At 56.5% G+C, this 52,847-nt stretch carries 33 protein-coding genes; 17 read left to right on the forward strand and 16 right to left on the reverse strand.

Annotation, left to right across the window (positions count from 1 at the left end; translation table 11 throughout):
- A partial coding sequence (locus SFX18_14400) for a sigma factor (GenBank protein MDX1964340.1) occupies positions 1–1,301 on the reverse strand: 1,301 nt, incomplete at its 3' end.
- A 500-nt stretch (positions 1,302–1,801) separates the two neighbouring features.
- On the opposite strand from SFX18_14400, the gene SFX18_14405 reads away from it, so the two are divergent.
- Together SFX18_14405 and SFX18_14410 are read left to right on the forward strand one after the other, a co-directional pair.
- Positions 1,802–3,211, forward strand: coding sequence for a hypothetical protein (locus SFX18_14405; GenBank protein ID MDX1964341.1), 1,410 nt, complete (start codon positions 1,802–1,804; stop codon positions 3,209–3,211).
- 168 nt (positions 3,212–3,379) lie between these two features.
- A complete protein-coding gene (locus SFX18_14410) occupies positions 3,380–3,628 on the forward strand; it encodes a CDGSH iron-sulfur domain-containing protein (GenBank protein ID MDX1964342.1) in 249 nt (82 codons plus the stop codon).
- An 82-nt stretch (positions 3,629–3,710) separates the two neighbouring features.
- Here SFX18_14410 and SFX18_14415 read toward each other — a convergent pair whose 3' ends face one another.
- The 3 genes from SFX18_14415 to thpR form a co-directional block, all read right to left on the reverse strand.
- The gene (locus SFX18_14415) at positions 3,711–4,571 is read right to left on the reverse strand and encodes a triphosphoribosyl-dephospho-CoA synthase (GenBank protein MDX1964343.1); all 861 of its coding nucleotides are present in this window, start codon (positions 4,569–4,571) and stop codon (positions 3,711–3,713) included.
- A 120-nt stretch (positions 4,572–4,691) separates the two neighbouring features.
- Positions 4,692–5,540, reverse strand: coding sequence for a DUF1295 domain-containing protein (locus SFX18_14420; GenBank protein MDX1964344.1), 849 nt, complete (start codon positions 5,538–5,540; stop codon positions 4,692–4,694).
- Positions 5,541–5,642: 102 nt separating this feature from the next.
- Positions 5,643–6,215, reverse strand: a complete 573-nt coding sequence (gene thpR, locus SFX18_14425) for an RNA 2',3'-cyclic phosphodiesterase (GenBank protein MDX1964345.1) — start codon at positions 6,213–6,215, stop codon at positions 5,643–5,645.
- A gap of 366 nt (positions 6,216–6,581) precedes the next feature.
- On the opposite strand from thpR, the gene SFX18_14430 reads away from it, so the two are divergent.
- The gene (locus SFX18_14430) at positions 6,582–7,139 is read left to right on the forward strand and encodes a hypothetical protein (GenBank protein ID MDX1964346.1); all 558 of its coding nucleotides are present in this window, start codon (positions 6,582–6,584) and stop codon (positions 7,137–7,139) included.
- A gap of 125 nt (positions 7,140–7,264) precedes the next feature.
- Here SFX18_14430 and SFX18_14435 read toward each other — a convergent pair whose 3' ends face one another.
- From SFX18_14435 to SFX18_14445, 3 genes are all read right to left on the reverse strand, one after another.
- Positions 7,265–8,836, reverse strand: a complete 1,572-nt coding sequence (locus SFX18_14435) for a cytochrome c peroxidase (protein MDX1964347.1) — start codon at positions 8,834–8,836, stop codon at positions 7,265–7,267.
- 182 nt (positions 8,837–9,018) lie between these two features.
- The gene (locus tag SFX18_14440) at positions 9,019–10,107 is read right to left on the reverse strand and encodes a TerC family protein (GenBank protein ID MDX1964348.1); all 1,089 of its coding nucleotides are present in this window, start codon (positions 10,105–10,107) and stop codon (positions 9,019–9,021) included.
- Between the two features lie 258 nt (positions 10,108–10,365).
- The gene (locus SFX18_14445) at positions 10,366–11,751 is read right to left on the reverse strand and encodes an MBL fold metallo-hydrolase (GenBank protein MDX1964349.1); all 1,386 of its coding nucleotides are present in this window, start codon (positions 11,749–11,751) and stop codon (positions 10,366–10,368) included.
- Positions 11,752–12,014: 263 nt separating this feature from the next.
- Between SFX18_14445 and SFX18_14450 the strand changes: the two genes are divergently transcribed.
- The 3 genes from SFX18_14450 to SFX18_14460 all read left to right on the forward strand — a co-directional run bounded on the left by SFX18_14450 (position 12,015) and on the right by SFX18_14460 (position 15,285).
- Complete coding sequence (locus SFX18_14450) at positions 12,015–12,926, forward strand: rhomboid family intramembrane serine protease (protein MDX1964350.1); 912 nt, start codon at positions 12,015–12,017, stop codon at positions 12,924–12,926.
- 277 nt (positions 12,927–13,203) lie between these two features.
- Complete coding sequence (locus SFX18_14455; GenBank protein MDX1964351.1) at positions 13,204–13,620, forward strand: NUDIX domain-containing protein; 417 nt, start codon at positions 13,204–13,206, stop codon at positions 13,618–13,620.
- 267 nt (positions 13,621–13,887) lie between these two features.
- On the forward strand, positions 13,888–15,285 hold the full coding sequence (locus tag SFX18_14460) for a hypothetical protein (GenBank protein ID MDX1964352.1): 1,398 nt from the start codon (positions 13,888–13,890) through the stop codon (positions 15,283–15,285).
- 279 nt (positions 15,286–15,564) lie between these two features.
- Here the strand turns inward: SFX18_14460 and SFX18_14465 are convergent, their stop codons facing one another.
- Positions 15,565–16,503 carry a YihY/virulence factor BrkB family protein gene (locus tag SFX18_14465; protein MDX1964353.1) on the reverse strand — a complete coding sequence of 313 codons (939 nt, stop codon included), beginning with the start codon at positions 16,501–16,503 and terminating at the stop codon, positions 15,565–15,567.
- 262 nt (positions 16,504–16,765) lie between these two features.
- Between SFX18_14465 and obgE the strand changes: the two genes are divergently transcribed.
- Positions 16,766–17,890, forward strand: a complete 1,125-nt coding sequence (gene obgE / locus SFX18_14470) for a GTPase ObgE (GenBank protein ID MDX1964354.1) — start codon at positions 16,766–16,768, stop codon at positions 17,888–17,890.
- A gap of 33 nt (positions 17,891–17,923) precedes the next feature.
- On the forward strand, positions 17,924–20,137 hold the full coding sequence (locus SFX18_14475; protein MDX1964355.1) for an FdhF/YdeP family oxidoreductase: 2,214 nt from the start codon (positions 17,924–17,926) through the stop codon (positions 20,135–20,137).
- Between the two features lie 190 nt (positions 20,138–20,327).
- Here the strand turns inward: SFX18_14475 and SFX18_14480 are convergent, their stop codons facing one another.
- Positions 20,328–20,819 (reverse strand): 6-pyruvoyl tetrahydropterin synthase family protein, encoded by a 492-nt coding sequence (locus SFX18_14480; GenBank protein ID MDX1964356.1) that lies wholly within the window; start codon positions 20,817–20,819, stop codon positions 20,328–20,330.
- A 145-nt stretch (positions 20,820–20,964) separates the two neighbouring features.
- Between SFX18_14480 and SFX18_14485 the strand changes: the two genes are divergently transcribed.
- The 3 genes from SFX18_14485 (at position 20,965) to SFX18_14495 (ending at position 24,491) form a co-directional block, all read left to right on the forward strand.
- Complete coding sequence (locus tag SFX18_14485) at positions 20,965–21,696, forward strand: hypothetical protein (protein ID MDX1964357.1); 732 nt, start codon at positions 20,965–20,967, stop codon at positions 21,694–21,696.
- A 310-nt stretch (positions 21,697–22,006) separates the two neighbouring features.
- Positions 22,007–23,239 carry an FkbM family methyltransferase gene (locus SFX18_14490; protein ID MDX1964358.1) on the forward strand — a complete coding sequence of 411 codons (1,233 nt, stop codon included), beginning with the start codon at positions 22,007–22,009 and terminating at the stop codon, positions 23,237–23,239.
- A 190-nt stretch (positions 23,240–23,429) separates the two neighbouring features.
- A complete protein-coding gene (locus tag SFX18_14495) occupies positions 23,430–24,491 on the forward strand; it encodes a hypothetical protein (GenBank protein MDX1964359.1) in 1,062 nt (353 codons plus the stop codon).
- Between the two features lie 67 nt (positions 24,492–24,558).
- Here the strand turns inward: SFX18_14495 and glnE are convergent, their stop codons facing one another.
- The gene (glnE, locus tag SFX18_14500) at positions 24,559–27,741 is read right to left on the reverse strand and encodes a bifunctional [glutamate--ammonia ligase]-adenylyl-L-tyrosine phosphorylase/[glutamate--ammonia-ligase] adenylyltransferase (protein ID MDX1964360.1); all 3,183 of its coding nucleotides are present in this window, start codon (positions 27,739–27,741) and stop codon (positions 24,559–24,561) included.
- A gap of 250 nt (positions 27,742–27,991) precedes the next feature.
- On the opposite strand from glnE, the gene SFX18_14505 reads away from it, so the two are divergent.
- On the forward strand, positions 27,992–29,551 hold the full coding sequence (locus SFX18_14505) for a trypsin-like peptidase domain-containing protein (protein ID MDX1964361.1): 1,560 nt from the start codon (positions 27,992–27,994) through the stop codon (positions 29,549–29,551).
- A gap of 290 nt (positions 29,552–29,841) precedes the next feature.
- Entirely contained in the window at positions 29,842–31,896 is a 2,055-nt protein-coding gene (locus SFX18_14510) for a peptidylprolyl isomerase (GenBank protein MDX1964362.1), read from the forward strand.
- 905 nt (positions 31,897–32,801) lie between these two features.
- Here SFX18_14510 and SFX18_14515 read toward each other — a convergent pair.
- The 6 genes from SFX18_14515 to SFX18_14540 all read right to left on the reverse strand — a co-directional run bounded on the left by SFX18_14515 (position 32,802) and on the right by SFX18_14540 (position 43,349).
- Positions 32,802–34,325, reverse strand: a complete 1,524-nt coding sequence (locus tag SFX18_14515; GenBank protein ID MDX1964363.1) for a hypothetical protein — start codon at positions 34,323–34,325, stop codon at positions 32,802–32,804.
- A 153-nt stretch (positions 34,326–34,478) separates the two neighbouring features.
- A complete protein-coding gene (locus SFX18_14520) occupies positions 34,479–37,493 on the reverse strand; it encodes a c-type cytochrome (GenBank protein MDX1964364.1) in 3,015 nt (1,004 codons plus the stop codon).
- 291 nt (positions 37,494–37,784) lie between these two features.
- Entirely contained in the window at positions 37,785–38,774 is a 990-nt protein-coding gene (locus tag SFX18_14525; protein ID MDX1964365.1) for an NAD-dependent epimerase/dehydratase family protein, read from the reverse strand.
- 86 nt (positions 38,775–38,860) lie between these two features.
- Positions 38,861–39,253: a YbjQ family protein gene (locus SFX18_14530; GenBank protein MDX1964366.1), complete on the reverse strand. Its 393-nt coding sequence runs from the start codon at positions 39,251–39,253 to the stop codon at positions 38,861–38,863.
- A 289-nt stretch (positions 39,254–39,542) separates the two neighbouring features.
- Positions 39,543–42,746 carry a PAS domain S-box protein gene (locus SFX18_14535; protein ID MDX1964367.1) on the reverse strand — a complete coding sequence of 1,068 codons (3,204 nt, stop codon included), beginning with the start codon at positions 42,744–42,746 and terminating at the stop codon, positions 39,543–39,545.
- 186 nt (positions 42,747–42,932) lie between these two features.
- A complete protein-coding gene (locus SFX18_14540; protein MDX1964368.1) occupies positions 42,933–43,349 on the reverse strand; it encodes a response regulator in 417 nt (138 codons plus the stop codon).
- Between the two features lie 355 nt (positions 43,350–43,704).
- On the opposite strand from SFX18_14540, the gene SFX18_14545 reads away from it, so the two are divergent.
- The 4 genes from SFX18_14545 to SFX18_14560 all read left to right on the forward strand — a co-directional run.
- On the forward strand, positions 43,705–45,738 hold the full coding sequence (locus SFX18_14545) for a glycosyltransferase family 39 protein (GenBank protein ID MDX1964369.1): 2,034 nt from the start codon (positions 43,705–43,707) through the stop codon (positions 45,736–45,738).
- Between the two features lie 135 nt (positions 45,739–45,873).
- Positions 45,874–46,881: a lysylphosphatidylglycerol synthase transmembrane domain-containing protein gene (locus SFX18_14550; protein ID MDX1964370.1), complete on the forward strand. Its 1,008-nt coding sequence runs from the start codon at positions 45,874–45,876 to the stop codon at positions 46,879–46,881.
- A gap of 59 nt (positions 46,882–46,940) precedes the next feature.
- Positions 46,941–48,110 carry a glycosyltransferase family 2 protein gene (locus SFX18_14555; protein ID MDX1964371.1) on the forward strand — a complete coding sequence of 390 codons (1,170 nt, stop codon included), beginning with the start codon at positions 46,941–46,943 and terminating at the stop codon, positions 48,108–48,110.
- An 858-nt stretch (positions 48,111–48,968) separates the two neighbouring features.
- Positions 48,969–52,847: fibronectin type III domain-containing protein (locus SFX18_14560; GenBank protein MDX1964372.1), on the forward strand; the 3,879-nt coding region annotated here is incomplete at its 3' end.

Below are 52,847 nucleotides of genomic sequence, written 5' to 3' on the forward strand. Positions count from 1 at the left end.
CAGCTAGCATAGGTGCTAAATTTGAACCCGCGGGAGTAGTCGAATTTTTCCACGGCGCGAATCAGCGAGATATTTCCGTCGCTGACCAGTTCAAAAAAGTTGTCGCTGGGGCCGACATGGCGCTTGGCGATGGAAACCACCAACCGCAGGTTGGAACGCACAATTTGATTCTTGACCGCGACCGCCAAATCATACAGCCGTTCGATCTCGTCCATGACGCCGCTTTTGGCGGTGGCGGGATCCAGATCGGCACGTAGTTTGGCAGCGCGGTACTTGAGGTAATTAAACCGGCGAAATAAGTACGCTTCTTGCTCGCGGGTCAGCAGCGGCGTCTCGTACAGGCTTTGCAGGTAGGAGGGCAAACCGTTGGGCGCGCGGCTTTTCTTGACGGTGGTCTCGGGCTGGGGGAACTCCTCTTGCAGCACTTTTGCGGGATTAAGCCGCGGAAAAGAGGCATGTTCGATGTAATCCAGGGGCAATTCCAGAATGCGCCGGGCCCGCATTTCATTGACAATGCGATAAATGCTGGTCCGTGTCCGGCCAAAGTTTTTTACCAGTTGGTCGATGCTGACGCCGCGGTGGAATTGCTGAAAAATCTTTTTCTTGGCCTCATCATCCAGCGGCCCAGATCCATTGGGAAAAATAGCCAGTTCGGGGTGCTTGGCGTCAAAGTTCTTAATGGTATAGCGGATGGTCTCCACGCTGCGGGTAAACTTTTCCGCCACATCGCGAATCACCTCGGACGCGGACCCGCCCCCCCGCGCCAGTCGTCGGGCGGTGCTGAGGATTTCTTGCCGTTCCTCTTCGGTCATCTGGCTAAACCGCGCCCCGCGGCGAATCTGATCTTCGTGCGTGCGGACAAAGTTATTGACGCTGCTTTGCAAAAAGCCCACGCGCTTTCGCCCATCAAATACAAACCGGCGGCTGACTAACCCCTGTTGCCGCCAACGGTTAATCGTCTTGGTCGAAACCTGAAACGTCTTGCTCAGGTCCTCGACGGTCAAAACTTGCTCCCCGGCCGCTTCCACGGGAATGTTGGCTGATTCGCTCAGGTCCTCGACAAAGAGCAATAAGTCATGCCGCGCGTCCTCTCCCTTGAGCTTTAACTGGGGGAACGACTGCGGCTTAAAATCAGTAATCTTTTGGCACAAATATTCATAGGTATAGACCTTTTCCGGAACCAATTCGCCCACCAAGCGCTCGGCACGATTAATTTGTAGCAGTTTGGCGTCACGGGGGGCATAACCCACCTGTTGGTCGCGAAGTTGCTTTAAAATCGGAGTTTTGTATTCCATACGCATGATTGCCTCCACCCTGGCAAAAAAATTCCATCCCACAATCCGGGGGGGTCACTGGCTAAAATCAATCCTGCACGAGCAGTCATCTACAGCAGAAATCGTTCCGCAACCGCAAAGCTTGCCAAAATCCTGTAAATTTGCCTGATGGGCAGGTCGCCTAAGTGTCCTACCCAGTTTTACGAAAGAGAGTGGCAAAAGGTCGAGAGAAAGTTCACCTCCAGAGTAAGTATTTACCGCAATCAGCTTTTCGGGGGAGACGGATTCGCAATAGTCCGATCATCTTAAATTATTGATACTAAACAACTTGTGACATTTTAATAGCAGTCCTGAATTTTGCGCATCACAAGTTTGTAACAAACACGAGGGGGAGTCCATTCGCAGGCTCTGATGCTGGTTTTAACGATTCCACTGAATATTCTGTTTGACTCTAGTCGATGCAGATTTTAGCTAATCCATATTAATCGATTTCTGCCAATCTGGCAGTTTGCGCTCAAGGAGTGGGCATGGTTGTGAATTTTTTGACAAAGCAAAGCTTGCTGTGGCAAGTTACCGGGTTATTGGCCGGATTAGGTTGGGTGTTATCCCAATCGGTACTAGCGGAAGACCCCCAGACGTACCAACTGCGGGCCAGCGCCCTCACGGAAACGCAACAAAAGTACAACTACCAGCTAGAAATCGCGGGGCACTTGCTGGTGCAGAGCGGCGCGGAACCGCAAAAAGTTCCCCTGCAAGTGAAGGGTGAAATCGCCTATGGCGAGCGGCGCGTGGATGACGGCAGCTTAGCCGGAGAAGCCCGCTCCTTGCGATTTTATGAATCCGCCAAAGCTGTCCTGCGCATTAATAAAGAAAGCATTATTCAGCGACTGACGCCCGAGCATCAGTTGGTGCGGGGACGCCAGAGCAATGACAAAATCATGCTGCAAGCCGCGCGGGGACCGATGACCCGGGATGAGCGGGATCTTTTGGAAATTCCCGGCGACTCATTGGCGCTAGCGCGCTTGTTACCTGACCACGCCGTCAATCTACGGGAAAAATGGTCCCCCGACGCCCAGTTGCTGGGGATGATTTTTTGCATGGAAGAAGTGCGGGACTCGACCGTTACCGCACAGCTCATTTCCGTCGCCGACCAGACCGCCGAGTTGCGGGTGTTGGGCCGCTTGACGGGCAAGACCCTGGGAGCGGCGGCAAAAATGGAAGTCCAGGGCAAATTACTGTTTGACTTGGCGCGGGGTCACTTTGTGGAATGCCAGTGGCAATTTCAAGAAGAGCGGGCCATGGGATCGGTCTCGCCGGGGTTGAGCGTCTCTGGCAAAGTGACCTGCCAAATCACGGCCATACCCGAAATTCCTGAACTGTCGGATCAACAGCTCGGAGCGATCCCCCTTGTGGCGGACCAGGCCGACTTGCTGGCTTATGTGCATCGCCGCGGGGTGTTTGCCATGCAGTATGACCAGCGGTGGAGAATCATCGCCGACGAGCCCCAGCATCTGAGCATGCGGCTGATGGACCAGGGAAAAGTCATCGCTCAGTGCAATATCAAATTGGCCCAGACGGCGGGAGACGCGCCCGAGTATAAATTGAGCGAATTAGCCGCGGAAGTGCAAAATTCACTGGGCAAGAATTTTACAAAACTTCAGGATACCAGCGAAGGCTCTAATCCCGCTGGTAACCGCACCTTAAAGGTAGTGGCGGAAGGGTCGGTGGAAGGGGTTCCTGTGCTTTGGCTCTGTTATTTATTTGAAGGCCCCTCCGGCTGGCGCCTGACCGCCATGATAACCTTTGATAACCAACTTCTGGATCAATTTGGCGAGGCGGATCGGGCCATCCTCGAATCGCTCATTTTTCTTCCTGGCGAAGGCTCCCCCCAGGAATCGACCGAAACGGCCAATATTCCCCGGGAATTACCCCGGTAGCAGGGCAAACGCGCCAACCTGCCAAGCCCGCGTCCGGCGGCTGCTTGGCTCCCGTGCATCCGCCCCCTTGCGTCGTCAAGTCATAGGCCGCGCCACTGGCAAACTTTTCGCTACGGCTTAGAATACTGCCATCAGCAGCATTGGCAATTTTCTAAATTGGAGCCAGCTATGTCCCAGCCGGTCGTGATACGTTGTCGTGAAAATGGCCCCCTTGTTATTGAAGGCCCCTTTCAGTTGATCGATCATCAGGGAAATATTTTCACTCTTCCAGCCAATAAGCCGGTTGTTGCCCTTTGTCGCTGCGGCGCTTCCGCCAATAAGCCCTTTTGCGACGGTGCGCATCGGAATTGCAGCTTTGTGGGAAATACCCTGGCCCCCCCGCCAGCTCCTTCCACCGGGGTGGATGTTCCTTCCTAGGAGGACGTCTCGGCGAAGACCTTTGTATTCCAGTGGCTTGGATGATCGGCCAATCATCCCACTCTGAATTTAGGGTTTTCGTTTATTCCCATTGAAATGGGGGTCGCAGCCAGCCCTCGCGCAGGCCCACAAATAGGCCTGCGCATATCAGGTCGGCGGTTGTGCCCGGATTGCGGCGATGCCCATCCGATCGCAGCCAAAAATCCCAATCCGCCAAGGCTTGTTGGTAACTTTCGTCGCTATCCTTAGCCGCGGCCAGCACTTCGGCCGCCCAGTCACTGGCGTGTCGAGCTGTTGCGACACCGCATTTCCGTTGAATCAGGGTATCGGGCAAGGCGGCCAGCACTTCGACGAACGTTTTTACAATGGCCGCCAGCGTGGGGAGGCGTTGCAGGTTTTGTCGCAGGCTGGGGACCACCAAATGCCAAAGGTCATGAAAATTGGTGGCGTATTGACGGGCGATTGAATCGTATTGGGCGGCAAACCGCATCGCCGCCAGCAAGTCCTGCGGCGGAGCGGCTTGTAAATCAGCCTGCGTGACCTGGCCCATTCCTCCGGGTCGGGCCAGGTTGATCGCGGCGTAGGTTAATGTGGCGTCTTGAGGAGATAGATTATCTAGTACAGCGGATATGCCCTCTGCCAAGGATTGATGCCGTGGTACCAGGCAGAGCGGGGCCAACAATAAAATAATCCCCAAATTGGCGTTGGTGTTCACGGCGGCGCGAGTGGCGGCAACCGCAGCGTGAATCGCCTGGCCCAAAGGGAGGGAAGGGGACTGGGCTAAAACCGGGGCGATGGCCTGTCCCGCCATGATCAGATCGGGATAGGTTAGATCCTCAAAATCCGCACCGCGATGGACGTTGCCCGGTTTTGCGGCGGTAGCCTCTAAGAGGCAGGCCCAAAAGACACAGTCCGTCAGATTGGACAGAGGAGAAATATTCACGGACGGAGATGAACGAGTAAGAAGAAGTTACTTTTGATAATGAATGCCGCGGCGGAGAATGGTTCCAGATTTCCGACCTCAAATCTTAAATCTCAGATTATGAGATGTCGAATTCTGAAACTAACTCCCCGTCCACCACGGCACAAACATGCTGGTGGTCCTTTGGTACTCGCGATAGGCTTCACCACGCGAGCGGAGCGCCTGGGCCTCGGTCGCGGGGATACCCGTTACCTTGAGTAAAAAATACAACATGAGCGAGGGCGCGATAAGCGTCAACCACCAAAGGCTGCTAGTTATACTCCACAAGACATAGCTCCACCAATGCAACCATTCAAAAAAGTAATTTGGATGTCGCGAATATCGCCACCATCCCGCCTGGCAAACCTTTCCCTTGTTGACGGGATTGGATCGAAAACGGGCTAGCTGTCGATCCGCCAGGGCTTCATTAGTTATAGAAATTGTCCAGACCACCACGCCCAACAAATCCCCCGCGCTCCAGTTTGCTCCGGCAATCCGCCAGGCGGGCCACAATGCGGCGTTTCCTAGCCACGATTGCCCGGTCACTACAGGTTGCAGCGCCACCCAGGGGGACATGGCAAAGACCAGCACTAACAGTGCCTGTCCCCAAAAAAATAGCAAAAACGCCCCGTTCGCATATTTCCCCCAATAGGCGCGCAAGGCCTGGTAGCGGCCATCCTCGCTTTTGCCACGCACGCGATCGGTAAAAATGTAATACGCCAAGCGAAAGGACCAAACCGCGTTTAACCCCGCAATCAACCAACCGCGGCTATCAATCCCGGCAGTCGTGGCCGCAAACCACAGTGCCGACAAACCCACGCCCGCGGACCAACCCACATCCACAATCCCCGCGTCCCGGTGCCGCCATTGATAGAGCCACAACAGAGTCATCCCAACCAGTAAACCCGCGCCGGCGTAGCTAAACTGCGACACTGGGTCGAGGGGGAACATGGGTGAACTATTTCCGGGCCTCAGGCCCATGCGTATAGTGGGATCAATTTACAGTAAAATTGCGGAATCGCGGTCAGTAATAATTATTGGATTTTTTGCCACTCAACCCAGTAATTCCGCTTGGCCCAGCGGTTCGTACGAGGAGCCATTGCCGTGGGGGTCGCTATGCATAATCGTGACATCGCAGACGCTCATGACGCCCGCCTCGTAGGCGGCGTATTCCGCGATTAATTCCGCCAAGTTTTCCGGCCCGTGGGGCAAGGAGCGTACCCGTCCCAGGGTCAAATGCGGTCGAAAGCGGCGTCCTTCGCCCCGGAGGCCTAGCTGCTTGAGTCCCCGGTCAAGAGCCTGATGCAGTTCGATCATGGCCTCCGCCCCGGTGGTAACCCCCAGCCAAATCGTGCGGGGATTTTCCAACGAGGGAAAAACGCCCAGGCCGCGGCAGAGTAAGTCAAATGCGGGGAGGGGCCGGACGGCGTCTGTTACCAGTCGCAGCAGTTCAGGGATTTCGCGGTCGCGGATATCCCCCAAAAAATTCAGCGTAAAGTGCATTTGCTGGGGCCGAATCCAGCTAACCTTGGCATCGGTGGCTTTGAGCCGGTTAATCAGCGTTTGCGCCCGACCGGCCACATCGGGGCCGATCTCGACGGCGATAAACGTGCGCAAGATGGGCATGGTGAGATGAAACGAAGCGTTAGTTAAGGGACAAAAGCCGGTGGATGTCATCCCGCAGGCAAACATTTTATAGCGGGGGGTGCATTTGATAGGAACGATATAACTGGCAAAATCGGTCCCCTGGGAGTTTAAGGAATAAGCAATCCGGGGACTTTAGTGAAATTCTGGGAATTTAGCAAACTGGCTAAGATGGCGAAATTGTGCTGGACGATAGCACAACTAGGTCAAGCCAAAATGCGCTGCGAACCATCGAGCCTCAATGTGTGGACTCCCCAGGTGTTGTCCTCCGGGCCGCCGGGCACGTTGCCCAACCATGCAGACCGATTTGGCAAGTTTATTGTTTCTGTTTTTTAGGAGTTGTATCCCATGAAGCGTCGAGTTGTCTTGTTAGCGGGCTTGCTGGCTGCTTTCTTGCTGGCCGGTGCCTCGTCTGCCCAGGCTTTCCACCTGTTTGGCGGACATTGTGGCGGTTGTGCCGCGGAACCCAGTTGCTGCGCTCCGGAGCCGACTTGCTGCGCTCCGGCTCCTTGCTGCCACAAGCATCATTGTCGTTTGTTTGGTCACAAGCATCGCTGCTGTGCCCCGACATGTTGTGAACCAGTTTGTGAACCCGCTCCTTGCTGCGAACCTTGCTGCAAGAAGCACCATTGCCGTCTGTTCGGTCACAAGCACCGCTGCTGCAAGCCCGCTTGCTGTGAACCGGCTTGTGAGCCGACCTGTGCCGCTCCGGCCACTTGTGCTGCTGAGCCGACCTGTGCCGCCGAACCGACCTGCTGTGCCGCTCCCGCTTGCGAACCAAGCTGCTGCGAACCTTGCTGCAAGAAGCATTGCCGCAAGCACCACCGCCGTCACCGCTGCTGCAAGCCCGCTTGCTGCGAACCTTGCTGCCCCGCTCCCGCTTGCGAACCAAGCTGCTGCGGTTAGTCGTTAACGACCACTTAATAGTGGTTTGATAGCCCGATTCAGCACAACGGCTCCCTGTGTGCAAGCAGGAGAGCCGTTGCTGTTTTGATGGTGGATAAGCAAGTAATAGGTTGGTAGCCAGCTCGCTAATTTGGCGGGAGCCGGCCGGTTTCCACCTTGGGAAATTCACCCGTGCAGGCTTTCATAAATTCCACCAAGTCGGCTTTTTCCTGATCCGTCAGATCCAGCTTTTTAATTTTGTCGCTCAGATGGGGATTTGGATGCCCCCCCTTGTTGTACCATTCCACCACTTCCTCTAGCGTCTTTTGCGTCCCATCGTGCATGTACGGCGCGGTCAGGGCGACGTTGCGGATCGTGGGCGTTTTAAAGGCCCCGGTATCTTTTGCGTCCTTGCTAATTTCCGACCGACCGAGGTCGGGCTTGTCGGCCATCATTCCAACCCCTAGGTTGTGAAATTTTTCGTCGGTCAAGTTGGGGCCCACATGGCAGGCGGTGCAGTTGGCTTTTTGGCCAAAAAACAGCTCGCGGCCCCGCTTGGCGCTGTCGCTCATGGGATTTTTGGCCAGAAACTGTTTTGCTTCTTCAAATTTCGCCCAAGCGGCCATATCTTCGCGAATATCATCCTCTTCCTGTCCCTCAAAGGCCCGTAAAACTTCGTTGTAATCGAACGGAGATGGCCCGGTCACAATCACCCGTTCAAAGCTGGCAATAGCCTTCGCGATGTTGTCGATCGTGACATCGCCAAAGATTTTTTCAAATTGGATGCGGTATCCCTCGATTCCTTTAACGGTCTGGACCACGTTTTCATGGGTGTTGCCCATTTCGATTGGATTTTGGATGGGACCTTTGGCTTGTTCCTCCAGCGATCCGGCCCGGCCATCCCAAAACTGCACATCGCTGAGGATGCGATTGTACGAGGTGGGGGAATTTCGCCCCCCCAGTTGGTCCTTGACCCCGACGCCAAATTGAGTGTCCTTGGCATAACCAAAATCGGGGTGGTGGCAACTGGCGCAGCTAATGGTGTTATCCACCGAAAGCCGCGTATCAAAGTACAATTGCCGCCCCAACTCGATCTTGGCCCGTGTGAGGGGGTTTTCAGAGAGGCCTTTTTCTTGCCCCGCGCCTGCGGAGAGGCCGAGGGGAAGTTGGACAGTCAACTCCTCATGATTTTTAGGGTCTTGGAGCCAGCTTTGAATAACTTCCACGGTTAGCGGTCCTTCGCCAGGAATTCCGGCGGTGAGTTTGGGATCGCCTAACACCACATCCTTGGCATCATCTGATCCAAGAATCTCACCCCCCGAATTTTTCTCGGTATTGGCACCAGTAGCCGCACTATCGCCAGCCGGCGTGGCAGTTTCGATGGCTGGTTTTTCGTTAGTGGCTTTTTCAGGAGCGGCTTTTTCCGTGCTGGCCTTATCAGTACTGGCCTTGTCGCTGGGGGCCTTTCCTGTCACGGCTTTGCCCTCAGTCGCATGGTCATGCCCTTCATGCCCATGATCATGCCCGGCGTGGTCATGGCCCGCATGGTCATGCCCCTCGTGGGAGTGGTCGTGGCCATCACCGGGGTGATGCGCGTCGGGCTTTTTATCCTTGTCAATGACGACCGGCTTGGCCGTGGGTTTACCGGTACAGCCCGCCAGACCACCCACACCTAACCCCAGGATTACCAACAAGCTCAAGGCAAAAAATCTGCACATGTGTGAATTTTCCAAAATTTTTCAAGGAAAAAGAAGTTGATTTCAGGATGACCCAGCGATCGGTGGCCCGACCATGAGCCAAATTCCACCTCAATGTACTAAAATTCTAGCCGAAGTGCCAATTTCCGGCGAGTAGCCGCTCCCGAGAGAATTTGCCGCTAAATCAGCGATTTTCCCGCATTTTACTGACTTTGCTCTTCCGCCTGGTCCACGTGCTCCAGCAATTCCTCGACGGCGTGATCCATCGCCTCCTCCGATCCTTCGCCAGGTGCCGTGGCCTCCGCCACCAACTCCACCGTCGGGTCGTGTTTGGGCGGGAACAGGATTGAGGCCAAGATTGCAAAAGCTAGCAGAGAGACCACAACCAGCAAGGAGACCTCTGGCCGGATCAGTTTATCCCCCTCGTGCAGTTGATAGCCAAAAAGCTGCGTCCAAATGGTCGTTTTGGAAAAGTAATCCGCGATCATCTTGATCCCCACAAACCCCAGGATCGCGCTCAGTCCATAATTTAAATAATGAAAAATGTCCATCACCCCCGCCAGAAGAAAATACAACGCACGCAGGCCCATGATGGCAAAGATATTGGACGTAAACACAATAAACGTGTCCCTGGTAATCCCCAGGATAGTCGGGACGCTATCAACGGCGAACATGACATCGGTGCTCTCCACGACCAAGAGGACCAAAAAGAGGGGTGTCACATGCCAGAGCCCGTCAATTTTGACAAAAAAGTGATCCTGTTCGGAATGTTTGCTCACGCGAAAAATACGCCGCCCCAGCCGAATCACAAAGTTCTGGTCGGGGTGAATTTCGTCATCGTCATGGGCGATCAGCATGATGCCAGTGTAGATCAAAAACGCCCCAAAGATCGGCATCGTCCAATCGGCATAATGCAGGATCGCGCTGCCGATCAAAATAAAGATCAGCCGCATTACAATCGCCCCCAAAATCCCCCAAAAGAGCACGCGATATTGATATTTTAGCGGCAGCTTAAAATATTTAAAAATCACCGCAAACACAAAGACATTGTCCACCGACAACGACCATTCCACTAAATATCCCGTCAAAAACTCGATCGCCGGGCCGGAGCCCGCCTCCCACCAGATCCACAGATTAAACGTCAACGCCAACCCGCACCAAAACAGCGTCCAAAGCGCGCTCTCACGCAAGGTCGGCTCATGGGCGTGTTTGTGAAACACAAACAAGTCCAGACCCAGCATGATCGTGACAAAGATACTAAAGGCCACCCAATGCCAAACCGTGACGTCCAAAGTTGAATTCCTTTGAGGAGCTTTTTCCAGTATTTGCGGTATGCCGCAGATAGATCACAGGGTCAAAGCGCTGCAAATATCATAAAGGATTGGGGGGCGATTGGCAAAGATGGCGTAATGTGGAACGAGACTCGTAGCGGAACTTACAAAAGTTCCGAGACGATTGATTTTCGGAATTCTGGCGAATTCCGCTACGGTATGGATCCTCGTCCCTATCCCCTCACCTCTCGCCCCTTAGTCCCATCCGGCAAACGGTACCTACTCCAACTCCACCGTTTCTTGATGATGGGGAATGATCACCGGCCAGCCACGGGTGCGAGTAAGGGTTTCGGCTAATGATTGGGAACTGGGAAGTTCGCCGTGGGTCAGAAATGTCATCTTGGGCGGGGGGAGGGGCTCCAACCAGCGGAGAAGCTCGCTTTTCCCCGCATGGCCGCTCAGCGCGGGAAGCTTGGAAATGGCCGCCCGCACCGGCACGTCATGGCCATGAATTCGCAAGAAACGCGCCCCATCGGCCAACATCCGCGAGCGGGTTCCCGGCGCGGTATATCCGCCAATAAACACCGTGTTGCGATGGTCCGGCAAACGTTGTTTGAGATGGTGCAAGATTCTGCCGCCGGTCATCATTCCCGAGGAAGAAATGATCATGGCCGGTCCCGCCACGGCGTTAATCGCTTTGGATTCCCCTTGCGAACGGGCCAAATGAATCTGTTTTCCGTCCAAAACACATCCCGGTCCACGCAATTCGCCTTCGCTGAGATCGTGCTCATCGCTGTAGGTGCAATAAATATTGGTGGCATCCACGGCCATGGGGCTATCAATATAAATCGGCAATTCCGGAATTTTGCGTTGTTGCATCAGCACGCGCATCAGATAAATCAATTGCTGGGTGCGGCCAATCGCAAAGGAAGCCACCAGCATAATCCCGCCCCGGGCGATGGCGTCATGCACCTCGCGGACAACTTGCTCGAGCACTGGTTCGGGCGCATGGTCGCGATCGCCGTAGGTGCTTTCACAAATGAGGTAGTCGCAGGGAGGCGGCGAGCCGGGATCGTGATAGAGGGGCGCTTGATAGCGTCCGACATCGCCGGAAAACAGGATTCGCCGCGTGCCGCGTGGCAGGCGGGCCTCCACCTGGATCATGGACGAGCCTAACAAATGTCCCGCGTCAATGTAGCGGGCAAAAAGCGCACCCCCCAACGGAAACCAACTGTTCCTCTCCCGCGGCTGCAGGAGCTTGATCGCGCGGCTGACGTCTTTGTCGTCATATAACGGTAAAGCGGGCTGGTGTTTGCTAAAGCCTTTTTTATTGGCGTAGTCCGCGTCCTCCAGCTGGCATTTGGCGGAATCATACAATGTGATCTCGGTTAATTCAGCGGTCGCGGGAGTGCAATAAATCGCCCCCCGAAAACCGTCCCGCACAAATCGGGGGATATAACCCACATGGTCAATGTGGGCATGCGTGACCAGCAAGGCATCCACCGAGGCGGGGTCGAACGGCAGCGGGTCCCAATTGCGGAGGCGGAGTTCCTTCAATCCCTGAAAGAGACCGCAATCGACGAGGACGCGCTGGTTATCAATTTCGAGGAGATATTTAGAACCGGTCACGGTTTCGGCCGCGCCATGAAAAGAAAGTCGCAGCATGCCGCCGAATCCCCCTGGGAAAACAGGATCAATACAGAAAAGAACTCTCGTGGTGTGCACCGCCCCAAGAGACTGCTCGATTATGGGACGCGGGGGGGCGGAGAGCAAGCGGAAAGGGGATTTTCATTTGTATTCCTCCACGCCTGCTGCCTTTCCCGTCAGCGGCTGCTAAAATAAGGATGCTGGATATGGCGTAGTCGGTATTTGTCGCGCTACGCCATTCCCCCTTTGAATAGCCACAAATTTCCTGCCAGCCGACTTTTATGGGTTTATACGATCGAGATTACGTTCGCGAGGATCCCCGCGGGATTCACCTAGGTGGTGAATGGTCGGGGGTCGTGCTCTTAATTGTGGTAAATGTGGCGGTCTATGTGGTGGATTTGCTTAGCAATTTTAAATTACAGGATTATGCCCGTCTCCAAGCCAATCTCTTTTTTGCCCCGTGGAACGCCTGGCAGCTTATCACCGCCGGCTTTTTGCACTCGGGGGATAATTTAGGGCACCTGTTCTGGAATATGTTTGCCCTCTGGCTTTTTGGCAATGATCTGGAAGGAATTATTGGTAAGCGCCGGTTTATTTTGTTTTATCTCAGCACGCTCATCTTGTCCGGTTTGGCCTGGGTGGCGGTGGAAACACTAACCGCTATCAACACCCCCGGCGCGATCGACCAACTGCACAAACATACGGTCATTGGAGCCTCCGGGGCGATCTCCGGCGTGATCGCCGCCTCCATTTTGTTCCTGCCCAATCGCATTCTGTACTTTTTTGGTGTGTTTCCCCTGCCGGTGTGGCTCTTGGGCATTTTTTACCTGATCGGGGACCTCAGCGGAGCATTGGGTTATCGTGATTCGGATGTCGCGTATGTCGCACACTTGGGTGGGGCGGCGTGCGGTGCCCTCTTTTGGAAAACTGGTTTTAGCCTGGGAGAGTTGTGGCCGTCTGGCTGGCAACTGGGAAATTTTCGCAGTTGGTCCAAAAAACTGCGTCCCAAAAATGTTCGGATTTATCGCCCCCAAGACGCCAGCGACGACCTGGAACCCACTCTGGATCAGACCGACGACGCTGTCGAGCGCATTTTGCAAAAAATTACTGATCAAGGGATTGGCAGCTTGACCGCCGCCGAAAAGCAAATCCTGGAACAAGCCAGTCGCAAACTGCAAAAACGCCGACGTTAAGTATCGTGGTAAGGGTTTCAGCCCGTAACCCAAAGGACTGTTTGCTAAATGGGTCTGTATAATTGGATGAATCGGGCCGTTGGCCCTTCCATTTATACTGTATTCTAAACCTAGGGCGACGCTGCGCTTGCCCTAGGCTGGGATAAGTCGAGCCTTTGGCCCGCAAAGTATCAAACGCCTTTCGCACGGGAATGCTTCAGCAACGAAAAATCTTCGCTCGGTGTCAAAATTTGCAAAGTTAGTAATACTGAAGGTCAGTTTTTCCCCCTGAACCAGCATGGAAGCCAGCGTCATTTCTCGAGAAGTCGCCATTGCCGTGATTGTGCGACAAAACTGTGTCTTGGTGGGGGAGCGTCCCCCCCATGCCAGCTTTGCGGGATATGCGGAATTTCCCGGGGGCAAAGTCGAACCGGGAGAAACCCCGGACGTGGCCGCGGTGCGGGAAACAGAGGAAGAATCCGGCTTGAAGGTGCGGGTCATGCGAATCCTCGACACGGCGGAAAGCCCCACCCCGCGAGGAACGCTGCGACTTTGGTTTTTTCTGTGCGAGTTGCAAGATCCCGACCAGCACCCCGCCCCGCCGTGGCACTGGGTGCCGCGACCTCTGCTAGCGGAATTAAAATTTCCTCCCGCGAATGCCCCCCTCTTGCGGTTTTTGACTCAGGGGGAATGCCTCATCACGGGCACGCGTTAAGTGGCAATTGTCGCACGCGCGCCATCCCCCCGACAGAGGCAGCCAGTGGGGAGAGGCTGCTGAATGCGGAAAAACCCGCGTAAACCGGTCTATCCGGGTTTTCCCAGTTTGTTTATGGTTTGCAAACTTTACATACGGCTGGTGGTGTCCAGTGCCGCGCTGTGGATGAGGAACATCCGCGCCGACGGACTGAAACAGGGCTGATTTCCACCGCTAGGGCGGAAGATCCCCAAGATTCCGCAAGATCTTTTCTTTGCAGGGTGGAGCATGGATGCTCGCAATTTACGCGCCCGCGGCGTGCTGGCTATTATTGTCTTGGCTTGCAATCTGGGCGCTGGTTTTCAAACGCCCAACTTTACCGTTCAGGCACCCACGCCCGAGCTGGCCGAACGCATCGGCCGCGCCGCCGAAAAATACCGCCACGTGCTGGCAATCTTGTGGACCGGGCAACCCATGCCCGATTGGTCCGCCCCCTGCCCAATCGTCGCGCGGGTGGCTCCCACCCTGGGCGCGGGTGGAGAAACCAGCTTCTTGTTTGACCGGGGAGAAGTCTACGGCTGGCAAATGAAAATCCAAGGCTCCGAAGAGCGCGTCCTCGATAGCGTGCTGCCGCACGAGATCACCCACACCATTTTTGCCAGCCACTTTCGCCGGCCGCTGCCACGCTGGGCGGACGAGGGGGCCTGCACCACGATGGAACACATTAGCGAACGGGGCAAGCAGCACCGTCTGTTGTATGAATTCCTGAAGACGGACCGGGGCATTGCCTTTAGCGAATTGTTCGTGATGAAGCAGTATCCGCCAGAGATGCTGCCGCTGTACGCGGAGGGTTATTCGCTGGCAAAATTTTTATTGCAACAAGGGGGGCGGCTGAAGTTTGTCGCATTTCTGCAGGATGGAATGCGGCAAGAACAATGGTCAGCCGCCGTAAAAAAACATTACGGATACGAAAACCTGGGGGACTTGCAAAATAGTTGGCTTGCCTGGGTCAAGCAAGGAATGCCCGCGCTCAATGAAACCGCCGCCGAACTGGAAGGCCCCCCCACCATGGAAATGGCCCAAGCCTTTTTGCGGGGAAATGGCCGGATTATACCCGTGGGACGCACAGCCGCGCGAGGTCAAAAACAATCCTCGCGGGATAATTTGACCGCGGTGGCCAGCAGCGAAAAACCGGAGCCGGCGACCGGCTATCTGGACGAGTCGGACCGCCAAATTCGCCAGGCACAGGCCCGGGCCTCACAAGCGGTCCGTGAATCAACGGTGAATCCGGCAACCGCTGTCCCGCGCGACACCGCGGCTCTTGCCGAGCAGGATGCCGCCGACTGGCAAGGCCCCATCGTGGATCAAGGCCTGCCAGCCGGAATCGGCGGGGGATTATCCGCGAACGCCGCGGGAGCAAACTCCTTGGCCGGACCGCCACGGTCGATTTATGAACGCAAGTTTTTACCCTCCGTGGATGAAGACACGCCCATCTCTCCCAGTGCCCCCAATCCCACGCGTCTGGCTCCGCTACAAGACGCCGCCGGCATCCCCGCTGGGCAAGCCGTGATAGATACCATGGTGAATGGCTCCGCGCCGGGCGCGGGGTTAGCTTCTCCCCCCTCAAGTCAAAAGGTTCTCTTGGAATGGGGCCGCCCCGCCGCAGCCAATGATGTGGCTTGGTAGCATAGTAGGGGAGTATCGTATATAGATGTGGCGCGTAACGTCGGGCGGGCGCGATATTGAACCACTGAACCGCACGGAGCTTCGTGCATCCAGCTGACCGCTTAAATTTTTTTGATTGCGAAGGCAATAGGGCGTTTTGGATGCGTGTTGATAAGCGAAGGCAAAAAACGATGGGCTAGCGTGCGGCGGCCGATTTTTTTCCACATAAAGTTTTCACCTTGACACCGTGTTTATCGTGTACGCGTAAGTTTAAAGTTCGTATTTAATTGGGTTTCTCCCTTACAGCCCATAAAATTGCCCCGCTAGCTCTCCGGTGGATTGCCGCCGCATGCGGCAACTTACTTGGGCAAATTCCGCCCCAAAAAAAAGCACGCTCCACGCATAATAAAACCAAAGCATTACGGCGATAAACGAACCCACGATGCCATAGGCGGTGTAAGTTCCCTGCATCAGATACGTGGTTAGGGCAATGCGCCCCGCTTCCCACAGCACACTTGCCACAAAGCTACCTTGCCAACACTCGCTCAGCCAAACAAAGCGCGGCGAAAAGAGGCGGTACAAAAACAGAAAAAAACAATTATTCAACACCACGCCAATCGCGAACTGCGCCATCTTCCACGGCAGATTGCCCATCGGCCAGTCGTGAAAAATCACACCCAATGTGGAAAATAGCACACTGCTAAAAAACGTAATGCTAATAAACAGCCCCAGGCCCAGAATGACCAAAAAGGCCTTGAGCCGATTGAATAACACCCTGCCCAGGATGGCGATCCAGCGCATATCGCTAGGGGGCAAGTGTTCCTTCCAAATGCGGGCAAACACGACTTCGATCTGACTAAAGATCCCCACCGCGCCAAATAACAGTATGATAAAGCCGACCGGGCCGTTCACGCCGGCATTGTCCTTGACCTGGTCCAGGATAATGTCAAGCTGTTGAGCTAATTGGGGACTGACCTGTTCTTGAATGGGGTTTAGCAGATATTCGGCGGCGTCCCGTCGACCGAGTTGAGCCCGTTCCAAAAAAAATCCCAGAATCGACAGCAGCACCAGCACCAGCGGAAAAAAAGAAAACGCCGTATAAAACGCCAATGCCGCCGCGCTGTGGCCGCCGTCGTCCTTTTGCCATTCCTGGACGGTTCCCCACAGCCGGGGCCAGAGCGATTGTTTGAGCCAAGCGATCAAAATCCAAATTCCGGCGGGTTTTTGTTGCTGTGCCACAGGGTTATTCTCCCACGGGGGGGAAATCTTGGAAAGAGGAAGAGGGAGAATGACAAATTATGAGCTGCTGAATATGTGGAAGGTGCTAAAAAGTGATAGCTCTATCTGAGCGAGATTTACCTGGATAATTCTCACCCGCGATACCGCGACCCGCCCATGCCATCGGCGGTTTTGTGCACCCTGCTCCTCGTCCCGCCACCTAGCCCCGCACGCTCGTTTACCGCATAATACATCTTTACACACTCTGCCTAGAAAAGATGCCATGTTTGTTGATCGCGTTCAAATCGAAGTCCAAGGGGGTCGCGGCGGCAAGGGGTGCGTCAGCTTTCGCCGTGAAAAATTTGTCCCCCGTGGCGGGCCGGATGGGGGGAATGGCGGCGATGGCGGCAGCATCCTGATCCGGGCCGAAACCGGCGTGAATCACTTGGCCGCGCTCGCCCATAAGAAACATTGGCGGGGGGAACATGGCCAGCCGGGACTGGGTTCGGATTGCCATGGCCGGGCCGCGCCGGATGTCACGATTGACGTTCCTCCCGGCACCTTGGTGATCGACGCCGCGACCGGGTTGGTGCTCAAGGATTTGGTGCATCCCGGGGAAAGTGTGGTTGCCGCGCGGGGGGGAATTGGGGGCAAGGGGAACGCCCATTTTAAATCTGCCAACAACCGTGCGCCGCGGGACTCCGCCCCTCCCGGCCAAGGAGAGCAACGGACACTCATTCTCGAACTCAAGGTCATTGCCGACGTCGGTCTGGTCGGCAAACCCAATGCCGGTAAAAGCACGCTCCTCTCGCGGCTGTCGCGCGCCCGGCCCGAGATCGCCGCCTATCCCTTTACCACCAAGCATCCCAACCTGGGCCTGGTCACACTCGACGCTGATCGCTCGTTTGTCATGGCCGACTTGCCCGGACTGATCGAAGGGGCCAGCGCGGGCGTGGGCCTGGGTCATGAATTTTTGCGCCATATCGAGCGGGCGGGAATTTTGGTTCATTTGGTGGAACCGGAGCCAGCGGACGGCACGCAGCCGTTAGAAAACTACCGCGCGATCCGGCATGAACTGACCGAATACGCGGTGGAGTTGGGCCAAAGGCCCGAAATTATCGTAATTTCCAAGGCCGAACTTCCCGCGGCCGCCGAGGTTCAGCGGGAATTTCAGGTGGCATTGGCGCGCGACGATATTATGCTACTCAGTGCGGTCACGGGCGCCGGGCTGGACCGGCTGTTGGTCCGTATTGCTGCCGAACTTGACCAAAATCGAACCAAGCCGCAGCCTCTGCCGGTCCGTATTCCGCCCCATATGCGCGTGGCTCCCGCCGCCGATACACCTACACCTCATCCGGATCTGCCATCTCCTGACAATTCCGTCGAGCAATCGGAACCCTCGGTCTGATTTTTATCGAATTCGTTGAACGGTATTTCAACCATGCGTAAACCCAATCATGGCGGCGGCTGGCAAGCGGTGTGGTACACCTGGCGCAAAGCGCGCGAGGCGGGTGGCCTGTGGAAGCTGTGGCGCGCCATGCGGTCAAAAAACGCGTGCAAAACCTGCGCGTTGGGCATGGGGGGCCAGCAGGGAGGCATGGTCAACGAAGCGGGGCATTTTCCGGAAGTGTGCAAGAAATCGCTGCAGGCGATGGTCTCGGACATGCAGGGGGCCATTGGCGAGCAATTTTGGAAAACGTACTCCATCCCGCAGTTGCAGCAGTTTACCCCGCGCGAACTGGAGGTCTGCGGCCGACTGACGCAGCCGGTACTGCTGGGGCCAAACGAGCAGTATTACCGGCCCATCAGTTGGGAAGCGGCGTACGCCAAATTGGCGGAACAGCTCCGCGCGCTTGAGCCCCATGAGACCTTTTGGTATTTCAGCGGGCGCAGTTCCAACGAAGCGGCGTTTTTGCTGCAGTTGTTTGCCCGCTTGTATGGGACCAACAACGTCAACAATTGCAGTTACTATTGCCACCAGGCCAGCGGCGTCGGGCTGACCCAGACCATAGGCAGCGGCGCGGGGACGGTGCAGTTGGAAGATGTCGAGAAAGCCGATCTGGTGTTTGTGATCGGGGGAAATCCCCCCAGCAACCACCCGCGGTTGATGCGCACGCTGATGACCGTGCGGCGGAACGGGGGCCAGGTCATTGTGGTCAATCCGCTGATCGAGGCGGGACTGGTGAACTTTCGCGTCCCCAGCGATGTGCGCAGCATGCTCTTTGGCAGCGAAATTGCCAACCTGTATGTGCAGCCACATATTGGCGGAGACCTGGCGCTGCTGGTCGCCGTGGCCAAGCGAATTGTGGAACTGGGCGCGATCGATGCCGCATTTCTTTCCGCGCATTGCGACCATTGGCCCGAATTACAAGCCAGTCTGGCTGGACACGCCTGGGATGATCTCGTCCGCAAAAGCGGGGTCTCCCGCGAGCAAATCGACGATATCGCCGCGCGTTACGCACGTGCAAAAAACGCCGTCTTTAGCTGGACGATGGGGATCACGCACCATGTCCACGGCGTGGAAAATGTCCGCGCCATCGCCAATCTGGCGCTCCTCCGCGGCATGGTGGGACGCCCCCATGCCGGACTCCTGCCGATTCGCGGACATTCCAACGTGCAGGGGATCGGCACCATGGGCGTGACCCCCAAACTACGCGACGCTGTCTTTGACCGATTGCAAAATCACTTTGCCGTTCGCCTGCCAACCTCGCCGGGCCTAGACACGATGGGCTGCATGGAAAGCGCGCTGGCCGGAGAGCTTAAATTTGGTTTTTGCCTGGGGGGAAACCTGTACGGGTCAAATCCGGACGCCGAATTTGCCCGCAAGTCGCTGGCCAAACTGGATCTAATTACGTATGTCAGTACGACGCTGAATACCGGACACGCCCACGGCCTGGGGCGGGAGACCCTTATCCTACCGGCACTCGCCCGCGACGAGGAGCCGGAACCGACCACGCAGGAGTCGATGTTTAGCTATGTGCGGCTGAGCGACGGCGGCCCCCGTCGGCATGAAGGACCCAAAAGCGAAATCGAGTTAGTCGCGGATTTAGCCGGACAAGTGCTGGGAAACCACGGGGGGAATGGGCCGCTCGATTGGCGGGTCTTGCGCAGCGCCGAGCAAATTCGCAAGGCAATCGCTAAAATTATTCCCGGCATGGAACAGATGGAGCAAATTGGCGGGAATAAACAGGAATTTCAGATTCCCGGGCGGACATTTCATACGCCCCGCTTTGCCACGCCCAACGGCCGGGCACAATTGCATCCCTTAACCGAAATCCCGGAATTGGCGGGAGGCGACTCTAACGGAAAAAATCTCTTGCGGCTGATGACCATTCGCAGCGAAGGGCAATTTAACACGGTGGTCTACGAGGACTACGACATTTATCGCGGCATTGACCGGCGGAATGTGATTTTAATGCATCCCAGTGACATGCAGCGTTTGGGATTGCAACACGCGCAACCAGCGCTAATCACCAGTGACGTGGGCCAAATGTCCGGCGTCTTAGCCTGGGAATTTACGGATATCAAGCCGGGCAACGCGGCCATGTATTATCCCGAAGCCAATGTGCTCGTCCCGCGCAAACTAGACCCCCAGTCCAAAACACCCGCCTTCAAAAATGTGCTCGTTAGCGTGGAGCCGTTGGTCAGGGGATAGGGGTTAGGGATCAGGGGCGAAAATACACAAAGCCGCCGATGGTCTCGGCGGTGCGGGCGTGGGTAGGACAGGGGCGTGAGACGCGGGTGGCGGGGTGGAACCTCAGCGAGCCCCCTGCTTAACAAAGTCAGAAGGATGAATGCAGAAGGAAGAATGACTGCAAATCAATTCTTCATTTTTAATTCTTAATTCATAGTTGAATCTCGCACCACGCCCATTGACCCGCGCATTCGTCGACGCCGATGGCCAGGGTTAGCGGCAACGGATGATCTAGCGCGCGCAATCGCGCGGCCAATTGTTCGGCCAAGTGCGCCGCAAGTAATTCCGCCGTTGTATTCGCCACCGGCAAAAGCACGCAATCCTCCGCCGGAAACACCCACCGCCGCTCTTCAAACGTGGCGATAACTTCCCCGTCGGTTTGCCGCACTAGAATCCGTGGGTGGTGCAGCGGCAGCAGCACATGATGATCCCAAGCGGCGATCAAGTTCTTTAACGTTTCCTTGAGCGCGATAAAGTCATACACATAGTGGTTTTCGTCCAGGGGGCCGCGAACTTCCGCCGCCACGCGGTAGTTGTGGCCATGCAGCCGCTCGCAAATATTGCCGTTAAACGTGATAAAATGCGCCGCCGAAAAAATCAGCTCTTCCTTGGTCAAACGGACCGAAAATTGGGGGGATTTCATGAATTTTTGGCAACTTTCGGGGCAAGCGCGGTAGTTTTTGGCGTTTTTTCGCCCGGTTGGAAAAAATTCGCCAACTTTGAATTAGCATAAAAGAGAGTCCCCCCCTTCACAAGGAATACCCGCTATTTGCCCGGTCCAGCCGCTTATGGTCCCTCATCAACATAACTTTGTGATCCGCTGGGCATGCGCCATCGCCGTCGTGGCTAGCGTTTCCCTGGCCAGCGTCGCCACGGGGCAGATACCCACGGTTGGCGAAGAGATCAGCCGCCGTTACGACCCCTATTATGGACCCACTGCATCCGACAACCCCGCCAACCGATATCCCGCCACTCTGAATATGGAGTGGGAAATTGACGCCACCGCATTACCGCCGACACTAAGCGACTTTCCCGCTGAAATGGCTATCCCTCCGACGCTCTCCAGTTGGGATCCGATCTTTTTTCACCAGCCTCAGCTTGCCTGGGGGGGGTGGGGTTGGCAGGGGCCTCGCTGGGGACCTTGGGGAGGGTGGAGAGGTCCAATTTGGGGGCCGCGCTGGGGCTTTGGACCAGTTTGGAGTCGACCGTTTGCCGTGGGACCTTGGGGTGGATGGAGCGGTTGGGGGCCAGGCCGGGGAAGCTGGGCGTGGGGAGCGCGCTTTCCCCGGGGAGTGCCGTTAGGGCCACGCTATGGCGAATTTTTTTACGGACCGTTTCATGGTTTTCACGGGCCTTTGCAATCCACACCGGGATTTCACAGCTATGGGCCGTTTTTGCCCCCTAGTTTTTGTCCGCCAGGGTTGGGGGATACCATGGGACCGCGGGAATATGTGGTTCCCGGGTCGGAGCAGTTAATATTGCCGGGCAAAACAGAGGGAGAGATTTCGATCAAAGAATAATTCCGGCTGAAGTTGAAAATCCCAGGAGTCTAATTCACCTCAACCGGGATACCCGGGAAAACGGCTTGCCAAGTCACGCGAGTTGGCCCAGCGCATTTATCACTGGCAATCTGGGTTAAGTTTGCCGATTATGCGGCCGATAAATCTAAACGGCGGATGACGTACCATTGCGCGCGATCCATTCTTATCGCGCCAGTTTGCCCGGCGGTTTCGTGCTAGCAAGCTGCGTTTTTTTATTCATCACGAACAGCCACGAGGGTTGTTCCGCGCCCCCCCGGTTTGGCCCACGAATATTTACAGGATGCAGGCCATGCAACAAATTGCTGGAATTTTTTTGCCTGATCATGAAGCGCACATGCCCGCGTATCTGCGGCAAACAGGTGGGGCATACCAGTCGAAGCAATTGCAGCGGGCACTGCAGTTTGTGACCAACTGGCGCACGGCCGTGGATATCGGCGCGCATGTGGGGACTTGGAGCAAGGCCCTGGTCCAAAAGTTTCAGCGCGTGATCGCGTTTGAGCCGCTCCCCCAACTGCGCGCTTGCCTGGAAAAAAACGTAGTGAGCGACCGGTTGCAGATCATCCCGATCGCGCTAGGCAACGAGCATGGCGCGGTCAGTTTTTCTTATGACGAGGCGCATTCCGGCGCCACACATGTCGAACCGGGCAAGGCTGGCCTGATCCCCCTGGGCATGCTGGACGATTTTCGGCTGGAGGAAGTCGATTTTATCAAAATCGACACCGAGGGGTTTGAATTGCCGGTGCTGCAGGGAGCCGCCAAAACTTTGGCCGCCAACCAACCGGTGATCATTGTTGAGGACAAGCTGCACGGCGTCAAACATTACGGGCAGCAACCGTACGCCGTGATCGAATTTTTGGAAAGCCTGGGAGGGGTGATTCTCGACCGGATTGTCGACGACTTTATCATGGGCTGGCCAGATACTCCCGGCAAAGTCCGCAAAACAGCCCCGCGCGAGGTGGAGCAGCAATTTGCCGAATGCATGGCCCGCCAGCAGACGGGGGATTTGCCGGGGATGCGTTTGGGCTTTCGCAAGCTGACGCGCGAATTTCCCCGCCATGCCGAATCCTGGAATATGCTAGCCATTTGCGAGTTGCAATTGGGTCATATTCGACCGGCGGTGGCCGCCGCGCTGAACGCCGTCGAGCTGCTCCCCACGGAGGCCCGCTTGCAAAATACACTCGCCACGGCGTTGTGGCTGAATGGAAATATCGCCGACGCGGTCGATACGCTCAAACGCGCGCTGCAGATCAACCCCGAACTGTTTGAGGCGCATTTGAATCTGGGGGAAATATATGAACATGCCCGCGACCATTCCTCGGCGTTCGCGTGCTTTCAGCAAGCGTTGCGGATTCGGCCCAATTCTCCGCAAGTGCTGATCAAAATGGGACGGATTCACGCCGCGCACGGATCAACCGCGCAAGCCAGCACCTTGTTTCGCCAGGCCTTAACCTTGGATCCCGCGCAGCGTAAAGCCCGCGAGGAACTGCAGGCCCTGGAGAGCCGCTCCCGCGCGGGAATGTAGGTTGCGCCCTTTTCCGTGAGGAATCTCATCCCGCGACGGCGCTAATGTGGAAGGCAGGGCCTTCTTCAGGTCCCTTGACGAATTGCCAGTTCCGTGCAGTGGCTCTGGGAGTCTCACGTTCAGTTAAATGTGGTTCCTGGTGTTCCCTTGTTGACGCGTCGGGCTGAGTTCCTCTATTTTATTCGCTCTTATGCGCATCACTTGGCTTGTCTCGGCGGAAATCACGGGGAACACGCCCGAAACGTGGGATTGTCAATTGGCCAGTGTGCGTTACCGCGTTCTGGCCCCCGCGCGGCAGCTGCACCAGCGGGGGGAGCATGTCGGCTGGCTCCGATTTGAGCAATTAGCCGAATTAGCCGCGGCGGAAAAAGGCTCGGACGCGGCGGACCATGATCACTGGCCCGCCGATGTCGTGATTCTGTCCAAAGTCTTTGCCCAAAACGCGGTTCCCGCCTTGCGTTATGCCCGGGCGCAAGGATCCCGCGTGCTAGTCGATTTGTGTGACGACCATTTTGATCATCCGGCGCTGGGTCCGGTTTATCACGAATTGTGCGCCCAGGCCGATGGCGTCATCGCCAGCACGCGGGCTATGGCCGAACTCATTCGCCAGCGAACCGGCCGGAGCGCCATCCAGATCGATGATCCGCTCGAAGGACCGGGGGGAGTTCCCCGGTTTAATCCCGACTTACCCCAGCGCCCGCTGCGCTTGGCCTGGTTTGGCCATCCAGTCAACTTTGACACCGTGGCCCCCTGCCTGCCCGAATTGCAAAAGCTATCCGTCATGTTTCCGCTCGAGTTGCGATTAATTACGGATTTAGCCGCCGTGCGTGACAACCCGTTTGGGCGGATCCTGGAAAAAGCCACCGGTCCGCGCTTGCAAATCCAGGCCCTCCCCTGGAGCCAAGCCCTAACCTGGCAAGCCCTGGCCGAATGTGACATAGTTCTCTTGCCCAGTTTGCCCGATCAAAAAAAACTAGTCAAAAGTCCCAATCGCGCCGTCGAGGGGATCCACGCGGGACGTTTGGTCTTGGCCTACCCGCTTCCCGCTTATACCGAATTGGCCGGGGGATTGTGGCTGGGTGAGGACCTTTGCCAGGGAATACGCTGGGCGGTCAATCATCCCGTGGCGGCGCGGCAACTGATCAGCCAGGGTCAAGTATTGATTCGGCGGCGTTTTTTGCCCGAGATTGCCGGCCAGGCCTGGGGAGGCGTGGTGGAAGCCGTGCTGGAACAAGAAGCGTGCGTCCCGTAAATCACCGACTGGCTGATTCCACGCTGGGTTGTCCGAGGGAATAAGTTTACCGGTTGATTCCTGAATCTTACGCCCCTCGTCCCGCCTGTTGCACCACGCGCTGCAACCGCAAGCGATTTTCTCTTTGTAAGCGCTGGCAATCCCGCAGCAATTTGTCCGAATCCGGGTAGCCCAACAGCGCGGCCAGTTTGGCCAATTCGGCCGGTTGTCGCGGCAGGTCATTTAGCGCGGTCATATTCATCAAACGCAAGCGGCCTTGGATCGTGCGCAACACCTGATAACTGGTCGTCAGGTAATCACAATCGTCGGCCGTCAGTAACCGATGTTCCCGCAACAGCCCCAAGGCCGCGAGGGTGTTGGGTTCGCGAATTTGCGGCAGTTCTCCCCCGTATTTTAGCTGCAACAGTTGCACGATGAATTCGACATCCAAGACCCCCCCCGGTCCCCGCTTGAGGTTTAAATCCGTGGCTCCCTCTTGCATGCGCATGCGCATTTCATAAATTTCCGCGGCAAATTCCGGACGCCAGGGGTGGGCGTACATCGCCGCCGCCAGGGTCTGTCGCACCACGTCGTGGCAAGCCGCGCTGCCATGTACAATCCGTCCCCGCGCCAGTGCCTGCCGTTCCCACAGTTGACCTTCCCCCGCTTCAAAATAACGCAGGAATTCAGCCAGGGACGTGACCAGCCGTCCGCTTTTGCCGGTGGGACGCAGGCGGGCGTCAATCTCGTACAATTTGCCGTGCGGTCCCAGGGTTCCGGCGGTTTTTACAATCCGCTGCGCCAGTTCGCTAAAAAAGTGTTGGTTGCTGGTCGTTTCGCCGCTGCGTCGAGATCTGCGCGCATGAAACGTGCCTCCATCGCCACTATATAAAAACAGCAAATCCAGGTCGCTGTGATAGTTGAGTTCCCGCCCTCCAAATTTGCCCAACGCCACCACGATCAATTCCGCTCCCCCACCTCCGCCGTCGGATTGGCTGGCTAATTGCGGTTCGCCATATTTTGCGGTCAAGCGGTCAAATTCGGTCTGGGCGATCTGGCTTAGGACCGCCTCGGCGATGTTGCACAATGCTTCGTTGATCCGCTCGACCGGCTCCTTGTTTAGAATGTCGCGCACGCCCACGCGCAGGCGTTCGGCCTTGGCAAAGCTGTGCAAGATGGGAGTCACATCCTCGGCTCCGCGGGCCAGTTCTTGCAATTGTTGGCGTAGTTGCCCGGCGGTGGGAAGTTTATCCAACAGCAGGCTATCGAGTAATTCGTCGATCATGCCGGGATTTTGCGTAAGCAGGTCGCACAGATACGGGCTTGAGGCGCATAATTCGACATATAACTCGAGCGAGGGGGGGTTAAAGCTAAAAAGTTCCCACAATACCGCCTTACCACCCAAATGATCACTGACGCGGGTCAAATTCTTGAGGGTGGCGTCGGGATCGGCGGTGGCGGAAAGGGCCGCCAACAACCGCGGGGCGATCGCCGCCAAAAAGTGTCGACACCGCCGCTGTGACAGGTACCGCACGCTTTCATGCGCCAGGGCCAGCAAGTTTTGATACGCGGCCGTATTGTCCGCAAAGCGGTATTTGGACAGGACTTCGTGAATCAGTTCCAGACTGGGATCGGGGTCAAAAATCAGATCGCTTTCCGGCGCCGAGGTTTCATCATCGACAAACGCATCATGCAGCAAATGGTCCAGGATTTTGCGGTTGAGTTGGGTCACACGCTCTAGGTCGGCCATGAACGTCGATTGTGGAGTTCCGGCGGGGGTTTCGCCGTAGCCCAGCCGCAAGGCCAACCGCCGCAATTCGGCTGGTTGGGCGGGAAGGCGATGCGTTTGCAGGTCGTACATGATCTGCAAATAATGCTCCACCCTGCGTAAAAAAGTGTAGTTTTCTTCCAGAAGAACGCGTTCTTGATTGGTCAGGCAGCCAGCGTTTTCCAGTTCGACAATCGCCGCCAGGGTGTTAGTCGTGCGAACGCGGGGCAAATCCCCCCCGTTGAGTAATTGCAGAAATTGAATGACAAATTCGATATCGCGGATGCCCCCCCGTCCGCTTTTGACATCGGTGGCTTCGCCGCCGGCGCGGCGGGCCCGGCCCTCGATCCGACGCTTAAGCGCGCTAATGCCCGTGATATCCGCCCGACTCAGATAGCGGCGATAAATCCACGGCTCTAGCCGGGTAAGAAACTCCCGTCCCACCGCCAGATTTCCTGCGGCCGCGCGAGCCTTGACTAGCGCCTGGCGCTCCCAGGTCCGGCCCGACAGGTCGTAGTAATGTAGCGCGGCCTCGGTACTGGTGATAACCAGGCCGCTTTGCCCGCCGGGTCGCAAACGCAGATCCACGCGGTACACGCTACCCAGCGCGGTCGATTCCGTCAGCAAACGGACAATTTCGCGGGCCAGGCGATCATAGTATTCCTGAGCCGCCGCGGCCGCCAGGCGGTTCTGTCCCGCCGCCGCTTCATAGACAAACATCAGGTCAATATCGCTTGAATAATTCAGTTCATTACCGCCAAGTTTGCCAAACGCCAGCACGGCCAAACGGGGCGGAGCGACGGTTGTTCCCTTGGGCGTTTGTTTTTTTCGCAATAAGGTTTGCTCCGCGGCCAGGACCGCGGCTTCCAGCAGGGCATCGGCCAGATAAGATATTTGCCGCGTCACGGTCTCTAGCCGCAATCCGCGAATGATATCGCCATAGGCAATGCGCAGGGTTTCCCGCCGTTTAAAACGCCGCAGCGCGGTCAGCACGTGCCGCTCGTCCGGCAGGGAAAGCACTTCACTGGTGATTTCTTGAATCAAGACTTCGCGGGCCACCGCTTCGCCCGCGGTCATACGTAAAAGGTCGTAGCTTTCGGGATCACTAATCAGCAGCTCGCCCAAATAATGGCTGGCGGCAAAAATTTGCAACAGCGTTCCCAGCGATTCCGGTTCGCGCTCCCACAAGCTAGCCAAGCCCAGGGGATTGCGCGCGGCGCTGACAAAACGCTCTAAACTATTCAGCGCGCGGTCGGGATCGCTCAGTTGCGGTAGCTCCGCCAGTAGTTGCTGGCACACTCGCCCCAGCAATTCCGGCGGCAAGCCCCGTTGGGCCAGGCCGGTCAAGTTAGCCACGGCGCGGGGTATGTCTTGGACACCCCATGGTTTGAGGGTCGCGCTGGCGGCGGCGGGATCTGCCAACCATTCCCAAGTTTCAAAGACGGCCATGATGCGAGACGCGTTGCGGCTAAAATATGATGACAGTTGACTAGGATCGGTCACGACTCCCGCTGTTTTCAGGCCCAGGCGTGAATCCCGTGGAATTCTTGCCGTCCCCGTGTCAACCTGCTCCCGCTCATTTCCCCCGCAACAATTGTCATTATATCTGTCACCCGCCCAAAGTCCCAGCCCACCCCCCCCCGTCATCTTCGCTAGGACAAACTGACTAGGAACTCTCTGGGTGCCGCCGTATGATACATGTTAGCCTTGTAAAAAAGAGCTAATCAAATCCGGCAACTTTAGCGCGGGGCCTATGATGAAAATTGTACTGACACGCTTTCCTTGGTGGGGGTGGCGGCTGTTTTTAGCTGGTCTGCTGGGGACGAATGGACTAGGGGTGGGAATTTGGCCCGCCCTGGGCCAACCGGGTGAGCCCGCTTCGGCGGCCAATTCCGCACTGCTGGCCGCCTGGGAAGCGGAACTGACCGCCGCCATTGCCAAATGCGAAAAATCCGTGGTTGCCATCGCCCGGGTCGATCCCCAGCCCGCGCCTGCCCGGGCTCCTAATTTGGCAAATGGTGCCAACCCACAACAACCACTGCTGTTACGGGCGTTGGATGACCCCGATAGCCCGGATTTTCGGCCAGATTTGTTTGCCACGGGCATCGTGGTTGATAAGAACGGCCTGATTTTGACAAACTATCATGTGGTGGGGCTGAATAGCCAGCATTGGGTGACCACACCGGATCGACGGCGGTACCGCGCCACCATCAAGGGGGCTGATCCGCGCAGCGACTTGGCCGTGCTGGAGATCGCGGCCACCGACCTGACACCCATGCCCCTGGGGGATGGAAACGCCCTGAAAAAAGGGCAATTCGCCATCGCGCTGGGGAATCCCTATGCCATTGCGGAGGATGGCTCCGCCAGCGCGGCGTGGGGCCTGATTGCCAACCTGGGTCGAAAAATTCCCGTGGATCAAACGCAGCCGCAGGCGGGACGCGATAAACTGTACCATTATGGAATGTTGGTTCAAACCGATGCGAAGCTCAATCTGGGGACTAGCGGCGGCGCGCTTATTAACCTGCGTGGCGAAATGATCGGCCTGACCACCGCGCAGGCGGCATTGTCGGGTTATGAACAGGCGGCCGGTTATGCCTTGCCCGTGAATGAAACTTTTCGCCGCGTGGTCGAGACACTCAAAGCAGGCCGCGAGGTCGAATACGGATTCTTGGGGGTCAAACCAGAAAACCTAACCCAAGCTGAGCGGCAAAACCTGCCGGGTGATTTGGGCCAAGGAGGGGTTCGCATTGCCGAGGTCGTTCCCGGGACGCCCGCCGAACGAGCGGGGGTGCGGGCGGGGGACCTGCTGACGCATATTGACCAACAATTACTGCGCGACACGGACGATCTGGTCCTGCGGATGGGGCAGTTTCCCATCGAGACAAAATTGCCGGTGCGGTTGGTGCGTAACCAGCGTCCGCTGGCATTGGCGGTGGAGTTGACCAAATATCCGGTAAAAGGGGAAAAGATTATCACTACTCCTCCCGCGCTATGGCGGGGAATGGGGATCGATTTTGCGACAGCGCTGCCGGACGACTTTGAACGGGTGAACCGGTTGCCGCTGTTTCGTGGCGGCGGGGTCGCCGTTTTGCATGTCACGCCGGGAAGTCCGGCCGCCACGGCGGGTTTGCAGTCGGGAATGTTTATCACCGCCGTGGGAGAGCAACCCATCGCCAGCCCGCGCGAGTTTCGCGCGGCGGTGGCGGAATTGTCCGGCCCCGTCCAGTTGCAAACAATCACTCCCGCCGGAGCCAATACCCAGCTCGAGCCGCGCACCGTCATGGAAGGGGAAGCCCCCCCCGACGCGCGCTAAAATTTTCGTGCTAGCATCCTCGCGCCGGACCCGCGGCGGTAGCAGATAATCCTCGACGACCTTAATTTTTGATTCAAAAATTGCGGCGGTTTTTTCCATTTAATTCCGCCTTTCTCAGGTAAGTCGGGCACGCACAAGGGCCTAAGGTAGCTTTTGTCGGTTCTGTGGGGAATCGCTCTTGACCCTGTGGGCGATCTTACCTATTCTCTCGCCGATTTGTAAAACTTTCCGCCGCGTCACAATGTCGCGCGGCTTTCATTGGGATTTTTATATTTTTGCGGAGAATTACCATGACCCAGCGGCAAAACCCCGGCAAATCCAGTCATACAACCTGGCAGCGACGATGGCTGCTCGTGGGTGGTCCGTTGGCGGTGATTGGAGTCAGCATGGCGGCCAAGGTTATGTGGACGAATCCCCAGGCTGGTGCCGCGGGTGTACCCGGTCAACCGGCCCGTCCGGCGGCTGTGGGGGGGGTAAACCCCGCGGCGGGCACTGCCCGGCAACCCGGCGCTCCGGCCGCGGTCCAGCCCAAGGCCCTGCCCCAACCCGGCGCGGCGAATCCGCAAGCGCAGATCGTGGCCAACATTAATGGCGAGGAAATCTCTCGCGAGGAATTGGCTTCCGCGTGCGTGCAACGGTTTGGCAAGCCCGTGATCGAAAGCATGATCAATAAACAATTGATCGCCCGCTATTGCGCTCAGCAAAAAATTCAAGTCACCGACCAGGACGTGGCGGTGGAGATCGACCGTCTGGCCCGCAAATTTCGGATGACCAGCGAAGACTACCTCAAGATGCTCAAACAAGAGCGCGGCATCCAGGCCGAGCAATACGCTTCCGAGATCGTCTGGCCGACGCTGGCCCTGCGCCGTCTGGCCGCCCAAAAAATCACCCCCACCGAAGCTGAGATCGACCAGGCCATCGAAGCCCAATACGGCGAGGCGATCAAAACCCGCATTATCATTTGCAACGACCAAGCCACCGCCCAGCAAGTCTGGCAACAGGCCCGGCAAAATCCCGATGACTTTGGCGCGCTAGCCCGCAAACATTCCCAGGATCCCAGCGCCAGCGTGGGGGGACTGATCCCCCCCATCCGCCACCACTTGGGCGAGCCGGTGCTGGAAGAAGCGGCTTTTTCGCTGAATGAAAGCGACCGCGTGGTTTCGGAATTACTGACGTTGGATTTGCCCACGCCGGAGGGTACCACTCCCGTGCGGCAATTTGCCATTTTGAAATACGAGGGCCGGTTAAAGCCGGTGCCAATTCAGCGGGAACAGGTAGCGGCTCAAATTCGGGACGGCATTGTCGATAAAAAACTGCGCGAGGAGGCCGCCCGCATCTTTGAAGCGCTGGAACAACAGGCCCAGGCCGACCGGGCGATCGTGAATGTGGCCAACGATCCACGGTTAAAGCAGCAATTTCCCGGGGTGGCCGCCCAGGTCTACCAGCAAAATATCACGCTGGCCCAGGTGTCGGAGGAATGCGTGAAGCGGCACGGGATCGAGGTGTTGGAAACGATGATTTCCAAGCGGATGCTGCAGCATGCCTTGCGGTCGAATCAGATGCAAGTGACGCAGGACGACCTGGACGCCGAAGTCGCCCGCGCGGCCCTGATGATGGGCAAAAAGAACGCGCAAGGGGGGCCGGATGTGCAAGCCTGGCTGGCCGCCGTGACCGAGGAAAATGGCGTCAGTGTAAAAACGTATGTGGATGATAGCGTCTGGCCATCAGTCGCGCTGATGAAACTGGCGGGGCAGGTCGAGATCACCCCGGAGGACCTGCAAAAGGGGTACGAGGCCAATTACGGCCCGCGCGTCAAATGCCGGGCCATTGTCATGAGCAACCTGCGCAAAGCACAAGAAGTTTGGGAGGAAGCCCGGCAAAATCCGACCAAGGAGCACTTTGCCAAACTGGCCGAAATGCACAGCATGGACCCTTCGAGCAAGGCCCTGCAGGGGCAGATTCCCCCTATTCAACGACATGGGGGCCAACAAGTGCTGGAGGAAGAGGCATTTAAGCTAAAGCCGAACGAACTGTCCAGCATCATCAACATGTCCAACAACTACGTGATCCTGTTCTGCGAGGGGTACACCCAACCCAGCCAGGTCCCCTTTGCCGAGGTGCAACAAGACATCCAGGACGACCTGTACGAAAAGAAACTGCGGATTCAGATGGCGCAAACCTATTCCGAGTTGAAGGAAAACTCGCGGGTGGATAACTATCTGGCCGGGACGATGCACTACCCGACCAAAAAAGCCGCCTACCAGCAAGCGGCCGGCGCCGCGGTGGACGAGATTCCCGCCAACACCCCGACCGCCGCCGGAGCGCAACCCGGCCCGCGCCGCTAGGCGCGGCGGCAGGGGCAGGGAAGATGGGGTAGGGGTGAGGGAACAGGGAACGGGGGCAGGGGAGCCACGGGTGGCGGGGGACGAGCCCTAGCGAGGACCCCGTCGGGCAAAGTCAGAATTCAGAATGAAGAAGTCAAAATTGCTGCATTTCCAATCTACTTCTGCACTCTGCATTCAGCATTCTAACTTTGATTGGGGGACGATGATTTGGCCGTAGCGGCGAGTTTTACTCGCCGAACTGGCCGTAGCGGCGAGTTCCACTCGCCGAATTAGTTTTTAGTTACTGGTTTTTGGTATTTGGTTCAAAAGTCTTTCTAGCGCAAATCGGTTACAACCCCTAGCCCCGGGTTAGAGTGCAGCGACCACCCGAGGGACGCAAAACAACCCCTCCCCTATATTGCCGCGACGCCCACAATGCCGCCGCTGGCATCGGCGGTATGTTTGCCTGTTCGCACAAATATATTTACGCAGCGAAATTGCTGCCACTTCTACGTCACGAAACTTTGGCGAGGTTAATAATGAAAGATTAAAATGAAATGAGGCTCACCAGACCAATCGATTAATCCCTTATTAAGGCAATAGCTTATGTTTAAATTAAACACAAATAATACAGTTGTTAAACTAATTTTATGCGCATTGTGTATTTTAATTATTGCCGCCTTCACTTACTGGGCAATTCAATTCGGGGGCGTCAAATTTCAGTGGAGTTTCTGGTAAATGGGTTAGGACAAAAAATGCCTGATGCTTATCCAGAAATGGCAATTCCAGAAGTGCGAGGTAGCGGCATTTGCCAAAATTCCGGCTGACTGCCACACATGGCAAGAAAACATGGAATTCTTTCTCGTAACTCTGGCTAGTTGCTCTACTATTCCCACGACACTCTGGCCAGTTCCGCTACTGAAAATTTATTTCCCCAACCGATTCAGCGTGTAGTACGCCTCCGGGTGCAAGAGCGGCTGGCCCGTCGCGCTGCGAATGCCGTCCAGGTGGAACTCGTGGATGTGGCCCAGTTGCAGGCCGTCGATCACCAGCCGGACGCTTTTGCCATCGTCCCCCGCCCGGGCGGAAAGAATCTTGGGATGCGTGTGGTCCACCTCGGGGCTGCCATACTGGCTTTGGTAGATATAGGTGTAGGTTAAAAGCTCATAGGAACTTAGGTTTTCCACGCTCGCTTTGTCCACCGGCTGGGTAAAGGTCAGTTCAAACCCGTCCGGCTTGGCCCGCATTTCGTGAACTTCAAAAGGTGTTTTGCCGGTCCAGCGCAGCCGATCCAGCGAGAACGGCTTGCTCCCCCGCGAACCCCAGCCGCGGTTGGTCCCGCCGATAAACATGGTGCCATCCTCCCCCTGCGCCAGACTGAGCGCGCCCGAGCCAGCCCCTTCACGAAAGGGAAACGCCACACCCTGGTACTGGCCGTCAATCTCCTCCAAAAACACGCGCATCACCGTGCTATGGCCCTGATCAGTGACAAACATTTGCCCGGCGAAGGGGCCAAATTTGCCGCCAGAATGATCGGTGATGATCCCCGCCGCCGACTGGCCCATCTTGTTATAGGGGAGCAGCACCGCGGTGGGGACTAGTTCGGGCACGCGGGCCTGTTCGGGGACCATTCGTCCTCCATCCTTGGGCTGGGGGGGCGTTTTGCCAAATTCCGGGGTGTACCATTTCCAGCCGCCGGGATGGCCCATAAAGCCGCCGGGCTTGAGATGCTTGAGTCCGCAGGTACCGTTCCAGGGGCCTTGGTTGTCGGTGTAAAAGACGTCTCCTTTGTCATTCATGCCGATCCCCCCGGGGGACCGGACGCCGCTGCACGTGGGGACCGCCGTGCCGTCGGGCTTGATCCGCAGACACCAACCACGGTAGGGAACATCGCTGCTAAACGAGCCCGTCAAGCACAAGACCAGCCACAGGTCCCCCGCCTTGTCAAATTTAGAGGTAAACGCGTACTCATGGTAGTCGCCGCTGATTTCCCACCCATCGGCAAAGTTGACAAACAGATCAGCCTGGCCATCGCCGTTGGTGTCTTTGAGCTTGGTGATTTCTCCCCGCTGGGTGGCATAGAGGTATCCGTCCCGCCAGGCCAGGCCAAGGACTTCGTGCAGGCCGCCGGCGAATTTTTGAAATTTGACTTTATCAAGCGTCGGTTCGAACAGGCCAGAAATGGTGTAGATGTCGCCGCGGCGGGACGCGAACGCCAATTGACCGTCGGGAAGCAGCTCCAGCGCGCCCGCCTCCAGCACGATGCCATCGGGAATGGTCACCGGCTCGAGCGTGTAGTATTCCCGCTCTTTTTCCGCCGAAAACGTGCCATTGCGTCCGGCGGGTTGGGCCAACAGCGGAATGGTCCACAAGAACCCGACGGCTAGGAGGCCCAGGATCATGCCGAAGCGGAATAAGCGTGCGATCAAGGGTGGGGATGTGCGAATCATGATCAAGGAATGGGGAAATGTGGATGAGTGATTTAAAATTTTCAGATCTGGGATTTCAGATCAAAATTTCAAATTTGAGATCTCAAATTTCAGATCTGAGAATTGAGATTCAAAATTGATTGGTGAAACCTGTTTCGGCGACGGAGTCGCCTCCTACCAGTGATACTCGAGCGTCAATTCCGACTGGCCTGCTCCACCAATAGGCACTAGCAATTCCTGCTGGTTGTTTTGGTCGCGCAGTGTCGCCGTCAGACCGTCGGGGAGTTGCAGCTTGAGGATCAGATTATCATCGACCCGATAGGTCCCGGCCCCTTCCGGCAAGGGGACAATTTTTCCCGCTGCCACGCGATACCACAAATCCTTTTGTCCCTCGGGCACGGTAAATGACAGCGTCCGCGTTAAAAAGTTTTCCGTGGTGTTGCTGCTTCCCCGGGGGAAATCAATCACGCGCACCAACTGGCCATCCGCCAGTTTGCCCGTGGGGGACCATTCGTAGCGAAACGCGGGACGTCGCTGTTCATCCAGCGAATAGCCTAAAAAGCGATAGCCCGGGGCTTTGGCCCGCATATCTTGCTCGGTGGATGGCCAGGGGGCCTCGGGATTATCCAGCCTAGCCAGGGGCGGTCCGGCAAATAGCTTGAGCACTTTGTTTCCCAGCGGTTTTTCAAATCCTTCGCCACGCCCTTCCCAGTGGCGTTTGCCATCCATGAATTTTCCCTGCCAGATCAGCGGCAAACTTAATCGGTTGGCATCCCAGGCGATATTCACTTCCTCGGGGTAGCCCACGCCGATGCCGCGGGGACTGGCCCCTTCGATGAAGTTACGGTAAATCACCGCTTCTCCCCCCACGACCAATTCCAATCCCTGCGTGATCAGGCCCGTGGGTGTTTTCGCTTTGCGGCCATCCTCTAGATACGCCCAGAGGGCTTGAATTTGGCGGGTGGGATCGCCATCCAGAATAGCGCGTTGGGTGCTTTTGCCGTTAATAAACGCCTGGGGCATGCGGGTGCCGGGGCGGTATTCGCTGGGGTTAAGCATATAACGGGCGAACCATTCGGGGCGCAGGCGATCGCGCAGGGTGGTCAGGTCCAGCGCCTGAATGCCCAGCGACTTTTGCCGGTTGAACATGTGGCAAGAGATACATCCCAGTCCCTCTTTGCTGACCAGGGCATGTCCGGCAGCTTTCAGTTCGGCCGGGGGATCGGAGGGAATTGGCAAAGAACTTTTGACCAGATCGATCGAGGCAAAATCCCCTGGCAAGGCACCGATATTGGCCTCGCCAAAGGCGGGCATGCGGGTATCCATGTAGGGGCGGGCGACCCCGTTGCCAGCCAGGACCTTGGTGATCCAGGTGGCAAGCAGTTTATCCCCCACGCCCGTGAGCGTCGGCGGCAAACGTCCTTCATCCCCCAGGTCGGGGCTATTGGCCGTAAAGTAGGGGTCGCGCTCGCGAATGACGCCGCCAAAATCCTGGGTGTGAGGTGCTTCTCCGTTATTACCTGCTATCAGCGGAGCGGAGCGTTTGTGGCAGGCATAGCAGTTGAGCGCCATCAGACGAAAATGCGTCTGTTCCGCCAGAGAACGTTCTGGCAGCGCGGATTTTTGGATGGAGGTCAACGCCTCCCGCAAGGCGGATTGCTGCGAGTCATTTAGCTGATAGAAGGGATGAGCTGCGGCGGGTTGGGGGGCCAGGCAACCGGCTTGGCCCCGAAAATCGACAATCGGCGGTGCGGCTTTTCCCGGAGGATTGTCGCCGGTTGGACCCAATTGATGGCAATTGGCACAGCCCACGGTCGTAAAGAGCCGGGCGCCTTCCCGGGCTAGTTGTGCATCCACAACAAACGGTTGCTCGGCGGGGGGGGGATCCTTGGACGCGGTCAACAGCGCGCTGGGAATCGGTCCCTGTTCGATATTTGGCCCCTTGAACTTCACGTTGAGCGTGGCTTGGCCACCGCCTTGAAAATAAACCAGCCGGATCGCATGCTTGCCGGGCTGCAGGGTAATTGTCCCCGACTTTTGCTGGGTGGCATGAATGCCATCATTGTCTACGACCAATTGGTCATCGATCCACAGCCCCGTGCCGTCATCGGAGGAGACAAAAAACGTGTAGTCCCCCGCGGTCGGTATCTCCAGGTATCCCTCAAACTTCATGGCGAAATTGCTTTTGCCTGCGTATTCCCCCAGTTCAAAGCGAAAAGCATTGCCCACCGTGGTTGGTTGCAGTTGATCCAGTTCCGCGAGCGAATTGATACTATGTTCATAGATCGATTGCCGCAACGGCGCTGGGACTTGGGTGTCCTTGAGCAGGTAGTTCGCGATATCGTTAGCTTCCTGCGCTGTTAAATGCAAATGGGGCATCCGACCGCTGGGGCGAATGGCCAGTGGATTCTGCAAGAAGCCAAATAGGCCCGCCAGCGAATACTTTTCGTGCAACTTGCGCGACAGCGGGATCGAGGTGGCGTTCAGATCGATGCGGGGCGTGGCTTCGTCTTCATTTACCGGGGCGGGGCCGCGATCCTCGCGCGGGGCATGGCAGGCGACGCAACCAACCTTGTGAAATAAATTTTGCCCCCGCCCAATCGCCGCGGTATCAACCGCCGAACGGCTAAACGGCTGGCTGGCTAGCGATGCTAAATAATGCGTCAACGCCGCGGCCTGCGCCTGGGCCTGCTCAGGCGGCAAATGGGCGAGCAAACTGGGCATGGTCGTGCCAGGCTTGGTCCCGTGCGTATTGGCAATGAATTTTTGAAGAAAGCGGGGATCGGCCCGTTGGGCGATTTCCCCCAGGTAGGGGGCCTGCTTTTTTAATAACAGGGCTTCCGCCGCGGCGGGAACCTGATGACAACTCGTGCAGTTAAGTTCCCCCAGCAGCAAGTATCCGCCTGATAAAAGCTGCGCCGCATGCGCGGGATCCTCTCCCGCGGGCAGTTGGGCGTGCAGCCGATCAAATCCACTGACTATCGCATGGTCCGCGACGGCAACTGCGGGAGCCGGGCTCTGGGGGGTGGCGGTGACCGGAGCGACAAGCACCAACGTCATCCAGCCCAGCGCCACTGTGGCAAACCGAACAAGCGGCGAAAAAGCGTTGTCGGTCGCGCGAAGACCCCGCTGGCCAATTCTATCTTCAATCGATTCTCCGCTGACAGAAAAAGAATAATTTTGCGTCATCGTAAACATGGTAGGGAGTGAATCGTCAATGTTGGTAAATTTCAACGGAGGAGCGCGCGGCAATATGATTTTTGCGCGGGTCGCGCTCGCGGCAATCCAGGTGGGGGAGAAATCTCAGGCGGGCAAAGTTTCAGGCGGGACTGGCAGGTTCACAAATACTAATCCACTAGATACTAATCAAAAGAATTAGCAAATGCTAGTAAATTCTGCCCGGCAACCACGGTTACCAATAATGTCATTTTTTTCTTTGCGGTTACCATTTATTTACCCTCTTGATCGCTCAATGCTATTTTATGAACGCTTTCGCGCGTACCCATGATCCACAAACCATTCCCAAGCCGCCGTCACCGTCTCCCGAAGGTCCCGGGGCCGATAATCCAGCTCCGCCGCGGCGCGCGCGTAACTGTAATGATGCTCGATTCGTGACATGGCGACCGCCGCGCTATTAAAATCCGGCTCTTTGCCCGTTAAACGATAAATCAAGTCCCCCGCCGTCCCGGCCAGCCAAAGCATGGGCGTCCGGGCGTTGCGCCAGGGAGGTTTTGCGCCGGTAATCTCGGCAAACAGCGTCCAGGCGTCAAAATATGAAAGTGGCGTTCCCCCCAGGATGTAGCGCCGGCCGGTTTTTCCCCGCGCACAAGCGGTAAGAATGCCTAGCGCCACATCGCGCACATCGACAAAGTCGTTTCCTCCCGGTGGGCTTAGCTTGGCCCAACCGCGGGCCACTTCCAGGAGCATCCTGCCGGAGGAGGGCTTCCAGTCCCAGGGACCTAGCATATACACCGGATTGACAATCACGGCGTCCAGGCCGCGGGCCACTTCCGCCTGGACCGCCGCTTCCGCCGCGCGCTTGGTTCGGACATAACCACAAAGGACGGGATACGTGTCAGTGGGCGTATCCTCATTGGCCGGATTGGCCCGTGTTCCCAGGCCCAGCGCGTCGACGCTAGAAACATACAGCAGAAGCACGCCCGCGTTCCGGCAAGCAGTGGCAATACTGGCGGTGCCGTCCACATTGGCGGCCTGCATTAGGTCTTCTTGGGAAGATCCCAAATGCACAAACGCCGCGCAGTGGATGACGGCATCCACCCCGTCGATCGCGGCTGAGAGCGTGTCGGATTGGGTGATGTCCCCCCTCACGGTCTGAATGGGCAAGTTGGCCAACGAACGATCCAGCTGGGATTGCCGGACTAGCGCGCGAACAGAGTCGCCACGTTCGAGGAGCAAGCGGGTGACGTTGTTGCCCACCAGGCCGGTCGCGCCAGTGATTAGATATTTCATAAAGCGTAGCGGAATTCGCTAGAATTCCGTTAGTCATTCTCCCCGGAACTGTTGGCAAGTTCCGCTACGACAAACTGGATCACCCTTTACCTGGGTTGGGCCTCAATGATCACCGCCGTGCCATAAGCCAGCACTTCGGTCACGCCCTGCATCACTTCATTGGCGTCGTAGTGCATGCCGACGATGGCGTTGGCCCCCATTTCGGCGGCGTGTTGCAATAGCAGATCATAGGCATCCTGGCGGGCCCGTTCGCACAATTCAGTATAGACGGTGATATTTCCGCCAAAGATGGTTTGAATGCCGCCAAAAAAATTCCCCACGACGCTGCGCGAGCGGCAGACAATTCCGCGCACCACGCCCAGATTGCGGACGATGCGGCAACCTGGCAGTTCCAGGGCGGTGGTGACCCACTGGGGATCAATATGGGACTGACGGGCATTGCCCGTTCCGGTGTGCAGGGTGCCTTGGTAAGGATTCATGACGTGGATCGTACACGAGCCGTGTACCGTGGTGGGTATAAGTGAATCAAAAGTTGAATCAGCCCGTGGCTGATTTTAGCGCATCAACTAAACCGTTGGCAAGGGAAAGTTTTTTATCACAATGATTGCCAGATGCTCGCCATACATCTCTACCAGCCATCGTGGCAAACACGCACTGCCATCATCAAATCCCACCCCAGGGTTTGTCCCCTTTTCCCACAGTTAGCAGGTCGCGCGCGTCATTGTAGTCCCGCGCGGCATCAAAAGGCACGCGGGGATAGTAGGCGAATTAACCGGGAGACGCGTTCTCGTTGTTGAGCGATTTCAGAAAGTTGAATAACTCTTCCGGCTGAAAAGGCTTGACCAGATGCAGATCAAACCCCGCCGCCCGTGATTTAAACCGATCCTCGGGCTGGCCCCAACCTGTTAAGGCAACCAGGATAATATCCCTCCCCCAGGGCGCGGCCCGAATATGCCTGGCCGCGTCAAAACCATTAAGGTGGGGCATGCCGATGTCCAATATCATCACATGTGGCAAAAATTGCTCCGCTACGGACAATGCCTGTCTTCCATCATGCGCGGTTTGCGTGGTGTGACCCATCATCCGCAGCATCAATGCCAGGCTTTCTGCGGCATCGGTGTTGTCATCCACGACCAGAATTTTTTGACGGGGAAAATGATGGGCCTCCTGTGCGGAGGCCGGGTCGCCGACTGCCGCCGCGATGCTCCCACGGGGCAAAAAAACCGTGAACGAGCTGCCTTGTCCGTGCCCGCCGCTGGTGGCGGTAACTTTTCCCCCATGCAGTTCCACCATCCGCCGCACCAATGACAACCCGATCCCCAGCCCCCCCTGCGAATGCTCCAGGCTGCGATCCACCTGCGTGAACATTTCAAAGACGTGTGGCAGCATTTCCGCGGGTATGCCCACGCCATTATCGCTTACCGTAAGTTCCACGGTGGCGGGCGTGGCGGTTGCCGTCAGGCGGATTTTGCCCCCCCTAGGAGTGTATTTGGCCGCGTTGTTTAGTAAATTTGCCAGCATTTGTGCCAAGCGGGTCAGGTCGCCGGAGAGCGAGATAGGCTCCACCGGTAATTCCACCGACAAGTGATGCTCCATCTGCTCGATCAGGGGGCGACTGGTTTCCACCGCCTGCCGCACAATCTCGGCCAGTTTTAGGGAGGATACTTTTAATTCTATCTTGCCCTGGCTGATGCGGCTGATATCCAACAAGTCATCCACCAGCCGGACCAAATGGGAAATTTGCCGATCCATCAACTGTCGCGTTTCGGCAATCAGCCTTTGGTCATGTTCGGCCAGCTTCATCAATTGCAGCCCATTTCGCAGGGGAGCCAAGGGATTGCGCAACTCATGCGCGAGGGTGGCCAAAAACTCATCCTTGCGCCGGGCGGAATCCCGCAGCGCGGCCTCGGCCATTTTCAGGTCGTGGATGTCCGTCATGGTCCCCACCCATTTCAGCACATTCCCGGCATCATCTTTTAACGGGACCGTCCTTCCCGCAAACCAGCGGTATTCGCCATCATACCGGCGCGTTCGCGCTTCCACGCTAATGGCTTGGCCATGTTCGAGCGCCCACGCCCATAATTGCCGCAACCGGGGAATATCGTCGGGATGGTGGATTATATCCCAACCCCGTTGTTTTAATTCTTCATGGGTGGAACCGGTGTATTTTTTCCAGGCGGGATTTTGATATTCGGGATTTCCCCGGCCATCCGACATCCACAAAAAATCCGGCACCGCCTCGCCCAGGGTGCGAAAGAGGGCTTCGCGTTCGCGGAGGGATTCGACCGCTTGTTTCCGTTCGGTGATATCTTGGACCACGCCCAGCATGCGCAGGGGCTTTCCCTGGGTATCGCGCAGTAATCTCCCCCGCGTGCCAATCCAGCGATATCCGCCGTTGCCGTGCAAGACGCGAAATTCACTTTCGTATTCGCCTGTAGAGAGGGCCTCGGAGGTTTTTTGGCGGTTGGGCTCGATGTCGGGGGGATGCAACCGCGACTCGAACAAGTCAAACGTTATCGGCACGTCCGGGGGGACGCCAAATAACTCGCGCGTTTTTTCGGACCAAATGACCTCGTTGGTTAAAATATTCCAATCCCAACTCCCCATTTGAGCCGAATCCAGCGCTAGCACCAAGCGTTGGGAAGAGCTTTTGAGTTCTTCTTCCACCCGCTTTTGCTCATGGATTTCGGTGGAGGTGCCGAACCAGCGGTCAATTTCTCCGTTGGAATTTTTGACGGGGACCGCACGGGTAAGGAACCAACGAAATTCGCCATCATAACGCCGCATCCGAAATTGAGCGGAATACGGCGCTTTGGCCGTGCGGGCGGTATCCCACAAGGCCAGCGTAGCGGGGTAATCCTCGGGATGGATCATTTGGGCGGTTAGCTCCGAGGTTGCTCCAATCTGGCCGGTATAAATTTGCCATTGCTGATTAATGAAAGTGATTGAGCCCGAGGGATCGGTCACATACACAATCTGCGGCATGGCGTTAGCCAACTCCACCAACCGTTCCTGGCTGGCGCGCAGGTCCGATTCGGCCTGTGCCCGTTCCAGGGCATTCCATGTCCGTTCCGCCACATCCTGGACCAGCTGACGCTCGGCCAATGTCCATCGTCGCGGAGACGCGGATTCGACACTGACCGCCCCCACCCAAGTGTTTTGCTTATAAAGCAGGACCGCGAGGTAGGCCGTTGTTTGAACAGCGGCATAATTTTCGCGCTGTTGATCGGAAAATCGCCCGTCCTTGGCGACGTTTTCGACAATGATCAGTCCCCCTTCGGACCGCAAACTGTGAAAGAAATCCCCAAACGACTGGTAGGACACACTTTCCGGAAAAGGGGGGACCCCTTGGTGGTAGGCCCCTTCCACCGTCGCCATCTCCCCCTCAATTTTAAAATACGTTGCCCGATTTACTTTTAAATAGCCTCCCAATAATGTTGTCGCCCGTGATTTAATCTGGGCCGGTTGATTGATAGCCCGCAGTTCGTCGCTAAACCGCAACAGAAACTCTTGACGCGCTTGATTTTCGCGCAGTTCGGCCTCCAACCGTTTTTTCTCGGTGATGTCCTGGGCCACCACATTCAGGCCAATAACCTGGCCCCGGCTGTCACGCAGCGGAAACCATGATTCCAGCCAGGTATGCGTGACCCCGGGATCGGCGGGGGTTTCTCCTTCTAATTCCACATTCAAGAGCGGCTCGCCTGTTTCGATGACGCGCCGAAAGGCGGGTTCAATTTTGGGGGCCAAGTCAGGCACGATCTCAGACAATGTTTTGCCAATATGGTCCGCGGCGGGAATGCCGTTCATGGCAGCCATTTGCGCGTTCAGCCGCACATAACGCATGTTAAGGTCCATCTGCAGCATCCCGACCGGCGACTGGTCGTAGGTAAGTTGCAGTTGAAATAAAACTTCTTTTAAGAGCCGGTCTTCAGCAAAAACGCTCTGATCTTGCTGTCGTTCGGTAATCATCATTTCATAGGATAAATTAAAATCTGATGGCACATGACAATAGGCCGTATCAGGCCTTATGGAACATAACCACAAATTGTGTCCGTGCAGGGTAAAAGAGACCTGGTAACATCAACGCGTAAGAAAAAGTGGATGTAAAATAGCCATGAAGCTAGATTGTAGAAACTGCAGAGGCGATTGCAAGCAAATTTACACCAAACGCAGCCTATCCTGAACGCTGGAGCAAATTTCGCGGACTTCCTCAAAATCGGCGGGTTTAATCAAATGATAATCAAAACCAGCCGCCAAAGACCGCTGCCGATCAGCTTCTTGGCCGTAACCGGTGACCGCCACCAAGACGATCTCTGCGGTCCGGGGATCCGCGCGGAGTTTCTCCGCCACCAGCCAGCCGCTGATGTCCGGCAGGCCAATATCCAGCACCACGATCTGGGGTTGGTAGGTCACGCAAGCCTGCAACGCGCTATGCCCATCGGTCGCCGTTTGCACATCAAAACCCGATACATTTAACAAAGTAGCCATCATATGTACCGCGTCGCGACGATCATCAACCACAAGCACCCGTAATTTAGGCGTGTGAAGATCAGTGGTATCATGGGACATAGACATGAGTGACCTCCGAATCAATATTTGGCAAAATCTTTAAATCAACTCCAATCATGCTGTTGTAAGTTATTTTCATTTTTCAAGCTAGCATTCTGCAAATAATATGCCCAATGGTTTGTCGGCTTATTATTTTGGTTGATAGAAATAGTTAACCCCTTGCAATTTCCTCCGCGCCGCTTTGGGAGATTTGGCCTTCGTGCTAGCAAAACATTTTAGCGTTCAGTGGCATCATTTCACGCCCTGTAAAACTAGGCAATTTCCCCTTTGCTCCAGGCGCAATTGACGCCCCCGCCGCTACCTCTTACAGTTTGCAACCGCAAAGTAATCAAAGCTCCCGCGGCCCCGAGTACCGCCAGCCATGCCCCGCCACCCCCGCGCGGCTGCCACGATCGTTACCCCGCAACGCCAGCCCCATTTTGCTAGACCCATGCACGGAACGGAATCCACCGGCATTATCGAAAAACTCGCGCGCGATCGGGTCGCCCCCTGGCTGGTGCTGGCCCTGGCGGCGCTGGTTTGCTTTACAAATTTGGGGGGTGCCCGCCTGTGGGATGAGGACGAACCCCGCAACGCCGCCTGCGCCGCAGAAATGCTGGCCCGCGGCGATTGGGTGGTCCCTACCTTTAATGAAAATCTGCGCACCGCCAAGCCGGTACTACTTTATTGGCTGCAAATGCTGGCCTACAGCGCGGGGGGGGTAAATGAATTTACCGCCCGGCTCCCTTCAGCGATTTTAGGCTGTGGCACCTGTCTGTTGACTTGGTGGCTGGGACGGGGCTTGTTGGGCCGCGCCGCGGGATTGCTGGCGGGGATGATACTGGCCACCTCGCTCAGCTTTGACCTTTCGGCCCGCGCCGCCACGCCCGATGGAACGCTGCTGTTTGGCGTCACGTTAACCTTAACCCTGTTTGTTAGTGCCCTGGGGGGTATGTCCCCCGCTGGTTTTAGCGGTGCCACGCCGCAGAATCTAACTTGGCGGTGGATGTCCCTCATCTATGCCGCCATGGCATGGTCATTTTTGGGAAAAGGACCCGTCGGGGTAGTCTTGCCACTGGCGATCTTAGGACTGCACTTATTGATAGAAAAACTAATCAGCGTAGTGCCCCGAGACCTGAGCGGCTGGAGCTGGTGGAAACAGGCCTGGCCCCTGACTCCACGCCAGTTGGTCGCGTCCATCCTTGATTTACGCCTGTGGCTAGGGGTGCTGGTCATCGGCCTGATCGCCGGGCCGTGGTACTTGTGGGTGGGGCTGCGAACCGAGGGAGAATGGACGCGGCAGTTCTTTTTGTACGAAAATGTGCAGCGATTCCAGGAGCCGCTCGAACGGCATGGCGGGCCAATATACCTGTACTTTTGGTTTTATCCGGCGGCGCTGTTGGTGGGTTTTTTCCCCTGGTCGATCTTTCTGCCGTATGCCTTGTGGCATAGTTTGAAACATTCACCGCCAGCCCTTCAGCCGCCAAAATTCCCCCCGGCCACCGCGCAGCGATCCGCGCATCTGGCCGCTAGTATTCCCGTTCCAGTCTTTACCCATCATGCCGCCAGTCGCCGATTTTTATGGTGCTGGTTGGGCGTCTGGTTGGGAGCATTTACGCTTGCCAGCACCAAGCTGCCAAGTTATGTCCTGCCCGCTTATCCGGCGCTGGCAATTGTTATTTCGGCTTGCCTGGTTGATTGGCTGGGCCATGCCGCCACCATTCCACGTTGGCTCATGCGCTGCGGGTGGATCTGTTTGGGGCTGGTGGGAATGGGACTGGCCATCGCATTGCCGGTCATCGCGGGACAATATTTTCCTGACGAAGCCTGCCTGGGCCTGATAGGCGTTTGGCCGATGCTGGCCGCGGCCTGTGCCTGGCAATTGCATCATTGGCGGAAAATCCCGCTGGTGATTGGCACACTGGGCCTAACGGCTGTGGCGTTTTCGCTATCGCTCTTTGCCTGGGGCGCGCCGCGAATTAGCCAATACCAGACCAGTCCCCAATTGTTAGCCGCCCTGGCGAATTCCATGACAGACAAGCCGTTACCCCCGCTGACAATGGAAAATGACTCGCCCCGGGAACCGCGGCAACAGCCGCTGCCAGGGAAAAGTGCTCGGTCGATCGGTAGTTTTTACTATCCTAGTTCGAATCTGGTGTATTACGCGGGGAGAAAAATCCTTAGCTGTCCCGCTCCCAAAGCGGCGGCGGAACTGTTGTCCTCTGATCCGGCCGCCGTCATTATCACCCCTTATGATCAGTATGTCACCCAGTTGCAGCCGGTCCTTCCCCCGGATGTGCAAATCCTGTCGCGGCATCGACAATTTTTAAAACCCGGAGAGATCGTCGTGCTTGGGCGTGCTTTGACGGGCTTGTCCACCGCGGTCCGCGAGGCAAGCCAGACCCAACGCAAATAACGCCATTCTTGCGTGTTGGCTTTTTGAATTGCGGCAGCAGTTCGAAAAACGCATTTTTATATTTGATTTCCTTAAGAAAATCCATTTCCCCCTTCCGCCGATGATAAACCGACTTGCGGCATCGATGACATCACTATGTGCCACCTGACCAACGCCCTTCAGCCCCTACGCAAACATTTGTCGCTCTTATTGCGGATCGGCCTGAGCGTGGGCCTAATGGCAATTTTACTATGGCGACAAGATTGGCCGACTTTGGGAGCCACTTTTGCGCAGCTTGACCCGATAGGTTGGACGCTGGGCCTGGCGATTTTTTTGGTCTCGCAATTGCTCTCCGCGGTTCGCTGGCACAGCCTGGCCCGGCCGCTGGGATTTACCGCTGGCTTGCCACGTTTTGTGCGTCTATATGCCGAAGGAATGTTTTTTAGCCTGTGCCTCCCCTCATCGATCGGAGGGGATGTGGTCAAGGCGTACCGCCTGGGGAATACCGCCGCATCCCGCGTCTTGGCGGCTTGTTCGGTTGTGGCGGATCGACTAACGGGGTTATGCGCGGTGCTGGTCATCGGGCTGGCCGCGCTGGCCGCTCGGCAATGGGGCTGGTCGGGCGGGGGGGCGCTGCTCTTGGGTATGGTTTTTTACCTGGTGGCCTGCCTGGCAATGACCGCGGCGCTCATGCTCAGTGGAGTCCTTACCCGGCGACTTTCCCCCGATTCTCGCCTGCGCAAATTCACCGTCGCTCTCGATCCTTATCATGATCGGCCTAGTCTGTTCTGGCGGGGTATTGCCTGGGGCGTCGGTGTCCAGGGGTGCAATGTGCTCAGCGTCATGTTTCTGGGCCGGGCGTTGGGTCTGGAACTACAACTGGCGGATTACGCCGCGGTGGTGCCGCTGGTCGCACTAGCCACCACGCTTCCCATCAGCCTGAATGGCGTGGGCGTGCGGGAGGGAGCCATGGTGCTGCTTTTGGACGATTACGGCGTTTCGACCGAGGTCAGCACGACCCTGGCCCTGGTTTGGTTTACCGTGCAGGTCGCGGGGGGACTCTTGGGCGGGTTGGTTTATGCCCTGGCTCCCAAATTGGATGCGATTTCCGGTGATGCCAGCCTGGAAAATTCCCCACAGGAAGTTTACAAGCACGCGGCATAACAGTCGCCCACTATTATTGCTTGGTTTTGGCTTTAATCATTTTTGTGTGAAGGTCCGCCATGTCCGCTCTTGCCACGATCTCTATTGTCATTCCGGTCTATAACGAAGTCGAGACGTTGCCCCGGCTGTATGACGCGCTTGCGCCGGTGCTAAAGAACCTGGGCCGTGATTATGAAGTGCTGCTGATCGATGACGGCTCGCGGGATGGCTCTTGGGAAGTACTTTGCCAACTGGCGGCGCGGGATGCGGCCTGGAAGGTGATTCGCTTTCGCCGCAACTACGGCCAAACCGCCGCCATGAACGCCGGCCTGCACGAGGCCGCTGGCGAGATCATCATCACTATGGACGCCGACCTGCAAAACGACCCCGCCGATATTCCGCTCTTGATCGCAAAGCTAGAACAAGGCTATGACCTGGTTCACGGCTGGCGCAAGGATCGCCAGGACACCTGGCTGACGCGCAAAATCCCCTCGCGCCTGGCCAATTGGCTCATCTCCCGCGTCACGGGCTTTCCGATCCATGATCTGGGCTGCACGCTGAAGGCCATCCGCCGCGAAATCGCCCAAGATTTAGAACTGTACGGCGAAATGCATCGCTTTATTCCCATCCTGGCCCACTGGCGCGGGGCCAACTGCGCGGAGATTGTCACGCGGCACCATCCCCGCCGCTACGGCACCAGCAAATACGGCCTGTCGCGCACCGTCCGGGTGGTCCTGGACCTGATCACGGTCAAATACTTGACCAGCTACATGACCAGCCCGATGAAACTCTTTGGACGCTTTGGCCTGTTGTCGTTTGTGGTCATGCTTTTGGCCGGACTGGGGACCGCGGGCATGAAAGTTTTTGGCCAGGTCGACATGACGGGCAACCCGCTGTTGCTGCTCACGGTCTTTGCCGGATTTGTGGGAATGCAGTTTTTGGTCCTGGGGATGTTGGGGGAATTGGGCGTGCGAACCTACTACGAAAGCCAGGAAAAAACTTACTATACCGTACGGACACGATTAAATATGGGGGGCAAGGGAGCGCTGCCAGAGTTGCGGGTAATCACGATGCCGCGCGTCCCCGCTGCGGCATTTTCCGCGTCAAGCGTTGCGATTGATCCCCGCGTGACGCTCCCCGCGGACCTGCACGCGGCACTCATGACACTTTCTAAACATGGCTGGAAAGCCGCCCCGACAACTACGGAAAACACAGAACAAGAATTGCCGATCCTCCGCCGCGCGGCATAGTTTTGCGGTGTGGCATGTGGCATCAATTGTAGGAGGCGACTCCGTCGCCGATCTGGTTTTTGTTTAGCCGCGACGCGCAGCGGAACGCGGGTTAGAGACGAGAAGCAAAACCCGTACCGGCGAGTTTTACTCGCCGATCTGGTATTTGGTTGCTGGTATTTGGTTTTTGGATTTTGGAGGCTGGTTTTTGGAACTTAAGCTTCCTACCGCGAAGCGGTTACAGCACATAGCCGGTGGTTGAGCGCAGCGATACCACCGGAAAGTATGGAGGCTAATTCCCCCCTCTCCCGATAGCGACTTTCTCTTTTATATAAATCCCCTATCGGGAGAGGGCCGGGGTGAGGGATGCTGGAAATTGGTAGTTAGTATGGTTGTTAAAGCCAAGGACTATCCCGCAGATATCACAGCCCCCAGCCGCTGGGCTAACGCGGCGCCGGAAAACCAGACACAAAGCCGCCGATGACATCGGCGGTGGGGGTGCGTGGGACGAGGGTTGCGGGGCGCGGGGTGAGAGTTGCGTGAAAAATGTAGGAGGCAACTCCGTTGCCGAATTCCCCGTACCGGCGAGTTTTACTCGCCTAATCCAGCTCCAGCGGACCGAAATCTTTATAGCCAGCGCCAAAAACTCCACCTACTATCCCTCTGAATTCACAGCCCCAGCGAGCGCGGCGGCATAGGAAATGGTTATCCGCAACCCCCCTTCTGCATTTTTAATCGTAATTTTTTAATTTAAACCATCAAATCCTAACGTTCTCTTTGCTAAAATTGTAGTTACCCTCCACGAGCAATCTCCCATAAACTGACAACATTCGGGCAGACCAAATTATTCGGGGCAAACGATTTCATTCGGGGCAAACGATGTCCAACGCGCGTGATCTTTTCGGTGGCTCTCAACAAGGCCCAGACTCCCGTTCGGCCAGGCTCTTTTCCGCCACGCGCCGCCGCCGCGCGGGATTTGAACAGTTAGAAACACGCCTCCCCCTGGCGGGGGATCTGGAGTTGGTGAAGGATATTAATCAGGATTTCTATTCTTCGACTCCCGGGCTACTTGTCGATGTAGGTGGGACGTTATACTTTGTGGCTGAAGATGGAATCAGCGGCCAAGAACTCTGGAAAAGTGATGGGACTGAGGCTGGTACAGTCCTTGTTAAGGATATTTGGCCAGGGACTCAATCGTCATCCCCATTTTACCTGACGAACGTCGGCGGGACACTCTTCTTCAGTGCTGATGACGGTACAACTGCCAGGCAGCTTTGGAAAAGTGATGGAACTGAAGCGGGTACAATACGTGTTAAGGATTTATTTTTAGGTTTTGGTCCTGATCCAAGTAACCTAACAAGTGTTGGAGGGACGCTATTTTTCACAAGGATTGATGCGTTCAACAACAGCTCAGAACTCTGGAAAAGTGATGGCACCGACGCTGGAACGGTATTAGTTAAAAAATTTCTATCTGGTTTACCCGGTGCAAGCATACAACACTTGACAGACGTTGGTGGTTCTCTCTTTTTTTCTGCCAATGAGGGTGTCAGTGGCGATGAACTTTGGAAAAGCGACGGGACCGAAGCGGGCACCATCCTTGTCAAGGATATTCTTCCAGGAGGAGGCTCCTCTAGTCCTCGTTACTTAACTGACGTTGGTGGAACGCTTTACTTCAGTGCTACTGATGGGGGCAGTGGCCACGAATTATGGAGAAGTGATGGCACCGAGACAGGCACCGTCCTTGTCAAGGATATCCGACCAGGAACCGCATCTTCGTTCCCCTCCTCCTCGTTTTATTCCGGTTACCCTCTGATAATCAATGTTGGTGGAACGGTTTATTTTGGCGTCACTGACGGGGTAAGCGGCGCTCAGCTATGGAGGAGCGACGGGACCGAAGCCGGTACCGTCCTTGTCAAGGATCTTTTTACGGGTAATGCGTTTTACTCTACCTCTCGATCCTTGTATGACGTCAATGGCACCGTCTTTTTTGCTGCTGGCAACAGTGCAAGTGGCTTTGAGTTATGGAAGAGCGATGGGACAGAGTCAGGCACCGTACAAGTCAAGGACATCTGGCCGGGAGCTCGATCCTCGTTTGGCTTTTTTGGTGTTAGCTTCGTAACTAAAATCGGCGCGACGCTCTATTTTCAAGCTGACGACGGGGTCAGCGGCAGTGAATTGTGGAAGAGCGACGGGACCGAGGCCGGCACCGTCCGTGTGAAGGACATTCTGCCGGGTTCTAGGAAATCTGATCCTCGCTACTTGACCAACTTAGGAGGCACGCTTTACTTTCGAGCGGATGACGGATCGAGTGGCACGGAGCTTTGGAGGAGCGACGGGACGGAGGCAGGCACGGTACGTGTCAAGGATATCCGACCGGGCACCTTACTCGTTCCACCTCGCGACTTAACAGACCTTGGAGGGACACTTTACTTTACAGCAAGTGAACTGAATTCTAATTTTGAGCTCTGGAAAAGTGATGGGACTGAAACGGGCACAATCCTGGTTAATGATATCTACAAGGATTACCCTGGTGGGCAACCTCGCTATCTTACCAATGTTGCCGGGCTACTCTACTTTACGGCTAATGACCGAGTAAGCGGGATTGAACTCTGGAAAAGCAATGGAACCGTGGCTGGTACCGTGCGTGTCAAGGATATCCGGCCCGGAAACCAGAACTCTGAACCTCGGAATCTAACAAATGTCGGTGGGATACTTTTTTTCACTGCGGATGATGGAATAAGCGGCCGTGAACTGTGGAGAAGCGACGGTACTGAGGCAGGCACCGTACGCGTCAAAGATATAAGGCCAGGTATAGGTACAGGATCATATGGTGGTTTAAGCTCTAATCCTACTTTATTGAAAGAAGTCGGCGGAAAGCTTTATTTTAGTGCAAATGACGGTGTCAGCGGCTACGAACTGTGGAAGAGCGACGGGACCGAAGCCGACACCGTCCGCGTCAAAGATATCCGGCCTGGTTCATATTTATCAAGTTCAAGCCCTAGTAACCTTACGGACGTCAACGGAACTCTTTTCTTTATAGCCAATGACGGTCTCAGCGGTGTAGAGCTCTGGAAGAGCGACGGTATGGAAGCCGGCACTGTGCGCGTTAAGGATATTCGACCTGGAGCAGACTCCGCGTTCAATCCAAATTTTCCCGGATTCTTAACGAACTTCAATGGGACACTTTACTTTCGCACAAATAATGGAATCAGCGGCTTTGACCTGTGGAAGAGCGACGGGACTGAAGCTGGAACTGTTCGCGTTGCTGACGTCGATCCTCGTTATATTACGAATATCAACGGAACCTTATTCTTTAGTGGCTATGACAACATAGCTGGCCGTGAGCTGTGGAAGAGCGACGGGACTGAAGCTGGAACTGTTCGCGTTAAGGATATTTGGTCTGGAATAGCAAATGCCTATCCGATTAGTCTCACCAACGTCCACGGCACGCTCTATTTTCGTGCCAACAATGGGCTAGACGGCACCGAACTCTGGAAAAGCGACGGGACCGAGGCCGGGACTGTCCCGGTTCGCTTGCCTGGAAATCTGCCCCTCCAAAGCCCGTCGGCAATAACTGTTGCTGGCGACCGTGTATATGTCGCGGGCACGCGGCCAGATATCGGAACGGAACTCTATTCAATCCAGCTCAACCCCGCCGCACCTTCCGGGTTGACGGCCACGCCCACGGGGGCTAATAAAATCCAGCTTTCCTGGACCGATAACGCCACCAGCGAGACCGGCTACCGCGTCGAACGCTCCACCAGTGGCCCTGGTGGCCCCTTTACCACGATAGCCACGCTCCCCGCCAATGCGACCAACTACACGAACACGCAGTTGCCGTCGTATGTAAACTACACATATCGAGTCGTGGCCAGTAGCGCTGTGGGGGACTCCGATCCGTCCAACACCGCCACCGCCAGCACGACGCTGGAACTGATTACCGGCACGAGCGCCGCCGACACCTACCGTGTCCGCCGCAATGGCAGCCTGCTAGAAGTGTACGAAAACACGCTCCCCGGTCCGGGCGTCAATCCCGACTACGTGGCGGAATTGGCAGCGATGACGACCGGGGTGCTCACGTTCAATACGCTCGCCGGCAACGACGCGCTCGTGATCGACGCCAATGGCGCGGCGGATTTTGGCGCGCTGCGGTTTGTCTATAACGCCGGCGCGGATGAAAACACTCTGCAAATCTCCGCTGGCGCGGCGCGCGTCGATAGCACGGTGGTTGGCGGGACACTGGATACGACCGTCGACGCGGGGGCCACGCTCGTGACCGCGGGCCTGCGACAGCGGGACCTAGCACTGGCCGGGGCGAACTCAGTTGTCCGCGTCTTGCCCAATGGTTCGGCGGCAGGGCTGGTGGTCCTCACCCGCAATCTGTCCATTGCCAATGGCGCGGTCCTGGACCTCAACGATAACGATCTGGTCTTGCACTACGATCCGCAAGCAGCCAGCCCGCTCGCGGCCATCACCACACTGGTTGACAACTTTTACACATTTGGTCCCCTCCCTGGCAGCGGCGTTCCCCTTATCGCCAGTACTACAGTCGACAACTCCGGTGGCACGCGTGTCATCATTCCAGTCGATAATGCCAACAGCCAATTTGGCGACGTCGGCAACCCCTTTTACGACCTAACGCTGGGCGACAGCGGCGCGGGGACCGGCTTTCACCAGGTGATTGTCCGGTTTACCTATCCAGGGGATTACAATCTGGATGGGCAGGTGGATGGCGCGGATTATATTGTCGTCGATTCC

Source organism: Pirellulales bacterium (assembly GCA_033762255.1).
In the GTDB taxonomy this organism is placed as follows: domain Bacteria; phylum Planctomycetota; class Planctomycetia; order Pirellulales; family JALHPA01; genus JANRLT01.

Excerpts from the sequence above, each read along its gene's own strand:
- SFX18_14405 (MDX1964341.1), top strand. The coding sequence starts at position 1,802 with ATGGTTGTGAATTTTTTGACAAAGCAAAGCTTGCTGTGGCAAGTTACC.
- SFX18_14410 (MDX1964342.1), top strand. The coding sequence starts at position 3,380 with ATGTCCCAGCCGGTCGTGATACGTTGTCGTGAAAATGGCCCCCTTGTT.
- SFX18_14420 (MDX1964344.1), bottom strand. The coding sequence starts at position 5,540 with ATGTTCCCCCTCGACCCAGTGTCGCAGTTTAGCTACGCCGGCGCGGGT.
- thpR (MDX1964345.1), bottom strand. The coding sequence starts at position 6,215 with ATGCCCATCTTGCGCACGTTTATCGCCGTCGAGATCGGCCCCGATGTG.
- SFX18_14430 (MDX1964346.1), top strand. The coding sequence starts at position 6,582 with ATGAAGCGTCGAGTTGTCTTGTTAGCGGGCTTGCTGGCTGCTTTCTTG.
- SFX18_14435 (MDX1964347.1), bottom strand. The coding sequence starts at position 8,836 with ATGTGCAGATTTTTTGCCTTGAGCTTGTTGGTAATCCTGGGGTTAGGT.
- SFX18_14445 (MDX1964349.1), bottom strand. The coding sequence starts at position 11,751 with ATGCTGCGACTTTCTTTTCATGGCGCGGCCGAAACCGTGACCGGTTCT.
- SFX18_14450 (MDX1964350.1), top strand. The coding sequence starts at position 12,015 with ATGGGTTTATACGATCGAGATTACGTTCGCGAGGATCCCCGCGGGATT.
- SFX18_14455 (MDX1964351.1), top strand. The coding sequence starts at position 13,204 with ATGGAAGCCAGCGTCATTTCTCGAGAAGTCGCCATTGCCGTGATTGTG.
- SFX18_14460 (MDX1964352.1), top strand. The coding sequence starts at position 13,888 with ATGGATGCTCGCAATTTACGCGCCCGCGGCGTGCTGGCTATTATTGTC.
- obgE (MDX1964354.1), top strand. The coding sequence starts at position 16,766 with ATGTTTGTTGATCGCGTTCAAATCGAAGTCCAAGGGGGTCGCGGCGGC.
- SFX18_14475 (MDX1964355.1), top strand. The coding sequence starts at position 17,924 with ATGCGTAAACCCAATCATGGCGGCGGCTGGCAAGCGGTGTGGTACACC.
- SFX18_14480 (MDX1964356.1), bottom strand. The coding sequence starts at position 20,819 with ATGAAATCCCCCCAATTTTCGGTCCGTTTGACCAAGGAAGAGCTGATT.
- SFX18_14485 (MDX1964357.1), top strand. The coding sequence starts at position 20,965 with ATGGTCCCTCATCAACATAACTTTGTGATCCGCTGGGCATGCGCCATC.
- SFX18_14490 (MDX1964358.1), top strand. The coding sequence starts at position 22,007 with ATGCAACAAATTGCTGGAATTTTTTTGCCTGATCATGAAGCGCACATG.
- SFX18_14495 (MDX1964359.1), top strand. The coding sequence starts at position 23,430 with ATGCGCATCACTTGGCTTGTCTCGGCGGAAATCACGGGGAACACGCCC.
- SFX18_14505 (MDX1964361.1), top strand. The coding sequence starts at position 27,992 with ATGATGAAAATTGTACTGACACGCTTTCCTTGGTGGGGGTGGCGGCTG.
- SFX18_14510 (MDX1964362.1), top strand. The coding sequence starts at position 29,842 with ATGACCCAGCGGCAAAACCCCGGCAAATCCAGTCATACAACCTGGCAG.
- SFX18_14515 (MDX1964363.1), bottom strand. The coding sequence starts at position 34,325 with ATGATTCGCACATCCCCACCCTTGATCGCACGCTTATTCCGCTTCGGC.
- SFX18_14520 (MDX1964364.1), bottom strand. The coding sequence starts at position 37,493 with ATGACGCAAAATTATTCTTTTTCTGTCAGCGGAGAATCGATTGAAGAT.
- SFX18_14525 (MDX1964365.1), bottom strand. The coding sequence starts at position 38,774 with ATGAAATATCTAATCACTGGCGCGACCGGCCTGGTGGGCAACAACGTC.
- SFX18_14530 (MDX1964366.1), bottom strand. The coding sequence starts at position 39,253 with ATGAATCCTTACCAAGGCACCCTGCACACCGGAACGGGCAATGCCCGT.
- SFX18_14535 (MDX1964367.1), bottom strand. The coding sequence starts at position 42,746 with ATGATGATTACCGAACGACAGCAAGATCAGAGCGTTTTTGCTGAAGAC.
- SFX18_14540 (MDX1964368.1), bottom strand. The coding sequence starts at position 43,349 with ATGTCTATGTCCCATGATACCACTGATCTTCACACGCCTAAATTACGG.
- SFX18_14545 (MDX1964369.1), top strand. The coding sequence starts at position 43,705 with ATGCCCCGCCACCCCCGCGCGGCTGCCACGATCGTTACCCCGCAACGC.
- SFX18_14550 (MDX1964370.1), top strand. The coding sequence starts at position 45,874 with ATGTGCCACCTGACCAACGCCCTTCAGCCCCTACGCAAACATTTGTCG.
- SFX18_14555 (MDX1964371.1), top strand. The coding sequence starts at position 46,941 with ATGTCCGCTCTTGCCACGATCTCTATTGTCATTCCGGTCTATAACGAA.